General features: G+C 68.0%; 51 protein-coding genes, 6 tRNA genes and 1 pseudogene (2 of these 58 running past the window's edge). 36 read left to right on the forward strand and 22 right to left on the reverse strand.

What is annotated here, in order from left to right; genetic code table 11:
* The 6 genes from BLU81_RS41030 to BLU81_RS41055 all read left to right on the forward strand — a co-directional run.
* On the forward strand, positions 1-1,017 hold the end of the coding sequence (locus tag BLU81_RS41030) for a GNAT family N-acetyltransferase (RefSeq protein WP_092554174.1). The gene continues 1,182 nt to the left of window position 1, outside the view; 1,017 of the gene's 2,199 nt are visible here — the last part of the coding sequence; its start codon lies beyond the left edge, outside the window; the stop codon is at positions 1,015-1,017.
* Positions 1,018-1,089: 72 nt separating this feature from the next.
* The gene (locus BLU81_RS41035) at positions 1,090-2,898 is read left to right on the forward strand and encodes a penicillin acylase family protein (protein WP_092554177.1); all 1,809 of its coding nucleotides are present in this window, start codon (positions 1,090-1,092) and stop codon (positions 2,896-2,898) included.
* Positions 2,895-3,449 carry a GNAT family N-acetyltransferase gene (locus BLU81_RS41040; RefSeq protein WP_373873315.1) on the forward strand — a complete coding sequence of 185 codons (555 nt, stop codon included), beginning with the start codon at positions 2,895-2,897 and terminating at the stop codon, positions 3,447-3,449. Before BLU81_RS41035 ends, BLU81_RS41040 begins: the two co-directional genes overlap by 4 nt.
* 91 nt (positions 3,450-3,540) lie before the next feature.
* Positions 3,541-3,744, forward strand: a complete 204-nt coding sequence (locus BLU81_RS41045; RefSeq protein ID WP_092554180.1) for a hypothetical protein — start codon at positions 3,541-3,543, stop codon at positions 3,742-3,744.
* 9 nt (positions 3,745-3,753) lie between these two features.
* Positions 3,754-4,155, forward strand: coding sequence for a PIN domain-containing protein (locus BLU81_RS41050; protein WP_092554183.1), 402 nt, complete (start codon positions 3,754-3,756; stop codon positions 4,153-4,155).
* A 33-nt stretch (positions 4,156-4,188) separates the two neighbouring features.
* Positions 4,189-4,638: a YdeI/OmpD-associated family protein gene (locus tag BLU81_RS41055; protein ID WP_092554186.1), complete on the forward strand. Its 450-nt coding sequence runs from the start codon at positions 4,189-4,191 to the stop codon at positions 4,636-4,638.
* A 3-nt stretch (positions 4,639-4,641) separates the two neighbouring features.
* Here the strand turns inward: BLU81_RS41055 and BLU81_RS41060 are convergent, their stop codons facing one another.
* Positions 4,642-5,808 (reverse strand): hypothetical protein, encoded by a 1,167-nt coding sequence (locus BLU81_RS41060; protein WP_092554189.1) that lies wholly within the window; start codon positions 5,806-5,808, stop codon positions 4,642-4,644.
* An 83-nt stretch (positions 5,809-5,891) separates the two neighbouring features.
* On the opposite strand from BLU81_RS41060, the gene BLU81_RS41065 reads away from it, so the two are divergent.
* Positions 5,892-7,646 carry an alpha/beta hydrolase gene (locus tag BLU81_RS41065; protein ID WP_092554192.1) on the forward strand — a complete coding sequence of 585 codons (1,755 nt, stop codon included), beginning with the start codon at positions 5,892-5,894 and terminating at the stop codon, positions 7,644-7,646.
* A 19-nt stretch (positions 7,647-7,665) separates the two neighbouring features.
* Here BLU81_RS41065 and BLU81_RS51705 read toward each other — a convergent pair whose 3' ends face one another.
* Entirely contained in the window at positions 7,666-7,788 is a 123-nt protein-coding gene (locus tag BLU81_RS51705; RefSeq protein WP_269460966.1) for a hypothetical protein, read from the reverse strand.
* A 93-nt stretch (positions 7,789-7,881) separates the two neighbouring features.
* Here BLU81_RS51705 and BLU81_RS41070 point away from each other — a divergent pair, with 93 nt between their 5' ends.
* Positions 7,882-8,832, forward strand: a complete 951-nt coding sequence (locus tag BLU81_RS41070) for a GlxA family transcriptional regulator (RefSeq protein WP_092554195.1) — start codon at positions 7,882-7,884, stop codon at positions 8,830-8,832.
* On the opposite strand, the gene BLU81_RS52170 is transcribed toward BLU81_RS41070, so the two are convergent.
* Both BLU81_RS52170 and BLU81_RS41080 read right to left on the reverse strand, forming a co-directional pair.
* Positions 8,802-9,326 (reverse strand): transposase, encoded by a 525-nt coding sequence (locus BLU81_RS52170; protein ID WP_231953750.1) that lies wholly within the window; start codon positions 9,324-9,326, stop codon positions 8,802-8,804. The genes BLU81_RS41070 and BLU81_RS52170 overlap by 31 nt on opposite strands.
* 116 nt (positions 9,327-9,442) lie before the next feature.
* Positions 9,443-10,372, reverse strand: a complete 930-nt coding sequence (locus tag BLU81_RS41080) for an NADP-dependent oxidoreductase (RefSeq protein WP_092554198.1) — start codon at positions 10,370-10,372, stop codon at positions 9,443-9,445.
* Positions 10,373-10,450: 78 nt separating this feature from the next.
* Here BLU81_RS41080 and BLU81_RS41085 point away from each other — a divergent pair, with 78 nt between their 5' ends.
* Positions 10,451-10,852 carry a winged helix-turn-helix transcriptional regulator gene (locus BLU81_RS41085; protein ID WP_092554201.1) on the forward strand — a complete coding sequence of 134 codons (402 nt, stop codon included), beginning with the start codon at positions 10,451-10,453 and terminating at the stop codon, positions 10,850-10,852.
* Between the two features lie 140 nt (positions 10,853-10,992).
* Here the strand turns inward: BLU81_RS41085 and BLU81_RS41090 are convergent, their stop codons facing one another.
* The 3 genes from BLU81_RS41090 to cbiE are packed head-to-tail and all read right to left on the reverse strand — an operon-like array spanning position 10,993 to position 13,729.
* Positions 10,993-11,718, reverse strand: a complete 726-nt coding sequence (locus BLU81_RS41090) for a cobalt-precorrin-6A reductase (protein WP_092554204.1) — start codon at positions 11,716-11,718, stop codon at positions 10,993-10,995.
* Positions 11,715-12,524 carry a precorrin-4 C(11)-methyltransferase gene (cobM, locus tag BLU81_RS41095; RefSeq protein ID WP_092554207.1) on the reverse strand — a complete coding sequence of 270 codons (810 nt, stop codon included), beginning with the start codon at positions 12,522-12,524 and terminating at the stop codon, positions 11,715-11,717. Before cobM ends, BLU81_RS41090 begins: the two co-directional genes overlap by 4 nt.
* Entirely contained in the window at positions 12,521-13,729 is a 1,209-nt protein-coding gene (cbiE, locus tag BLU81_RS41100) for a precorrin-6y C5,15-methyltransferase (decarboxylating) subunit CbiE (RefSeq protein WP_092554210.1), read from the reverse strand. The genes cobM and cbiE overlap by 4 nt, the downstream gene beginning before the upstream one ends.
* 147 nt (positions 13,730-13,876) lie before the next feature.
* On the opposite strand from cbiE, the gene BLU81_RS41105 reads away from it, so the two are divergent.
* From BLU81_RS41105 to BLU81_RS41135, 7 genes are all read left to right on the forward strand, one after another.
* On the forward strand, positions 13,877-15,496 hold the full coding sequence (locus BLU81_RS41105) for a ferredoxin reductase family protein (protein WP_231953751.1): 1,620 nt from the start codon (positions 13,877-13,879) through the stop codon (positions 15,494-15,496).
* Between the two features lie 60 nt (positions 15,497-15,556).
* Positions 15,557-16,087: an FMN-binding protein gene (locus tag BLU81_RS41110; protein WP_092554216.1), complete on the forward strand. Its 531-nt coding sequence runs from the start codon at positions 15,557-15,559 to the stop codon at positions 16,085-16,087.
* A gap of 32 nt (positions 16,088-16,119) precedes the next feature.
* Positions 16,120-16,848, forward strand: coding sequence for an FAD:protein FMN transferase (locus BLU81_RS41115; protein WP_092554219.1), 729 nt, complete (start codon positions 16,120-16,122; stop codon positions 16,846-16,848).
* Between the two features lie 410 nt (positions 16,849-17,258).
* Positions 17,259-17,330: transfer RNA gene (locus tag BLU81_RS41120), tRNA-Gly, on the forward strand.
* Positions 17,331-17,361: 31 nt separating this feature from the next.
* Positions 17,362-17,432, forward strand: a tRNA-Cys gene (locus BLU81_RS41125).
* A gap of 9 nt (positions 17,433-17,441) precedes the next feature.
* A tRNA-Val gene (locus BLU81_RS41130) sits at positions 17,442-17,513 on the forward strand.
* A 418-nt stretch (positions 17,514-17,931) separates the two neighbouring features.
* Positions 17,932-20,202 (forward strand): ATP-binding protein, encoded by a 2,271-nt coding sequence (locus BLU81_RS41135; protein WP_092554222.1) that lies wholly within the window; start codon positions 17,932-17,934, stop codon positions 20,200-20,202.
* 9 nt (positions 20,203-20,211) lie between these two features.
* Here BLU81_RS41135 and BLU81_RS41140 read toward each other — a convergent pair whose 3' ends face one another.
* The 4 genes from BLU81_RS41140 to BLU81_RS41155 all read right to left on the reverse strand — a co-directional run bounded on the left by BLU81_RS41140 (position 20,212) and on the right by BLU81_RS41155 (position 26,956).
* Positions 20,212-20,622, reverse strand: coding sequence for a response regulator (locus tag BLU81_RS41140; RefSeq protein ID WP_092554225.1), 411 nt, complete (start codon positions 20,620-20,622; stop codon positions 20,212-20,214).
* Entirely contained in the window at positions 20,615-23,689 is a 3,075-nt protein-coding gene (locus tag BLU81_RS41145; protein ID WP_172890713.1) for a SpoIIE family protein phosphatase, read from the reverse strand. Before BLU81_RS41145 ends, BLU81_RS41140 begins: the two co-directional genes overlap by 8 nt.
* Positions 23,690-24,215: 526 nt before the next feature.
* Entirely contained in the window at positions 24,216-25,319 is a 1,104-nt protein-coding gene (locus BLU81_RS41150; protein WP_092554231.1) for a DICT sensory domain-containing protein, read from the reverse strand.
* 119 nt (positions 25,320-25,438) lie between these two features.
* A complete protein-coding gene (locus BLU81_RS41155; RefSeq protein ID WP_269460967.1) occupies positions 25,439-26,956 on the reverse strand; it encodes an FAD-dependent oxidoreductase in 1,518 nt (505 codons plus the stop codon).
* A 156-nt stretch (positions 26,957-27,112) separates the two neighbouring features.
* Between BLU81_RS41155 and BLU81_RS41160 the strand changes: the two genes are divergently transcribed.
* On the forward strand, positions 27,113-27,859 hold the full coding sequence (locus BLU81_RS41160) for a WD40 repeat domain-containing protein (protein ID WP_172890714.1): 747 nt from the start codon (positions 27,113-27,115) through the stop codon (positions 27,857-27,859).
* Positions 27,860-28,143: 284 nt separating this feature from the next.
* Here the strand turns inward: BLU81_RS41160 and BLU81_RS41165 are convergent, their stop codons facing one another.
* Positions 28,144-28,983: a M23 family metallopeptidase gene (locus BLU81_RS41165; RefSeq protein ID WP_092554237.1), complete on the reverse strand. Its 840-nt coding sequence runs from the start codon at positions 28,981-28,983 to the stop codon at positions 28,144-28,146.
* Positions 28,980-29,456, reverse strand: coding sequence for a winged helix-turn-helix domain-containing protein (locus BLU81_RS41170; RefSeq protein ID WP_092554241.1), 477 nt, complete (start codon positions 29,454-29,456; stop codon positions 28,980-28,982). Before BLU81_RS41170 ends, BLU81_RS41165 begins: the two co-directional genes overlap by 4 nt.
* Positions 29,457-29,700: 244 nt before the next feature.
* On the opposite strand from BLU81_RS41170, the gene BLU81_RS41175 reads away from it, so the two are divergent.
* The 4 genes from BLU81_RS41175 to BLU81_RS41190 are packed head-to-tail and all read left to right on the forward strand — an operon-like array spanning position 29,701 to position 34,238.
* Positions 29,701-30,237 (forward strand): DUF4956 domain-containing protein, encoded by a 537-nt coding sequence (locus tag BLU81_RS41175; RefSeq protein ID WP_231953752.1) that lies wholly within the window; start codon positions 29,701-29,703, stop codon positions 30,235-30,237.
* On the forward strand, positions 30,234-30,986 hold the full coding sequence (locus tag BLU81_RS41180) for a polyphosphate polymerase domain-containing protein (RefSeq protein ID WP_231953753.1): 753 nt from the start codon (positions 30,234-30,236) through the stop codon (positions 30,984-30,986). Before BLU81_RS41175 ends, BLU81_RS41180 begins: the two co-directional genes overlap by 4 nt.
* 3 nt (positions 30,987-30,989) lie before the next feature.
* Entirely contained in the window at positions 30,990-32,639 is a 1,650-nt protein-coding gene (locus BLU81_RS41185; RefSeq protein WP_092554247.1) for a carbohydrate-binding domain-containing protein, read from the forward strand.
* 30 nt (positions 32,640-32,669) lie between these two features.
* The gene (locus BLU81_RS41190; protein ID WP_092554250.1) at positions 32,670-34,238 is read left to right on the forward strand and encodes a hypothetical protein; all 1,569 of its coding nucleotides are present in this window, start codon (positions 32,670-32,672) and stop codon (positions 34,236-34,238) included.
* Here BLU81_RS41190 and BLU81_RS41195 read toward each other — a convergent pair.
* Complete coding sequence (locus BLU81_RS41195) at positions 34,235-36,529, reverse strand: putative bifunctional diguanylate cyclase/phosphodiesterase (RefSeq protein WP_092554253.1); 2,295 nt, start codon at positions 36,527-36,529, stop codon at positions 34,235-34,237. The genes BLU81_RS41190 and BLU81_RS41195 overlap by 4 nt on opposite strands.
* A 102-nt stretch (positions 36,530-36,631) precedes the next feature.
* The gene (locus BLU81_RS41200) at positions 36,632-37,483 is read right to left on the reverse strand and encodes a hypothetical protein (RefSeq protein WP_092554256.1); all 852 of its coding nucleotides are present in this window, start codon (positions 37,481-37,483) and stop codon (positions 36,632-36,634) included.
* Positions 37,484-37,883: 400 nt separating this feature from the next.
* Here BLU81_RS41200 and BLU81_RS41205 point away from each other — a divergent pair, with 400 nt between their 5' ends.
* The 10 genes from BLU81_RS41205 to BLU81_RS41245 all read left to right on the forward strand — a co-directional run bounded on the left by BLU81_RS41205 (position 37,884) and on the right by BLU81_RS41245 (position 44,018).
* Positions 37,884-38,069, forward strand: coding sequence for a hypothetical protein (locus BLU81_RS41205; RefSeq protein WP_092558369.1), 186 nt, complete (start codon positions 37,884-37,886; stop codon positions 38,067-38,069).
* A gap of 104 nt (positions 38,070-38,173) precedes the next feature.
* A tRNA-Gly gene (locus BLU81_RS41210) sits at positions 38,174-38,245 on the forward strand.
* Positions 38,246-38,283: 38 nt separating this feature from the next.
* Positions 38,284-38,354, forward strand: a tRNA-Cys gene (locus tag BLU81_RS41215).
* A gap of 9 nt (positions 38,355-38,363) precedes the next feature.
* A tRNA-Val gene (locus BLU81_RS41220) sits at positions 38,364-38,438 on the forward strand.
* Positions 38,439-38,930: 492 nt separating this feature from the next.
* Positions 38,931-39,224 carry an ATP-binding protein gene (locus BLU81_RS50025; RefSeq protein ID WP_197686031.1) on the forward strand — a complete coding sequence of 98 codons (294 nt, stop codon included), beginning with the start codon at positions 38,931-38,933 and terminating at the stop codon, positions 39,222-39,224.
* A gap of 7 nt (positions 39,225-39,231) precedes the next feature.
* Positions 39,232-39,948: an ATP-binding protein gene (locus BLU81_RS41225; protein ID WP_197686032.1), complete on the forward strand. Its 717-nt coding sequence runs from the start codon at positions 39,232-39,234 to the stop codon at positions 39,946-39,948.
* Between the two features lie 633 nt (positions 39,949-40,581).
* A complete protein-coding gene (locus BLU81_RS51710; RefSeq protein ID WP_269460968.1) occupies positions 40,582-40,704 on the forward strand; it encodes a hypothetical protein in 123 nt (40 codons plus the stop codon).
* Positions 40,705-41,294: 590 nt separating this feature from the next.
* Positions 41,295-41,714 carry a MarR family winged helix-turn-helix transcriptional regulator gene (locus BLU81_RS41230; RefSeq protein ID WP_231953754.1) on the forward strand — a complete coding sequence of 140 codons (420 nt, stop codon included), beginning with the start codon at positions 41,295-41,297 and terminating at the stop codon, positions 41,712-41,714.
* Complete coding sequence (locus BLU81_RS41235; RefSeq protein ID WP_231953755.1) at positions 41,711-42,166, forward strand: hypothetical protein; 456 nt, start codon at positions 41,711-41,713, stop codon at positions 42,164-42,166. The genes BLU81_RS41230 and BLU81_RS41235 overlap by 4 nt, the downstream gene beginning before the upstream one ends.
* 400 nt (positions 42,167-42,566) lie before the next feature.
* On the forward strand, positions 42,567-44,018 hold the full coding sequence (locus tag BLU81_RS41245; protein WP_231953756.1) for an RHS repeat-associated core domain-containing protein: 1,452 nt from the start codon (positions 42,567-42,569) through the stop codon (positions 44,016-44,018).
* Positions 44,019-44,047: 29 nt separating this feature from the next.
* Here the strand turns inward: BLU81_RS41245 and BLU81_RS41250 are convergent, their stop codons facing one another.
* A complete protein-coding gene (locus tag BLU81_RS41250; RefSeq protein WP_092557431.1) occupies positions 44,048-45,145 on the reverse strand; it encodes an IS701 family transposase in 1,098 nt (365 codons plus the stop codon).
* Here BLU81_RS41250 and BLU81_RS51855 point away from each other — a divergent pair.
* Positions 45,131-45,970: pseudogene (locus BLU81_RS51855) on the forward strand (polymorphic toxin-type HINT domain-containing protein); the annotation flags it as partial. The gene BLU81_RS41250 and the pseudogene BLU81_RS51855 overlap by 15 nt on opposite strands.
* Before the next feature lie 150 nt (positions 45,971-46,120).
* On the opposite strand, the gene BLU81_RS51140 reads toward BLU81_RS51855, so the two are convergent.
* A complete protein-coding gene (locus BLU81_RS51140) occupies positions 46,121-47,092 on the reverse strand; it encodes an IS30 family transposase (RefSeq protein WP_231954745.1) in 972 nt (323 codons plus the stop codon).
* A 1,185-nt stretch (positions 47,093-48,277) separates the two neighbouring features.
* Between BLU81_RS51140 and BLU81_RS41265 the strand changes: the two genes are divergently transcribed.
* Complete coding sequence (locus tag BLU81_RS41265) at positions 48,278-48,712, forward strand: hypothetical protein (protein ID WP_092554269.1); 435 nt, start codon at positions 48,278-48,280, stop codon at positions 48,710-48,712.
* A 752-nt stretch (positions 48,713-49,464) separates the two neighbouring features.
* Here the strand turns inward: BLU81_RS41265 and BLU81_RS41270 are convergent.
* Entirely contained in the window at positions 49,465-49,893 is a 429-nt protein-coding gene (locus BLU81_RS41270; protein ID WP_157751997.1) for a hypothetical protein, read from the reverse strand.
* 88 nt (positions 49,894-49,981) lie between these two features.
* Between BLU81_RS41270 and BLU81_RS41275 the strand changes: the two genes are divergently transcribed.
* Positions 49,982-50,332, forward strand: coding sequence for a hypothetical protein (locus tag BLU81_RS41275; protein WP_092554275.1), 351 nt, complete (start codon positions 49,982-49,984; stop codon positions 50,330-50,332).
* Positions 50,333-50,368: 36 nt separating this feature from the next.
* Here the strand turns inward: BLU81_RS41275 and BLU81_RS41280 are convergent, their stop codons facing one another.
* Together BLU81_RS41280 and BLU81_RS41285 are read right to left on the reverse strand one after the other, a co-directional pair.
* Complete coding sequence (locus BLU81_RS41280; RefSeq protein ID WP_092554278.1) at positions 50,369-50,572, reverse strand: hypothetical protein; 204 nt, start codon at positions 50,570-50,572, stop codon at positions 50,369-50,371.
* A 261-nt stretch (positions 50,573-50,833) separates the two neighbouring features.
* The gene (locus BLU81_RS41285; RefSeq protein WP_157751998.1) at positions 50,834-51,865 is read right to left on the reverse strand and encodes a hypothetical protein; all 1,032 of its coding nucleotides are present in this window, start codon (positions 51,863-51,865) and stop codon (positions 50,834-50,836) included.
* Between the two features lie 209 nt (positions 51,866-52,074).
* Between BLU81_RS41285 and BLU81_RS41290 the strand changes: the two genes are divergently transcribed.
* Positions 52,075-53,163 (forward strand): glycoside hydrolase family 19 protein, encoded by a 1,089-nt coding sequence (locus BLU81_RS41290; protein WP_092554284.1) that lies wholly within the window; start codon positions 52,075-52,077, stop codon positions 53,161-53,163.
* 54 nt (positions 53,164-53,217) lie between these two features.
* On the opposite strand, the gene BLU81_RS41295 is transcribed toward BLU81_RS41290, so the two are convergent.
* Entirely contained in the window at positions 53,218-53,727 is a 510-nt protein-coding gene (locus BLU81_RS41295) for a phospholipase (RefSeq protein WP_092554287.1), read from the reverse strand.
* 324 nt (positions 53,728-54,051) lie between these two features.
* Between BLU81_RS41295 and BLU81_RS41300 the strand changes: the two genes are divergently transcribed.
* On the forward strand, positions 54,052-55,407 hold the full coding sequence (locus tag BLU81_RS41300; protein WP_172890715.1) for an FAD-dependent oxidoreductase: 1,356 nt from the start codon (positions 54,052-54,054) through the stop codon (positions 55,405-55,407).
* A 62-nt stretch (positions 55,408-55,469) separates the two neighbouring features.
* Here BLU81_RS41300 and BLU81_RS41305 read toward each other — a convergent pair whose 3' ends face one another.
* Positions 55,470-56,630, reverse strand: partial view of a glycosyltransferase family 2 protein gene (locus BLU81_RS41305; protein ID WP_092554290.1) — the 3' portion only. Its footprint extends 351 nt past the window's final position; 1,161 of the gene's 1,512 nt are visible here — the last part of the coding sequence; its start codon lies beyond the right edge, outside the window; its stop codon occupies positions 55,470-55,472.

The following is a 56,630-nucleotide window of genomic DNA, read 5'->3' on the forward strand; positions in this document are numbered from 1 at the left end:
GTCACGTTCGCCCCCGACGTGGCCCGCCGGGCGATCGTCCCGCTCGACGCCGGAACTGATCGTCATCAGGCACAGCAGTCGATCCGCACGTTCTTCAACCTGGACCGGCCGGACCGGCACTACGTGAAGACCGCGATCGCCGTACAGAACATGGGTTTCCTGCGCGGGCTGTCGCCGAAGTACATGCGGGCCACCCCGCCGATCAACGCATGGGTGGCGTCCGTCGTCGAAGGTGACGAGGAACTGCGCGCCTGCGGATTCGGCGTACTGCGCGAGCTGGCCGCGACCGGGTACACCGGCGACGCCTACCACCGGACCGGCACACCGTCGGCGTACACCAAGATGCTCGCCGCCCTGTGGCGGGAGAGCCCGGTGACCCGGATCAGCGAGACCGAACGGCTCGCCACCATGGCCAGCCTCCTGCACCGCGACCGGGACGGAAACGCCCTGGCCACCGCCCTGATCCGGGAATCCGGAGTGGACGCGGCGACGTGGGTGGCGACCTACCTGCGCGCCTACCTGCGGCCGGTCGTGCACTGCATCCTGGCGCACGATCTGGCGTTCATGCCGCACGGCGAGAACCTGATCCTGGTGCTGGAGAACCACGTACCGACCCGGGTGTTCATGAAGGACATCGGCGAGGAGGTGGCGGTCATGAACGACCAGCCGCTGCCGCCCGACGTCGAACGGATCCGGGTCTCGGTCAGTGACGAGTTCAAGGAACTGGCGATCTTCACCGACGTCTTCGACGGTTTCCTGCGGCACCTCGCCGGAATCCTCGACGCCGACGGGATGCTCGGCGCGGCCGAGTTCTGGGCGCTCGCCGGAGACTGCGTCCGGGCGCACGCCAAGGACCACCCGCACCTGGCCGGGCGGCTCGACCTGCTGCGGCCCACGTTCCAGCACTCCTGCCTGAACCGGCTCCAACTGCGCAACACCCTCCAGATGGTCGACCTCACCGACCAGGCCAGCTCGCTGATCTTCGCCGGTGAGCTGGAGAACCCGATCGCTTCATGAGCGAGCTTGCGAGCGAATCATTCAGCACAGGTGTAATGCATGGCAGCGCCGGAGCGAAGCGTAGGTGATGGCATGAAGCTCTACCGCGACAGCCACGGGATCCCGCACCTGCGGGCCGGCTCGGTCCTCGACCTGGCCTGGCTCCAGGGGCGGGTGACCGCTATCGATCGGGGCCGCCAGATCGAGGTGGAACGCCGTCGCTCGGAGGGCCGGCTCGCCGAGACAGCCGGTGCCGCCGAGCTGGGCTGGGACCGTTTCGCCCGGCGGGCCCGGCTCGACGACACCGCACGCCGGTGTTACGAGAATTCGGATGTATCCACCAAGCGCTGGGTCGAGGCGTTCGCTGATGGCGTTCGCGCCGGTGGTATCGAATGGCATCCGTGGTCGTCCTACGGGGTCTTCCTGGTGCAGCACATCCTGTTCGGGACGTTCGGCAACAAACTGTGGCGGGCGCACGTCGGGAAGACCCTCGGGCCCGAAGCGCTGGACTGGTTCGCGATCGAAGGCCCCGGCGGCTCCGGCAGCAACGCCTGGACCCTCGGCGGCCAGATCGCCGGTGATCCCCATCGGCTGCTCGAACTGCCCGGCGTCTACCAGCAGATCCGCCTCGCCTGCCCGTCCTTCGACGTCGCCGGGCTGACCTTCCCCGGCGTCCCCGGCGTGCAGCACTTCGGGCACACCGGTTCGGTGGCCTGGGCGATCACCAACGCGATGGCCGATTATCAGGACCTCTTCATCGAGGAGATCCGCGCGGGCGAGGCGGGGCTGGAGGCACGCGGCGCGACCGGCTGGGAGCCGGTGGTCACCCATCAGGAGACGATTGTCGTACGGGACGCCGAAACGGTCGTCGTGGACATCATGGAGACGGCTCGTGGGCCGGTCATCGACGGGACTCTGAGTCTTCGTACCCCCGCAAGGGCCGATTTTGATCTGGGTTTCGACGCCCTGCTGCCGTTGTTGCACGCGACGACCGTGGACGACGTGGCGGACGCGTTGTCCCGCTGGGTCGAACCGGTCAACAGTGTCCTCACCAGCGACTCCACCGGCCGTACCCGGCAGCTGACGGTCGGGCGGGTGCCGCAGCGCGACGACCGCAACCAACTCGTCCCGGTGCCCGCCTGGGAACCACGCCACCAGTGGAAACCGGGCTGGGCGCCGATGTTCCGGGCCGACGTCGAGTCAGCGGTCAACGCCAACGACCGGCGGCCGGACACCGCCCCCTACGGCGTGGACTTCGCCCCGCCCGGCCGGGCCCGCCGCATCCGGGCACTGCTCGACGAAGGTGTCACCCACGAGCGGATCCACATGGACACCGCCCTGCCCGCCTCATCCCTGGAAGCCGGGGCGCGGATGGCCCGGCGGACCGCGGTGGCCCGGGCGCTGTGCGACCTGCCCGCTTTGCAGCCGCTCTTCACACCGAGCGGCCACGATCCGCTCTTCGCGCCGTGGACCGACCCGCGCGCCCGCATCGGCATCGCCCTCGACGGGGTGCTCGGCGGGCTGGGCCTGGACCCGTCCGCCCTGGTCCCGCTCGACTCCGGGGAATCGTCGGCGTGGGGGGAACGGCATCTGCTCCACCCGATCCAGCTGCCCGGGCTCGACGCGGTCGTCCCCAACGTGGAGTTGAGTGGATCGGCCGACTGTGTGCTCAACACCTCCAGCGTGCCGGGCGTCAGTGACCTGTGCTGGCGCGGGCCGGTCGCCCGGTACGTCTGGGACGTCACCGACCGGTCCCGCAGCCGGTGGGTGGTGCCGTTCGGCGCCTCCGACGACCCGTCGTCACCACACTTCCTGGACCAGTTGCCGCATTGGACCGCGGGCACGCTCATCGAGTTGGTCACCGACTGGGACCTGCTCACCTTCGACGGGAGCTTTTCATGATCGCCTTTTCGGAGAAGTTGCCCGGCCTGGGCGAGCTGGTGATGATCCCGCTCGACCCGGTGGCCCATGCGCCACTGGTGCACTCCTGGGTGGTGAAGGAACGCAACCGCTTCTGGGGCATGCCCGAACACAGCGTCGAGCAGGTGTCCGAGATCTACGCCTTCGTCGACAGCCTGGACAGTCACCACGCCTACCTGCTGCTGCTCGACGACCACGCGATCGGGATCTTCCAGACCTACCAGCCTGCCCTCGACCCGGTCGCCGAATGCTACGAGGTCCAGCCCGGCGACTTCGGCCTGCACCTGCTCCTCGACGCCGGCGACCGAAAACTGCCGCACGTGACGAGCATGGTCTTCCCGGCCCTGCTCCGGCACCTGTTCACCGACCCGTCCCGAACCCGGCTGATCGCCGAGCCGGACATCCGCAACGACCGCATGATCACCCGCTTGCAGCGCGAGGGTTTCACCCTGGGCCCGATCATCGACATGGGCCACAAGCAGGCAAGATTGACATTCCTGGACAGGTCCCGTTTCGAAAATCCAAAAGAGTGAAAGTTCCTCCATCGGGGGAGTAGGGTTGATACGAGACCAGATGCGTTGTCACACTGGTCTCATGACAACAAGACTCCTGCGGGAGGCACCCATGAGTGCGAGTAGCACCAACCCCATCCCGTCCCGCGACGAAGGCGGTTTCACACCCTTCGAGCAGTTCCTCAGGCAGTGGGGCAAGCCGTTGCTGACGGCCGAGGAGTGGGCCGCTTCTGCCCCGGATGTCTTCGAAACAGCTGAGGGACTCGACGAGTTCCTCAGCTGGTACCGCGCTGAGCGTCAGAAGAATTTTGGCTGATCAGTACCGATGCGTCCCATTGTCTACGATACCGATGTCGCATCCGCGGAGATCAAGCGCCGGCTACCGTCGGCGCTTGCCGCAAAGCTTGCTGGCCGCAGTCCGGTGCTGACATTCGTTGGTCAAGCCGAACTTCTGGAATGGACATTCGGTCGGAATTGGGGTTCGTGGAAGCGTGCCCAGTTCGATCGGTGGTTCATTGATGTTCCGACGTTGCCGGGCGATCCGCTGGTGGCGCAGACCTATGCGAGGCTCTCGTTCGCTGCGAAGTCCCGAGGCAGGCCACGCCCGATGAACGATATGTGGGTCGCCTCCTGTTGCCTCGCACACGACCTGCCGTTGGCGACTCTCAACGTGAAGGATTTCGACGACTTTCGCATTCATCACGGGCTTGAGATCGTGACCGCCTGATCCGAGTCCCCCCGGTTGGCTATCGTCTCGGGCATGGAGTTCCGGGGTGAGTTGCAGAAGACCGGGGGGACCACCACCGGCTTTCAGATTCCTGACGACCTGGTTGCCGGGCTCGGCGGGGGTGGGCGGCCCAAAGTCGTCGTCGAGGTCGGGGACTTCGAGTTCCGGTCGTCGATCGCGAAGATGGGCGGGGCCTACTGGCTCGGCGTGAGCGCCGAGCGGCGGACGGCCGGTGGGCTCGAAGGCGGGCAGGTCTACGAACTGCGGATCACGCTGGACGAGGTCCCCCGTACCATCGAAGTGCCCGAAGATCTCGCCGTGGCCCTTGCCGCCGAACCGGGCGCCAAAGCCTTCTGGGACACCGTGTCGCCCAGCAATCAGCGCTGGCACGCCGATCAGTTGACCTCGGCGAAGACCCCGGAGACTCGCTCCCGGCGGCTCGCGAAGTCCCTCGACCTGCTGCGCGCCGGTAAGGCCCGCTGACGTTCACAGCGGGCGGAAGGCCACCTCCGGGTCGAGCAGCGTCGCCCAGGCCGGCCGGTACGCCGGTAGCCGCCCGTCCATCTCCTCCTGCAGGTTGGTGCGCCACGGCCCGGACACGCCGTCGTCGTGCCACCACACCGGCCAGGAGTCGTAGCGGCGTTCGATGTTGACCCCGGTGGCGCTGGTCTCCACTCGCAGGAACAGCCACCGGCCGTACCGCGGGTCGGATTCGGCTCGGCGCAGCGCCCGGACCAGTTCGGTGAGCCGCCGGAACGCCGCGTACCGCTCCTCGTCGAGCCGATCAGCGGGCGGACGGTCGCCGGGCTGGGCGCTGAAGCTGGTGGCGTCGGCGTAGGCGAGCAGCGAGCACCGCCCGTCACCGTCCGGGGAACGGTCCTGCAGCCAGCCGACCAGGGTGTCGAGTTCGGCGGTGGTGGGCGGGGCCGGGCGGGACAGTTCGGGGGAGTCCCGCATGGCCGCCCACACCAGCCGGTCGTGTTCGCCCTGGCTGAGTTGCCGGACCCGGCGCATCGGCGGCCGCCGGCCGGGCCGGATCCGGGGTGCGGCGCTGCCGGGCAGGAGGCCGCCACGCCGGGCGCCGTCGAGGGCCGCGCCGATGTCCGGCGGGGTGTCGGTGAGGATCTCGGTCAGCAGGTCGGTGAAGTGCGCGCCGGTCAGGTCGGCCCGGACCGCGGCGGCGAGCAGTTGTTCGGCGGCCTGCCGGGGGCCGTACCGGCTGAGCGCGACGATCGTGCTCTCCGCGGTGAGCAGCGGCCCGGCCATCTCGGTCATGCCGTCGGGCAGACCGGCCGGGTAGCGGACCCGGGACCAGCGGCCACTCTCGTGCCAGATCACAAAACCGAGCCGGTCACGTTCGGCCAGCGGCGACAGCGTGTCCCAGGGCAGCCAGTCGGGGGCGCCGGTGAGCAGGTCCAGCGCCGGTTCGAGCCGGGTGGTGGCGCTCTCCTGGAGGCTGTGCCCCCAGAGCACCGCGCGGCGGCCGTCGAGCAGCGCGAACCGGGCCCAACTGCCGTCGTCGTCCTGCCGTCCGGCGCCGAGTTCGTCGATCGACCAGGTGCCGGGCCGGCCGAGAGCCGCGTAGGTGGCGCTCAGCGTCGCCCAGCGGGTCCAGAGAAGTCCGGGAGCGGGCAGGTCGACGTTGCTCAGCATCCGTCCACTGTGCCAAATACTTCGCCGGTCGGCTGGCATCGCCCCTCTACGATGCGAACGTCTTCGATCAAAGGGGGAGATGAATGCCGTTTAAACGATCGCGTTTCCTGGCCGCCGGTGTGCTGAGTGCCGCCGTCGCCATCGCCGGGGCCGTCGCGGTGCCGTCGAGCGCCCAGGCGGCTGGGAAGCCGGCGACGACCAGCGCGGCCGAGCGCCGCCGTCTGGACAAGCTGCCGACGCCGAAGCTCGGCTGGTACAAGTGCTACCAGACCGCCGAGTGCGCGACGGTGAAGGTTCCGCTCGACTACGACAAACCGAAGGGCGCGAAAACCGAGATCGCGATCCTCCGGGTCAAGGCGAAGAACCAGAAGACCAAGATCGGCAGTCTGTTCGTCAACCCGGGTGGCCCCGGTGGTTCGGCCACGATGATGGCGCTGGACGCTCCGCTGTTCCTCAGCGACTCGGTGCTGGCGCGTTTCGACGTCGTCGGCGTCGACCCGCGGGGCATCGGCAGCAGCGCCAACATCAAGTGCTTCAAGTCGGTCAAGGACCAGACCGCGGTCTTCAACAAGATGAACGTGGCGTTCCCGCTCGGCAAGAAGCAGGAGCAGCGCTACATCAGCGGCGCGAAGTCGTTCGGCAAGTCCTGCTCGTCCACCGGCAAGACGCTCGCCGGCGCGATGTCCACGTCCGAGGTGGCCCGTGACATGGAGCTGATGCGCCGTGCCGTCGGTGACAAGAAGCTGACCTACCTGGGCTTCAGCTACGGCACCGCCCTCGGCCAGTACTACGCCAACCTGTTCCCGGACCGTTTCCGGGCCATCGCCATCGACGGCAACATCGACCCGCGGCAGTGGGCCGGTACCGGCAGCAGTGGCAGCAAGATCCTGGACGCGCGGATGAAGTCGGCCAACGGTGCCACCAAGGCTCTGTGGGAGATCCTGAAGCGCTGCGACGCCGCCGGCGAGCAGTACTGTTCGTTCGCGGCCGGCAACCCGGTCACCAACTTCAAGAAGGTGGCCGCGAAACTGCGGGCCAAGCCGCTGGTCGTCGAGGACGAGTACGGCAAGTTCACCATCACCTACGCGGACTTCGTGGGTGCGCTGCTGAGCGCCATGTACTCGCCGTACGCCGGTGAGTCGGTCACCGCGATCGCCGCCGAGGTCGCCGGGCTGCAGGCCGGTGGATCCGCGGCGGCATCCGCGAAGGTGTCGCTGCGCAAGCGTTACCTGACCGCTCAGAAGAACGGGTACGACTTCCCGTACGACAACAGCTTCGAGGCGCAGAGCGCGGTCATCTGCACCGACGGCAAGCACCCGAAGAACGCCACCGGCTGGCCGGTGTACACCGCGGCCCGCGACCTGAACGCGCCGTACTTCGGCCGGCTCTGGGGCTGGCTGAGTGTCCAGTGCGCGAGCAGCACGTGGACCGTCAAGGACGAGGACGCCTATCGTGGTCCGTTCAACAAGCGGACCAAGGCTCCGGTGCTGATCGTCGGCAACTACTGGGACCCGGCGACGAACTACGCCGCGTCCGTGTCGTCGAGCAAGCTGCTGCCGAACTCGCGACTGCTGACCAGCAACAACTGGGGTCACACCGCGTACGGCACGGGTGCCTGTGCGACCAACGCCATCGACCGTTACCTGCTGACCGGCAAGGTTCCGGCGAAGGGCACCAAGTGTGCGGCGGACCACCAGCCGTTCACCGTGGCCCTGTCGTCCGGTGAGGGACCGGAACCGGGCGACGACCTGTCGACGATGTCGGCGGCCACTCCCGGTAAGAAGCTGCCGCCCGTAGTGGCGCCGCAGCCGGTGTCGGTTCTCACCGGTACTCGCTGACCTGTCCAGGGCGCCGGGCTCATGCGGCCCGGCGCCCGTCCTTACTGGGCTTCCAGTCGGCGCTGTCGTGGCTGTCCGCGGTGAACCCGGCGAACGAAGCGATCAATAGTAGGGCGAAGAAGACAACCAGTGTGATTCCCATGTGTTCCAGCGTGGTCCTGTCTCCGGCTCCGGAACAGTGGCAGGAATGCCATACACCTTCAAGAAACTGCCAACCTGCGGGTAGGGTGGCCGCATGCTGAGAAGCGTCGCCGTCATCGTCATGGCCGAAGTCGCCGTCTTCGAACTCGGTGTCCTCTGCGAGATGTTCGGTTACGACCGCACCCCCGAAGGCCTGCCCGGTTACGAGTTCGCGGTGTGCAGCGTCGACGGCGCCCCCGTCTCCAGCCACGCCGGATTCAGCATCAGCCCCACCCACGACCTGACGTTCGCCGAGACCGCCGATCTGGTCGCCATCGCCCCCAACGACACCCGGGAAGCCCCACCCGAAGTGATCCAGGTGCTGCAGCGAGCCCATGCCCGCGGCGCCTGGGTGATGAGTGTCTGCACCGGCGCGTTCACCCTCGGCCGGGCCGGTCTGCTCGACGACCGCCGCTGCACCACCCACTGGCGCTACACCGACCGGCTGGCCGCCGAGTTCCCGGACGCCAAAGTCGACCCCGGCGTCCTCTACGTCGTCGACGACAACATCCTGACCAGCGCCGGAACCGCCGCCGCCATCGACTGCGGCCTGCACCTGATCCGCGAGGAACAAGGCTCCGCGGTCGCCGCCCAGATCGCCCGCCGGATGGTCGTCCCACCCCACCGCGACGGCGGCCAGGCCCAGTACATCGAGACACCCATCCACTCGTCGGTCACCTGCGAGACCATCCAGCCCCTGCTCACCCACGTGCTGGAAACCCTCGACCGCGCCCACACCGTCGACACGATGGCCGACCAGGTGCACATGGCCCCCCGCACGTTCGCCCGCCGTTTCCGCTCCGAAACCGGCGCCACCCCGCACGACTGGCTGACGAACCAGCGGGTCCTACTGGCCCGCCGCCTCCTCGAAGACACCGACCTGGGCATCGACAGCATCGCCAACCGAGCCGGTTTCGGCAGCGCCCAGACGCTCCGCCACCACTTCACCCAGCGCCTGTCGACAACACCCCAGAACTACCGGAGCACCTTCAAAACCAAACCCTGACCCTTCTCCGGTACGCCCCACACCTCCCGCCGAACATTCACCCTCGCGAGAGTCCCCGCGACGCCGGACCCACCTGCTCTTAGCTTGTTCTTCATCCCGTACGACGCGGGTTGGTGCCCTTCTTGTAGTGGCCGGTCGTTGATGGGCCTGGCCGGTGGCCAGCGTGGGTCCCCCGCCGCACCCGGGCCCGGGGTGAGCCGCTCCGGCGGCACCGGGCGTTCCCACGGCCGGCGCAGGTCCTGGGCGAGCGCTCGGGTCTGGCCGTAAAGCCGGGTGTCGGTGTGCGTGACCGTCTGCTCGGTGTCCCAGGTGGCGGAGTCGCCGAAGACGAACTCGCCGCCGTGTCTGGCGGGCCGACTGCCCTCGGGGTGGTAGACGCGGGCCGGGGTCGCTCGGCGCAGCACCCGGTCGGAGCGCGTCCGGCCGAGGATCTCGATCGGTAGGTCACGCAGCAGCCAGGCGATGCGCGGGGCCTCGTAGCCGGCGTCGAGCACGATGAGGATCTCGCGGTCGCCGGGCTCCCACTGCCCGACAGCGGTGCGGCGGTTGACGAGCTGCCGGATCTGCGCGCACGTGATCGTGGTGACGTCCGCGCCGGGCGGCCAAGACGTCAGGGGGTGAGGATGATGCGGCCGCCGATGCCGCCTTTCTCCAGAAGCTCGTGTGCCTCGCGCGCTTGAGTGAGCGGGAACGTGTGTGCGACGCGCAGGGTGAGCGTGCCGTCGTCTACCAACCTCGCCAGTTCGGCCAGACGCCCTCCGTCGGCGAAGACCTCCTGAACGACGACGCGAGTGCCGCGAATCGGCGGCGGAGCGAAGGGAGCGACGAGCGCCACGAAGGTGCCAGCGCTGCGCAGCGCCTGGTGGGCCGTGATGCCGAGGACCGCGGCGTCGATCACGGCGTCCACGCCCCCGGGAACGATTCGGCGTACGGCGGGACCGAGGTCATCGGAGGACGTCACGACCTGCGAGGCGATCGCCCGGACGCGGTCGGCGTCGCTGGGACGAGCTAGGGCTATGGTGCGTACTCCCCGCAGCTTCGCCAGTTCGAGGGCGAATCCGCCGACTCCGCCAGATGCGCCGGTGACCAGCAGAGTCTGCCCTGCTTTGACGCCGGCCAGGTCGAGAGCGCGATCGGCCGTCAGCGCGTTCAGCGGCAGCGTGGCCGCATGGGTGAGCGGGACCGATGCCGGCGCGGGAGCAAGAGCCGACTCGTCCAGCACCACATACTCCGCGTGCGTGCCGCCGGCGAACAGCAGATCCCGCAGTCCGATCACCGGATCGCCGACGTGGAACCGGGTTGCCCTGGGCCCGAGGGCGTCGACGTGCCCGGCTACGTCCCAGCCAAGGCCGTACTGGCTCATCGGTGGCATGAGCCCGCCGGCGGTGAGGCGACCGGCCCGGGCGGACAGATCGATGGGGTTGAGCGAGGATGCCACGACCTTCACCCGGACCTGCCGGACGCCGGGTTCGGGGCTCGGTGAATCGGCCAGTTCGAGAACGTCGGTGCCGCCGGAGGCGCGGACAATGATTGACTTCATGACGGCGACGCTAGGCGGTAGCTGTTGATCGAGACAGAGGGCACTTCGCAGTGCCTGAGGCACTGGGAGGAACCCGCGATGGCAACGATGAGCGCCGGGCACAAGCGCGAGATCAGCAAACAGGACTACAACGCTAACCTCGCCGAATGCGCCGGTCACGAGGTGCTCTCGGCGTTGAGTGACAAATGGCTGACTCTCGTCGTCAGTGCCCTGGCGGACGGACCCTTACGGCACAGCGAACTCGCCCGGATCATCGCCGGCGCCAGCCAGAAGATGCTCACTCAGACACTGCGGAAGCTGGAACGCGACGGCCTGGTCGTCCGCACGGTGACCGCTTCGGTCCCGCCCCGCGTGGACTACGAACTCACGGCGCTCGGGCACGGCCTCCTGCCGATCCAGCGGTCCATCAAAACCTGGGCGGAGACCCACATCGACGCGATCCACAAGGCCCGGGTGCGCTACGACGCCAACGGCGACTGAACGAAGATGGCTCAGGCCGATTCGACCGCTCCGCCGCCGGAGCCGGAGGTCAGATTGCGAACGGCGTTCAGTTCGGCATGCTGGGCTCGGCCTGACATGCGTCGAGCGTCGCATCACGGCGCGCTGAGGGCTGTCGTGTTTCAGCGCCGCAGCGTTCGGAGCCAGGCCGCCGCTTCGTCCGGTGTGGCCACCACGGGGGCCGGTGGAGTGGCGGGACGATTCACCATCAGGACGGGTATGCCCAGCTCATGGGCGGCGGCGAGCTTCGCGGGGGAGCCGCCGCTGTCCTTGGTGACGAGGACGTCGATGTGGTGCCGGGTCAGGATGGCGAGTTCCCCCGCAACGGTGAACGGGCCCCGGTCGAGCAGTACCTCCAGGTTCCGGGGGACGTCGCCGGTGGGCGCTTCGACGGAACGGGACAGGAACCAGCACTCGTCCAGTCCGGCGAAGACCGGGAGTCCCTGACGGCCGGTGGTGAGGAAGACCCGGCGCCCCAGGTGGGGCAAACCGGCGGCGGCGGCGGGCAGGGACGCGACGCGGTGCCAGTCGTCGCCCGGTCCGGCGCTCCAGGCGGGTCTGCGCAGGATCATCAGCGGTACGCCGGTGCCGGCGCACGCCTCGAACACGTTCCCGCTCATGGTCGCCGCGAACGGATGGGTGGCGTCGACGACCGCGCCGACGCCGGTGTCCCGCAGATATCCGGCGAGCCCGGTGGCTCCGCCGAATCCGCCGATCCGTACCTCCCCGGCGGGCAACAGCGGTGCACTGGTCCGCCCGGCCAGCGAACTGACGACGGCGAACTCACCGTGGATCAGCCCGGCGAGCCGCCGCGCCTCGGTGGTCCCGCCGAGGACCAGCACCTTCACGAACGCCCCGGATCAGCCGTCGACGAGAAACCAAGATCCGGCGACGGCGACGGCGTTCGGGTGGCGGAGCGGTGGCGGGTGGTGGAGTAGAGGTGGCTGTCGGGGAACTGGCCGGCGGTCAGGGCGGCGCCGACGACGATGACCGCGGTCCGGCGTACGCCCGCCTGGTGCACTTTCGCCGTGATGTCCGCGAGGGTGCCGCGAAGAATGACCTCGTCGGGCCGGGAGGCCCGGGCGACCACCGCGACCGGGCAGTCCGCGCCGTAGTTGCCGACGAGTTCGCCGACCACCGCCTCGATCCGCTGGACGGCCAGGTGCAGCACCATGGTGGCCCGGCTGGCGCCGAGAGTGGCCAGGTCCTCGCCGGGCGGCATGGCGGTGGCCCGTTCTGCGGTGCGGGTCAGAATGACGGTCTGTGCCACTTCGGGGACGGTGAATTCCCTGGCCAGGGCCGCGGCGGCGGCGGCGAACGCGGGCACCCCGGGGGTCACGTCGTAGGGGACACCGGCCGCGTCGAGCCGCCGCATCTGTTCGGCGACGGCGCTGAACACCGACGGGTCACCGGAGTGCAGGCGGGCCACGTCCCGGCCGAGTCCGTGCGCGGTCACCATCTCGGTGATGATCTCGTCGAGGTTCAGGTTCGCGGTGTCGATCTTGCGGGCGCCGGGCGGGCAGGCATCCAGCAACTCGGCCGGAACGAGACTGCCCGCGTAGAGGCAGACCGGCGACGCCGCGATGATCCGGTGCCCGCGCAGGGTGATCAGATCGGCGGCGCCGGGTCCGGCACCGATGAAGTGGACGGTCATCGAGGCACCACCGACCAGATCGTCACCGGCATGAACGAGCGCCAGCCGGTGAATCCGCCGACCGGTGATCCGCGCTGCACCGTGATCCGGGTCAGTTCGCCGCCGAACCGCGCGTAGCCGGCGGCCACGACGGCCTCCGACTCGACGGTCACCGCGTTCGCCACCAGGCGCCCACCGGGCCGCAGCGCGTCGAGACAACGGTCCAGCACGCCGTCGCGGGTCAAGCCGCCTCCAATGAAGATCGTGTCCGGTTGTGGCAACCCGGCCAGGGCGTCCGGGGCGCGGCCGTGCACGACCCGAAGTCCGGGGACGCCGAGCGCGGCCGCGTTGGTGGTGATCGTGGCGATCCGGTCGGCCGAGGACTCGATCGCGATCACTCGGCAGGACGGGTGGGCGCGCGCCCACTCGATGCCGATGCTGCCGGATCCGGCGCCGACGTCCCACAGCAGCCGCCCGGGCGCGGGAGCGAGCGCAGCCAGCGTCACTGCCCGGACCTCCCGTTTGGTCAGTTGACCGTCGCCCTGATAGGCCGCGTCGTCGAGTCCGGTTACCACCGGCAGCTCCGGGCCGTCGGCGCAGTCGATCGCGACGACGTTGAGCGGATCGCCGGGCGGGAGGACCCAGCCGTCCGCGGTGCCGGTGACGACACGTTCACCCGGCCCGCCGAGTTGTTCCAGAACGGTGAGCTCGCTGTCCCCGTACCCCCGCTGGGTCAGAATCGCGGCGACAGCCGCCGGGGTCTGGGCCCCGGCCGACAGGACCAGGATCCGGCGGCCGGGGTTGATCACCCGATGCAGGGTCTCGACCGGAGCGGTGACCAAGGTCACGACGTCGGTGGCGGCGAGATCCCAGCCCAGCCGGGCCGCGGCCAGCGACACCGACGACGGATGCGGCAGTACGCGCATCCGCTCGGCACCGATCACCCTGGTCAATGTGGTGCCGATGCCGTGGAACATGGGATCGCCGCTGGCGAGCACACACACCCGGCGGCCCCGCTCCGCCTCGATCAGTCCGGGCAGGGCCGGGACCAGCGGTGACGGCCACGGGACACGGCGGCCGTCCACCTCGGCGGGCAGCAGGCCGAGTTGGCGGTGGCCGCCGAGGACCACCTCCGCCTCGGTCAGGGCCCGCTGGGCCGAACCGGAGAGATCAGGCCACCCACCGGCTCCGATGCCGATCACGGTGACCGGATGTTCCGTACGCATGCGCTGAACCTAACCCGTGGGAATTTTCAGATCTTGTTGAGCCAAGACGGCGTGACGCGCGTACCCCAGTGTGACGGCCCCTTCGCGGACGGGGTGGTCACGTCGGCCGCATGGGGTGGCAGGCGCCGTGAGACGACTGCTGAGCAGGTGAGGACGTTGACTATTCCGGCCTTCCGGGATCAGCGTGAGCTTCCCGACGACGACGGATATTTCTCGGGGCTGCGCGCCGATGCACGACCGAGCTGGGACAACCCGTCCATGCCGAGCTGGCCGGAATCCCAGGAGCAGCAACAGTACGGGCAGCAGCAGTACGCCCAGCCGCAGTACGGGCAGCCCTACGCCACACCGGACAACTACCCTCGCGGCGAGTTCGCCGAGGTGTCGATGACCGATGCGACCGGCTGGAAGGCCGGCACCGGCGTCCCGGTCCAGGACGAGCGCCCGCCCGGCGAGTCGACGAGCGGCAACCGGCTCTTCACCGTGCTGCTGTTCTTCTCCGGCCTGGGCACCAGTATCGCGCTCTGGCTCTTCAACACGCAGCCCGGCGCGATCAGCAACACCGCCACCATGATGATCGCCGCGGGCCGGGTCACCGGACTGATCGGCGGTTACCTGCTCTTCATCCAGTTGCTGATGATGAGCCGGGTCTCGTGGCTGGAGGAGTGGGTCGGCTCCCGCGACCTGCTGCGCTGGCATCGCTGGCTGGGCACCTCGCTGCTGACCTTCGTGGTGGCGCACGTGGTCTTCATCGTCTACGGCTACGCGCTCACCGCCGGCACCGGCGTCGTCGAGCAGGGCTGGACCGTGATCACCACGTTCCCGGAGATGATCAGCGCGACGATCGCCACCGGTCTGCTGGTGTTCATCTCGATGATCTCGATCCGGGCCGTCCGCAGCGTTCTCAACTACGAGCTCTGGCACCTGATCCACCTGACCAGCTACGGCATCCTGCTGCTCGGCTACGGCCACCAGATCGCGGCCGGCGCCGACATGAACGGCAGGTTCGCCTCGGTGTTCTGGCCGGCGCTCGGCTGCATCACCATCGCCGCCCTGTTCTGGGGCCGGGTCGTCGAACCGCTGTGGCTCAACTCGCGGCACCGGTTCACCGTGGCCGAGGTGGTCGGTGAGGGTGCCAACACGTTCTCGATCTACATCGAGGGCAAGCGCCTCGACAAGCTGCCGGTGCAGGCCGGCCAGTTCATGCGCTGGCGGTTCCTGACCGCGAACGGCTGGTGGCAGTCGCACCCGTTCTCGCTGTCAGCGGCCCCGAACCCGAAGTGGCTGCGCCTGACCGTGACGATCGCTGGCGGCCACACCCGCAAACTCGCCACCATGCGCCCCGGCACCCCGATCTGGGCCGAGGGCCCCTTCGGGACCTTCACCGCCGAGCGCCGTACACGCCGCCGGGCCCTGCTGATCGCCGGTGGCAGTGGCATCGCCCCGATCCGGGCCCTGCTCGAGGACATGCCGGCCGACACCATCGTGATCTACCGGGCGAGCCGCCCCGACGAACTGGTCTTCCGCACCGAGCTGGAGGAACTGGCCGAAGAGCGGGACGCCTGGGTGCGCTACATCGTCGGCGGCCGCAACGACCCGGGCCCGCGCCGGCTGTTCACCCCCGAAGGACTGCGTGGACTGGTGCCCGACGTGAACCGGCGCGACGTCTATCTGTGCGGCCCGCCCGGACTGGTCAACGCGGCCGTCGACACCCTCAAGGAACTCGACGTCCCGGACAGTCAGCTCCACCTGGACCCCTTCGAGTTCTGACCCCCGGTTCCCTGACTTTTTCACGAACCTCCCGTCCCCCAATGAACTGGAGTTCTCCCGATGCGACGTAGTACCGCAGCAGCTGTCGGCACCCTCACCGGCGCGGCCCTCATCCTGGGTGTCCGCCTCAGCGTGCAGCCCGCGGCAGTCCCGGTGAACGCCGCCGCGGCCGACAGCGTCGCCGAGGAGCCGGAGATCGACGAGGCCTCGGACTCGACGGCCGAACCCGAGGCGAGCGGCACCAAGAAGCCCGCCGGCGGTGCGAAGACCGACGAGAAGGCTGACGAGAAGGCCGAGGAGCCCGCTGAGGAAGGCCTCAAAGCCGGCACCTACAAAGGCAAGGCCGTGCAGAACGCGTACGGCACGATGCAGGTCACCATCAAGGTCAGCGGTGGCAAGGTCACGGCGGCCGACTCGACGTACCCCACCGACGGTTTCAGCGGCACGATCAACCCGAATGCGGTGAAGACCCTCAACGCCTCCGCGCTCAAGGCACAGAGCGCCGACGTCGACGCCGTCTCCGGAGCCACCTTCACCAGCGCGTCGTACGCCACCTCACTGCAGAGTGCCCTGGACAAGGCCGGCGCGTAAGGTTCGGTTCCGTGCGCCACGTCGAAGAGGTCATGGGTACGGTCGTCAGCATCGAGTTGGCCGACGACCTGCCTCCGCCCCTTCTGGCGGAGATGGTCACGTCGACCTGCGCGTGGCTGCACGAGGTGGACGCGCGGTTCAGCACGTACAAGGAAGACAGCGAGGTCTGCCGGTTCCGCCGCGGCGAGATCCGGCTGGAGGACTGCTCCGCCGATCTGCGGCACGTCCTCGACCGCTGTGCCGACCTGTGGCGCGACACCGGCGGCTACTTCGACGCCTACGCGGGCGGGCCCTTCGACCCGTCCGGTTACGTCAAGGGCTGGTCCGTCGAAGTGGCCTCCCAGCGGCTCGCCGCAGCCGGATCCACCCGCCACTACATCGGCGCCGGCGGCGACATTCGGATGCGGGGCCCCGGCCCCGGCGGCCGCCCGTGGCGGGTCGGCGTCCAGCATCCGTGGGAGACCGGCAAACTCGCCTGGGTACTCGAGGTCACCGATGGTGCGGTAGCGACCTCCGGGACGTACGAGCGGGGCGCACACGTCTGGAACCCGGTCGCCGGTGGACCGGCCAAGGGCCTGCGCTCCGTCACGGTCACGGGTCCCGACCTGTCCGTCGCCGACGCGTACGCCACGGCGGCGCTGGCGATGGGCGTGACCGGCTTGTCATGGCTGGCCAAACGCTCCGGCGACGGCTATGAGTCAGCCGCGATCACCGACGACGGCCGAGCGTTCACCTCCCCCGGCTTGCCGATCGCTGAGTGACGGCAGCGGGTCCGGCGGTCGTTCCGTGACCGCGGCGGGTCCGCGGACCGCTCGGGCGGTCGTTCCGTGCGGCGTTCGATCGGCTTGTCGTTCGTGTCGGTATCCGTGCGGGCACGCTCAAGCCCGGCGGTCGCGGGACGGCCCGGACGGGCCGCCCGCCTCGCGCTGACAGGCACAGGGCTTTTCCGTGGCGTACGAGATCATCGGGTTTTGTCTGCTCCGGGTTGGGTGACTCCATCCGCTGACCTCTTCGGCGGCCGGATATGTGGTTATCATCCCGTTCTGGGTGCCGGATCGTGACCTCCACGCCGTCATCGTCGTCACCTTTTGTGACACGCGGGGACCCCGGTTTGGTGGGGGAGGCGGGGACCGGATAAAGTTCTGACGTCGCCGGGGGAAACTCCGGAGGTGCGGACGTGGCGCAGTGGTAGCGCATCACCTTGCCAAGGTGAGGGTCGCGGGTTCGAATCCCGTCGTCCGCTCGGAGATAGGCCTTCTACTCGGGGCTACCTCGGTGGAGTGGCCGAGAGGCGAGGCAACGGACTGCAAATCCGTGTACACGGGTTCAAATCCCGTCTCCACCTCGCATTTGAGGGCGATTGGCGCAGCGGGAGCGCGCTTCCCTGACACGGAAGAGGTCACTGGTTCGATCCCAGTATCGCCCACCCAAAGCCCCTTACCGGGGCAACCTGAATCGAATTCTGGCGGTCTAATAACCGCATCTGCCAGCGGTGTGTTGACCTGCGAATATGCGATGCGGTCGCGCGAGCGTGAGTAGTCCGCTCGGTGTCGAAGTCAACGTCGGCCGGCCGCGGGTGGTGTGGTAGTCGATTGACGGCCGTGATGCTGCTTCGTCGTCGGGCCGCCGGCGGATGGCGAGATGACGGCGGTCGGCCCGGGCATCGTGGCGCCATCACCGAAAGAACACAGGCTCGTGTACCGCGTACTGGACGTCCAGGACCAGTGGGAGATTCCTGGCCTGCCGGCATCACTACGGTCGATAATGTGTTCGGGCTTACGCAGCCCGTAGACTTCCGCGGGTGCTGAACGCTACGCAGGGCTACCGCTTCTCGCGAGGGAGTTATGGAGCAAGATCAGATCCAGCCGTCTGCTGCCGATGAGGCCGCCGCCGAATATGCCGCGGGCACGGATTTCGACGTGGCCGAGTGCGCGCGTGAGCCTATTCATCTGCTTGGTGGGGTGCAGTCGCACGGTGCGCTTCTGGCGCTTACGGAGGATGATCTGACGATTGCGGTGGCCAGTGCGAACACGGCTGCCGTGTTGGGCGTTCCGGCGGAAGATCTGGTCGGCTCCGCGCTGTCTGAGCTTGTCGGCCAGGAGCAGGCGCGACGTCTTCAGACTGTGGCGGCCGAGGCTGACGGGGTTTCGGTCGTGGTGCCTCTCGAGGTTCAGGTCGGCGGGGCGCCACGCCGGTTTGAGGTGAGTGTGCATCACGCTGACGGGCTGATCGTCGGTGAGTTCGAGAGGGCTGCCGGCGAGGCGTTCCGGTTCTCGTCGTTCTATCCGAGCGTGCGACGGGCGCTGTTGCGATTGCAAGGGGCAGCGAGTGTCGCCGAGCTGTGTCAGCTCGCTGTGCAGCAGGTGCGGGCGTTTACCGGCTACGACCGGGTCGTTGTCTATCGCTTCGACGGTGATGGTCCCGGCGAGGTGGTCGCCGAGGATGTCGTGGATGGTTTGGAGCCGTGGCAGGGCTTGTGGTTCCCGGCCAGTGATGTGCCGGCGCAGGCCCGCGTACTGTATTTGCGGAACTGGATCCGAGTGATCGCCGACGTCGACGACGACAGCGCCGCCCTGGTGCCCGCGGTGCGGCCCGGGACGGAACGCCCGCTGGATTTGTCTGGTTCGGCGCTGCGTACGGTGTCGGGTTTTCATCTGGAGTATCTGCGTAACCTGGGCGTACGCGCGTCCATGTCGGTGTCGCTGGTCAAGGACGACCGGTTGTGGGGGTTGATCGCCTGTCACAGCAGTGTTCCGCTGCGGCTGAGCCCGGATCAGCGGGCAGCCTGTGAGATGTTCGGCATCGCGTTGTCGTTGCAGCTTTCGGCGCTGGAGGATCGCCAGCGCGCTGCGGGGGAGAATCAGGCGCGCCGCCAGTTGCAGGACCTGGTGACGGTTGCGGACGAGGCCGGCCCGGCGCAGGTCGGTGACCGGTTGGTGATGGAGTCCGCGCGGTTGCTGCAGGTGCTGCCCGCCGATGGTGTCTATGTGCGGGTCGGTCCTTTTTCCTCTAGCCATGGGCTCACCCCGGATCCGGATGGGCTGGCCGCGCTGCTTCCCCTTCTTCCGGCGGTGCCGGTGGGCCGGGCGTGGTCGACCGATCGGCTCGGCGCCGAACTGGGCGATTCCGCCGCTCTGGCTGGCGGGTGCGCGGGGCTGCTGATGGTGCGGCTCAGCGCCGCCCACGATGTGCTGGTCTGGTTCCGCGGTGAGGCCGCGCGTACGGTGCGGTGGGCCGCGGATCCGGCGCGGCCCGTGGTTGTCGGCAGCCGGGGTCAGCGACTTACGCCTCGTGGCTCTTCGGCGGTGTGGCGCCAAAGTGTGCAGGGCAGGTCGTTGCCGTGGTCGGCGCGGGAGCTGGGTATGGCGCAGGAGGCTTATCGGGTGTTGTTCGAGGTGACCCTGCGACGGGCGGCCGCTTTGTCGCAGTCGAACGAGGAACTCGACGCGTTCGCGTTCGCCGCCTCGCACGATCTGAAGGAGCCGGTGCGGGGTATCGCCACGTATGCCACGTTCATCGATGAGGACGCGATCGGGCTGGATGACATCAGCCGGGAACGGCTGGGCACGATCCGCCGGCTCGCCGTCCGCATGGATGATCTGCTCAATTCGTTGCTGGAGTTCTCCCGGATGGGCCGTCTCGAGCTGGATGCCGCACCGGTGTCCTTGGACGATGTGCTCGACGACATTCAGGAGTTCATGGGCCCGGCCATGGCGGAGGCGGGCGTCGAGCTGCGTCGGTTCACTACGTTGGGGACGGTGACCGGCGACCGGGTCCGGCTGCAGGAGGTTTTCGTCAATCTGATCAGCAACGCGGTCAAGTATGCGGCTGCGTCGCCACCGCGTTGGGTGCAGGTCGGTGTCGAGCGGGCTACCCCACCGGGCGCCTCGTCACCGGTGGACGCCTATTACGTGCGGGACAACGGCATCGGTATCGCGCCCGAACAGCAGGAGATGATCTTCCAGTTGTTCCGGCGGCTGCACCCGCCGGATTCACGCGGTGGCGGCTCCGGTGCGGGGCTGACCATCAGCCAGCGCATCGTCGAACGCCACGGCGGAATCCTGTGGGTGCGCTCGACGCCCGGGCACGGGGCCACGTTCTTCTTCACCGTCTGACATCCGTCGTCAGGAGGACAGCGGTTGCCTCAACCAGTACTCGATACCCGCCGTCAGCGTGGACTGAAGCAACGCGAAGTCGACGGATTTGAAGAGATAACCGGTCGCCCCCGCTGCGTAACACTCCTCCACATCGCGCGGATTGGTGGAACTGGTCAACACCACGACGGGCAACTCCGCGAGGGCCGCTTCCCGACGGATGCCTCTGAGTACGTCGCGGCCGTCCTTGCCGACGAGGTTGAGGTCGAGCAGCACCACCCGCGGAAGCCGCGCCGCCTTGAGGAGCCAGGACACGGCCTCGCCGCCGTCGGCAAGCCGATCCACATGCACATGCGGATGCGACCGCCGGAGAACACGCACGATCGCTTCCATGTCGACGTCGCTGTCCTCGACCACCAGCACGGACGGGAAATCACTCATCGTGCGCTGCCACCTCTACCGACTCCAGAATCTGCAAACCGTGGCGCACACGGTAGACGCTTCCGGGAACTGCCGCTGCGGCGGTCATCGCGCTTCGTCGCCTGTCTGGGCGGTCACGCGGTGCGGGACGGCTGAACTTCACCCGCCACGCCCCCGGAACACGCAGCACCTCGACGTGGACCGGTCCGGTCACCGACAGTTGCACTCTAGCCAAGGCGGCGCTGACCGAACGGGTGAGGCGCCGGGTCAGCGCACTGCCCGGCAACGATTGTCTGAGCAGGGAGGACACGGTCGTCCGGGAGGATGGATCGCGTACATCGGGCACCTCGATTCGGGCCACGGACCGACCCTTCGGCCGTAGCGCCAGCATCGCGACGTCGTCACTGGCCTCGTTGCGGAACTCCTCGACCGCTTGCACGGTGTGCGCAATGGTCTGCTCCGCCCACCGGCCGGCCTCCGTCACGGCAGTAACCAACCGGGAACCGAAGAACTCGCTCCCACGGCGCGCTTCGGTGACCCCATCGGTATAGAGCAGGACCACATCGTCACAGCTCAGCTGCACCTCGACCTCCCGGAAGACCGGGGCTTCCAGCATGCCGAGCATCGGGCCGTACCTGCCGATCTCCCTCGTGACGCCGGCCCGCCGCAACAGGGGAAGCGGGTGACCGCCAGCAGCCATCCGCAGGCTGCTGGCGTCGCCGCGGCCGTCGATCTGCGCGACCAGCGCGGTGCAGAGCTCACCAAGATCGCCCGCCGAGCGCATCGCGTCGTTGAGACGCTCCAACGCCCGCGCCGGTGAGGCACCATCCTGTACGACCGTGCGTAACACGGCCCGGGCCAGGCCGGTGATCGCCGCAGCGTCCGCACCGCGACCGCAGACATCACCGATCACCAGCACCAGACGGTCCTCGCCGACGGCGATCACGTCGTAGAAGTCACCGCCGACATCCAGCGACCGGTCGCCGGCCTCGTAGAAGGCCGCCAGGTCGAATTCCGGCAGGAACGGCAGCCGTGGTGGCAACAGCCGGTGCTGCAATGCCGCCACCTCGGCGGTACGTTTCGTGTACAGCAGCGCATTGTCGATCGTGATCGCCGCGTGCGCCGACAGGTCAGCCAACAGGGTCTCATCGGCGAGTCGAGGCAGGCCGTCCGGTGCCGCCTCCAGCAGAATTATCGCCCCGATCAGTTTGCCCCTGGCCCACAACGGCGTCGACCGCAACCGCTCGGCACCCAACCATGCAGGCAGCTGATCTCGAGTCGTGGCGGACCCGGCCAACGCGGACTCCATCAACCGGACGAAGACCGGGTCGTTGCCGAGCTCAGGCCGGATCCGTTTCTCCACCCGCGCGTCCAGATGGCTCGCCGCCGCCAGCCGAAACCCGCCGGACTCGGCCAAGTAGACGAGGCAGCCTTCGGCCAGGGCGGGCACCGCGATCCGGGCCATCCGTTGCAGCGTCTCGTCGACATCCAGGGACGCCTCCATCTGCGCCAACGCGGCCGTCAGGAACGCCGCCCGGCTGGTGGCCAACTGATGCCGTTCATAAGTGGCTGCCCGGTCGAGGACCGCACCCCCGAAATGAGCGAGATCGACCAGATCCCGGCGCATCTGTTCAGCGTCGGCCTGGCCCGTGAGGGCGACCACCAGTGACCCACTCATGACCCGTCCGGGCATCACCGCTTTCACCGCCTGGCTGGCATTCAGTTCGAGCAAGCTGGCCGCGTCGCCGAGGAGAAGGTCGATCACGTCGCTCAGCGCCAGTGACCGTACCGTCACGCTGTCCGGTGCCGGCCCTCGTTCCGCGAGCATGGCGAGGGCCGCCGCGGCGTTCGGCTCTGAGCAATGAACCTGCTCATATCGCACATTCGTCTGTTCGTCCTTGACGACCACCGCGGCCCCCGCCACGCCGTCCATGTCCGACACCGCCGCGAGCAGCACGCTGGCAGCCTGACGCACGCCCTCAGCAGCCGTCAGGCTCTCGAGCAGATGCACGTGTGCCTCGGCCGCATCCAGCAGCCCGGCATCGCGCGCGATGATGCTGCGCAGCGTCAACTCCGTGCCGATCGCCGAGGCGAGATCGGTGAGAAGTTGCTGCTGGCGCTCTGACCAAGGCCGAGGAATTCTGTCGTAGACGCAGAAGGTCCCGACCAGCACCCCGCCGACAGTAACCGGAACACCGAGATAAGCCCGCACGTCCCCGGCCCGCACCGGTGGAAATGAGGTCAGGCGATCGTCGCTCAGCGCGTCGACAACGACCAGAGGGGCCCGTAGCGACATGGTCACGGTGCACAACGACTCGTCGGCGGGACTGACGGAGCCGACGCTCGGCGCGGCACCGGATCCGCCGGCCACCATCTGATCATCGCCGATGAGCGACAACTGGGCGCTGCCCGCGCCGCAGAACGTCTGTGCCAGAGCAATGGAACGATCAATGGCGTCTCGGGCCGCGTCGATGACAGTGAGCACCTCACTCACCGTCCTGCGTCGCACAGGATCGGCCACCAGCGCGGCGTCGATAACCCCGTCGTTGCGGTCGGCAGCCCGGATCCGGTCCAGAGTGATACCGACCTGCTCGGCCAGCAACAGCAGAAAAAGCCTCTCGATCGGACTGAATTCCCTGCTTTCCCGGAAGGAGATGCCGAGGACGCCGAGCATGGACTGGCCGGACATGATTGGCAGTGCCGCCAACGCCAGGTATTCGGTGCGTTCCGCTGCCAGCTCCGGATAACGGCGAGCCTTCTCCGTCGGCTGCGAAACCCACTGCGCCCGCCGCTTCCGGGCGGCGTCACTGGCCGGGGTATTGGCCGAAACCGGAAATCGCGACCACTCGGCCAGCAGTTCGGGTGGATAGCCGGCACCGGCCGCGACCGTCAATTCGTCCCCATCGAGGAGGAATAGCACACCGCCGGCGGACTGGGTGGCAGCCTTCGCCTGCGATACCGCGATGACGATCAGCTCGTCCACCGACAGAGCAGCCGAGCAGGCAGCACGCAACATGTCGAGACGCTGGTGGAGCGACTCCGCGTCGTCCGTCGCGACCGGTACAACAGAAGACAAGTTGCCGCTCACCGTTGGCTCCCATTGTGCACGCGTAATAAGGATGGCGTCGTCGCCTGTCGGTATACGGTCTGAGCTTAGGCTGCCCAAGTACCCCGTCAATGCCCGGAGCAGATCGGTCACAGGGCGACCGGCCGGAGACCCACTCCTGGCCAGGTCATCGGCCGAGAAAGGCCAGCCACCGGCGAGTGGAAACCTTCGCGACCTCATATGTGGGGCGCCCGGTCGGGCTTTTACCGCCGGGCATCCCTGGGTGTCGAGTTGAGTAAGATCAGAGTTTCATGAGGCGGAGCCTGCCCGGCGCGAGGAAAGGGCACAGAGAACGCCTGTTCCGGCAGGTCGACTCTCGGTCAGCTGCCACCCGGCCGGCACGACCGACTCCTCCACGAACACGAGCATGCCGCTTGACCAGCACGGATGAGTTTGTCGACACCCGCACCGTCGTGATGGCGATGAAGTCATCAAGAAAAGGACACTCACTACAGGTGTCCTGGCTACCGGTGTGGCACTACCGCCAGTCGCCGCGTTCGCCGCTCGGTCAGCTGTCGATGGTCACCACCGGGGCATCCTGGGTGATCGCCCACTGCAGGGCCTGCCATAGCGTGTCCTCGGGCAGCGGCCGTCGGCGGGTGACAGTCAGAGCCACGGTCACCTTCGCGGACAGGAACGCGCTGCGAGCCCCTGCAGCGGCAAAGTCGGCCACGAGCCCGTGCGCCAGCGCCACCGCCTCATCGTGCCCCAGAACCGGTAGGAAGAGCAGGAAGTCGTTCTCGCCGACCTTGCTCGCGCGGTCCTGCGGCCGCAACCGGGCGCCGAGCAGTTCGACAGCGGCCTGCCGCTGCCGGGTGGCTGTGCGCCCGACCGGCCCCTCGTCGCCACCCGCGTGGGTGATCCGCACGGCCAGCACCGCAACCGGGAGCACGCCGGAGGCGGTGACACCGGTAGCTCCGGCCCATCGCCGCACCCCGGGCTCACCGTTCAGGTCAGTATCACCGCCGGTCTCCGGCTCCGCGACATTCCCGGCGCGGCGCGTGCCGGCGCGCAACCGGGTGTGGTCCTGCTCGGCCCGTGCCGAGAACAGCCGTAGTGCCGCGTCGGCCCGGCTCTCGCCCGGAGTCGCCGGCAGATCGCGGACGCGGTCGACGACGCCGCTCACGGCAGACAGCGCCGCCGGCGACAACCGATCCCCGAGCTGACGGCCCAGCCGGAGCACCTCGTGCAGCGCTTCGTCGCGACGGAAGCTGGAGCGGCCTTCGAAGACGCGCCCGCTCTCCAGAGTGGTCGCGCCAGCCTGAAATTCCTCGAGATCGTGAGCCACCAGAACCGCACCGAATCGCGGCGTCAGCACCACGACGGTCCACTCTCGCGCCAGATCCTCCTTCTCATCCAGCAAAACGGGATGCACGCCGGCTGGCATATCGGGCGCCTGCTCGGCGACCAGGCCCACCACCGTCGCCACGGCCAGGTCCGCTATTCGCTCGTAGACCCGCCGTTCCCGCTCGAAGTACGGCAACCGCTGAAACAGCGCGAAGACCACCATCGGCCCGTCCTCGGCCGCCGCGAGCGCCGCCTGTTCCAGCGCATGCGAGACGGTCACCAGCGTCTTCTTGGTCAGCCGCTGTACGGCCAAAGCGTTGGGCACCGCCGTAGCCTAGGCGTCGATCAGCAAGCTCACGTAGTGGCATCCGCGGCACACCCGGGCAGCGCTCGCCGGGCCGGCCGCCGATCGTGCCATGGTCGGCCTCCGGCGTTCCCGGTGTCCTACGGACGCCCGGACCGGGGGGCCAGTAATCCTCGAGGAGCCACCGAGAGGAGCGGGGCGGCCCGAACACCGTGATGGCCGATGATGGCGTTGACGGCAAGGATCGCCGAGCCGGCGGCACGTTCCATCAGTCCGGCGGGGAAGGGTACGCGGACCCAGTCGCCGGCCAGATAGACGCCGTTCGCGTCGGAGTGCACGCCAGGCCGGGTGGCGTCGCTTCCCGGGGCGAACGCGGGTGCGTCGTCGCCCACGCGTTCGTCGACGTCGATGATGGTCATGCCGGTCGTCTCCGGCCACAGGGATCCGAGTTCGGCCCACATCCTCTTGGTGAGTTCGGCGGCGTCGACACCGTCGGGAGCCGCGTACGCGTGAAGCTCGATCACGCTGCCGCCGCCCCGGCGGGCCCATTGGCCCGCCGCCCGCTCGATGCGGTGGTAGAGCGTGACCGAGTCGAGAGTGGCTTCCCCGGCCACACTGGTGAAGACGCTGCGCTGGGGTGCGCAGTCCTGGGCCGTCCAGATGCGGCTGACCGCGTACGGCGCCGCCGTCCGGACCGTGGCCATCTGCTCGGCGAGCCGGGGCGCGAGTGCGGTCAGCCCCGGGGAGGCGGCCACGATCTCCCGGGCCGAGCGCGGGTCGGCGGCCAGCACGACGTAGTCGGCGGTCAGTTCGGCGCCGCCACGCAGCACCACGGTCCAGCCCGGATCGATCCGGTCGACTGGGGCCTGGGTACGGATCTCGCCGCCGAGCGCCTGCAACTGGTCGGCGAGCGGCGCCCAGATGGCCGTCTCGTAGTCCTGGATGGGTGCGTCGAAGTCGAGTCCCTCGGGATTGCGCAGGAAGTAGAAGTGGAACTGCATGATCATCTCGGCGGCCGACATCTCCTCCTGATGGTTGAAGAAGGAGTGCGCGAACACGTCGAACAGGTGAGCCCGGGCCCGAGCCGGCATGCCCAGCGTGTCGAGGAAGTCCTTCGCCGAGATGTGATCGAACCGGCGGTAGGTCTCGGCGCGGGAGTAGCTCAGCAAGGGGACGGCAGCTTTGCCGTCGACGCCGCGCAGTTCCCGCAGTTTCAGACTTGGTGACCGGGCGACGAGGGCCAGCAGATTGGCCGGCGGCCGACGGGGCAGGCCGGAGAAGCTTTCTTCGGGCCAATTCCGGGAGACCACCGGATAGGGGCCGGCCGGCCGGAGGAACGACAGCTCGGGATCGATCCGGCGGAGCACGTTGTGCAGGTTGTAGTACTGGCGGAAGAACCCGTGGAAGCCGTGTTCGACCATTTGCCGTGAGCCGTCCGCCACCGTCCGGGGCCACGCCGCGAGACGTCCACCCAACTGGGCGTCGCGTTCCAGCAGCGTCACCTGGATGCCGCGCTCGGCGAGCAGAAGAGCGCTGGTCATTCCGGCGATCCCCGCGCCGATCACCACAGCGCGAACCTTTTGGTCGACGGTTCGCGGGAGATCCGCGCGAGGCCGGACCAGGCGGTGAGCGCGGGCGCTCGTCAGTAGTGGATTCACGCCGCTACGCTACCCTCGATCGATGCAGGAATCGACGCAACATACTCGTTGAGGCCTGGTTCGTATCGTCGGTCGCGCGCTGTGCCGAATCGCACGTGACGGGCCCATCGGTTGCGTGGCACGCTCCGCATCGACCCGGCCCTCTACCCCGGGGACGTGCGGTTTTCTCCGGACGGTTCGCTGCTCACGGTGGTCACCAACTTCCGTAACCCCGACCTGAAATACTCGATTCAAGAAGTGCAGAAACGCGACGACCCAGATGTCTACGTGTGGGACGCCCGCACCCTGCAACCGCGAGCCTCCCTCAAACTGCCCGATCACCTGTCCATAGCCGAAGAATTCACCCCGGACGGGCGCTATCTACTCGTGGCGTCCAACCACTCGACCGGCGACAGCCAACCACAGGACGCGGCCATCTGGCGCTACCGCCTGCCCGAACTGGACCTGGTCGACCGGCGCGATCTACCGGGCAACCCGGTGAACGAGATCGCTGTCAGCCCCGACAGCGCATTCGTGGTGCTTGCGCACGGGAAGAAAGCTCCGGTGCTGCGGGTCGACGGCCTGCATCCGGTCCGCACGATCGGCGAGCACCCCGTGCCACTGTCCCGGGTAGCCTGGTCCCCGGACGGCCATACCGTGGCCACCGCAACAGACAACGACAACGACATCGTCCGGCTCTGGCAAGCCGACACCGGCAACCTGGTGGCCGAGGTCCGAGCCAACAGCAACCAGAACGGTCAGCTGGCATTCTCCCCAGACAGCGGCACCTTGGCCGCCGGCGCCAATGACTGGACCGTCACACTCTGGCACCTCGATCCGGACCGAGCGGTGCGGCGTCTGTGCGACATGCTCATCCCGGCATCTCGCTACAGCGGGCAGCCGTTGCCCGACACCTGTCCCTGACCTCCGCCAGCACAGGTGTCCCCAACGGGACGGAACAATCAGGGCATCCGTCGGTTCAGGCGTGCCGGGAGCGAGGCGCCCATGGTTGACGGGAGCGCCAAGAACGGCGCCCGCCCCTGAAGCCGGTGCGAAGAAGGCGCACCCTCAGGCGCTCGGTGTCGATGGTGCTGCGGCGGGGCACGGCGCGGGCCGATATGTCGTCCCCGGATACAACGACATGCATGTCCACGTGCTTCAGGCCGGCCACTTCCTCACCACCGCCGACCTCGAAGCCTTCAGCGCGGTCAGTCGTTTTCGAAGAGCTGGCCGTTCTGTGGGAAACCGGTCAGGGCGGTGGGTTTGGGGTCGCCGGTGGACCAGCGGGCGTCCTTGTCGGGTGTGGACTTCAAGGCCGGCCAGTGCATGGGGATGCCTGCCGCGGCCGTCGGGTGCGGGTCGTCCATCAGCTGGACGTGCAGGTGGGGCTCGGAGGTGTTGCCGGTGTTGCCGACCTCGGCCAACTGCTGGCCCACGGTCACCCGGTCGCCCTCGGTCACCATCAGGGAATCGTGGCGCAGGTGGGCGTACGCCGCGTAGGTGCCGTCGCCGTGTTCGACGATCACGTGGTTGCCGAGGATGCGGTGGGCGCCGGTCAGCTCCCGGGCGAAGGCCTCGGCCGTCATCATCCAGATCAGCGACGGCCACGTGTCGCGGGATCGGTGGTCACGCTGGGTGCCGGTGGCCCGGACCACCCGGCCGTCGGCCATGGCCAGGACCGGAGCACCGAAGCAGGGGTACGACGCCGGGGCGCGGGTGGTCAGCGACCAGCCGATCTTCGCGGGCGCCTCGGGGGAGGGCATGAGCAGATCAACGGCGTAGGTCTGGCCGTACGCCCGGACGCCGTGGCTGGGGACGGCGGTGCCGGGGCTGTTGATGGCCACCCAGCGGCCCCGCACCGGCGGGGCCAGGGTGACCGGGGCTGCGGTGGAGCGGGGTGCCCGGACGAAAGCCAGAAGAAGCAGCGTGGTGGTGAGTAGCCAGTCCCACGGGTGGGGGACCGGGAGTGGCAGGAAGGTCAGGGCGAGCACGGTCAGCACGAACAGCTGCAGCCACCGGGTCTGATGGCGGGCGACGGCGCGTTTCATCGGCGGGCTCCCAACAAGGTCGTCAGCAGGGGGATGACGCGGGCGGCGGGCACCTCGTAGCGCCCGCTGCCGAGGGCGTGCAGCCAACCGGCGGCGACCAGTTGGCGCAGGTGGTGGTAGACCTGCCCGCTGGTGCCGATGCCGTCGAGCTGGGTGAGGTCGGCGGCGGTGCGGGTGCCGCGGAGCACCTCCTGCAGCAGGCGGATGCGGGCCGGGTGGGCGAGCGCGGTCAGAGCGGGGACGTGCTGTGACCAGTCGCCGTCGAGGAGTTCGGCGGTGCCGGCGCTCTCCTGCCAGCGGGCGACACGCTCGTCGGGCAGGGTGACATGCCCGGTGATCATGACGGCGCCGGGGGTTTCGACCCGGTCGAGCAGACCTTCGAGGGCCCAGAAGACCGCAGGGTCAGGGGTGCCGCGGGCTTCCAGGGCGGCCACGCGGGCTTCCAACGCAGCCAGGCGGTCGGTGTCACTCACCGTACGACCATATCGTAATTACGTAGAACCGTAGAAGTCATAGCCCGCGCATAGCAGGCTTTGAGGGAGCTTTGAGGTTCTGTTCGAGCAGGAAAGCCTCAGGTAGCCGTTAGGGTTAGATCGAAATTCATCGATACGTAACCCGCCGGCCGGATGAGGTTCACTGGGGGGCTCCGGCCGGGCGCACATGAGAGGTCGTGCCACTATGCCCCGGCTTGCGCTGTTCGCGCTAGATCTAGCCGCTGTGAGCGTTCTCGTCTTCGGGCTCTACTTTCCCCGGCATCGGCGCCGGGACCTGGTAGTCGCCTACCTCGGCGTCAATGTGGGCGTGCTCGCGGTCGCCGGTTCGCTCAGCTCGAGCACCGTCGGAGCGGGGCTCGGACTCGGCCTCTTCGGCGTGCTCTCGATCATCCGGCTCCGGTCGACGGAACTGGACCAGCACGAGGTCGCCTACTACTTCTCCGCACTCGCCCTCGGCATCCTCGGCCCGCTCAGCGGCGGCCCGATCTGGCTCGCCCCGTCGCTGATGGGCCTGGTCCTCGTGGTGATGTACCTCGGCGACCACCCACGGCTGTTCCAGTCCTACCAGCGGCAGGTCCTGGTGCTGGACAACGCGGTCATCGACCGGGTCGCCCTGATCGCCCAGCTCGAACGGATCCTCGGAGCGCGGGTGCACAAGGCCACCGTCGAACGCATCGATCTCGTCAACGAGACCACCGTGGTCGAGGTGCGGTATTCGTACAGCCAGAAGGCCCGGCTGCTCGAGAGCGCGAACCGGTGACCGTGACCACCGGGCACTTCGACCCGATCACGCTCGGCGAACTCACCGAGGCGGCCGAACTGCAGACCCGGGTGGACCGCAAGTACGTGCTGCCGGTCGCCGAGGCCGAGGCTCTGATGTCGCGGCTCGACCCCGGAACCCGGGTGCTGGAGATCGACGGCGAACGGACCTTCCGCTACCGCTCGGTCTACTTCGACACCCCCGACCTGGTCAGTTTCCGGCTCACCGCCTACAAACGCCGACGGCGGTTCAAGGTGCGCACCCGCACCTACCTGGACTCGTCGCTGTGCTGGCTGGAGGTCAAGACCGAGGGCTACCGCGGCGGCACCGTGAAGAACCGGCTGCCCTACCGGATCGAGGACCAGGACACCGTCGAACCGGGGCGCTGGTTCATCGACGACATCCTCGGTGGAGAGGAAACGCAACGAGACCTCACGCCGACGCTGCTCACCAACTACCGGCGCACCACGTTCTGCCAGGCCACCGGCGACTCGCGGCTGACCGTCGACGTCGACCTGGTCTGGACCGGCGTGGACGGCCGGGAACTCGGACTGCCGAACGTCGCGGTGGTCGAGACCAAGACCGGTTCGGCCGCCTCCCCGGCCGACCGTCTGCTGTGGGCCTCCGGGCACCGGCCCACCAGCATCTCCAAGTACGCCACCGGGCTCACCGCTCTACAGCCCGACCTGCCCGATGTCAGGTGGCGGCGGCTCAAACGCCGCCACTTCACCCCCATCACAGAGGACTGAAGCATGCCTCGCATCCCCCGTCTCGCCGTCCCCGCGGCGCTGACCGCCACCGCACTCGCCGTGCTGGTGGCCCCCACCTCTCCCGCACTGGCCGCAGGCCCCGCTGCCGCCGCCGCGATCGCCGCCAACCAGGCCAGCCACCTGCAGGCAGCCGACCTGACCTGGAACGAGTCGGAGGTCGCCGCGGTCACCCTGACCGGCACGAGCGCGACCACCACCAGCTCCAACGTGACCGTCTCCGGCAGCACGGTGACGGTGACGGCGGCCGGTACCTACCGGTTCAGCGGTTCGCTCACCAGTGGCCAGATCGTGGTCAACAGCACCGGCACCGGCCTGGTCCGGATCATCCTCAACGGTGTCACGGTCACCGGCGGCACCGGTGCGATCAACGTGATCGCCGCCGACGAGGTGCTGCTGTTCCTGCAGGCCGGCACCACCAACCGGCTCACCGACGGCACCGCCTCCGTGGACGGCCCGATCGCCTCGGCCGCCGACCTGAGCATCGCCGGCACCGGCGCGCTCGTCGTCACCGGCAACGCCAACGACGGCATCAACGCCAAGGACGGCCTGGCCATCGCGGGCGGCACGATCACCGTGACGGCGCCCGACGACGCCATCCGTGGCCAGGACTACGTCATCGTCAGCGGCGGCTCGATCACCGCGACCGCCGGCGGCGACGGCCTCAAGTCCGACAACGAGACCGAGACCAACCGGGGGTACGTGGCGGTCACCGGCGGCACCGTTAACGTCACGTCCGTCGGTGACGCCCTCACCGGCCAGACCGACGTGATCGTCAACGGCGGCTCGATCACCGCCCGGGCCACCGGCACCGGCTCCGCCAAGGGCCTCAAGGCCGGCGTGCTCACCGTGATCAGCGACGGGACGGTCAACGTCAACGCCGCCGACGACGGCCTGCACTCCGACGCCAACCTCACCGTCGACGGCGGGACCACCACCGTCGCCAGCGGTGACGACGGCGTGCACGCGGAGACCAACGTGTCGATCGCCGGTGGAACGGTCAACGTGACCAATTCGTACGAGGGAATCGAAGGTCTGAAGGTCCTCATCACCGGCGGCACGGTCTCCGCGACCGCCAGCGATGACGCGGTCAACGCCTCCGACCCGGCCTACGGCGAGATGCAGAACTCGCCGAACGCCCTGATCAGCGTCTCCGGCGGCACCGTCTCGGTGAGCGGCGGCACCGACGGCCTCGACTCCAACGGCGCGCTCACCCTCACCGGCGGCACCGTGGTCGTCGCCGGATCGCCGACCCGCGGCGGCGGCGAGGGCGGTCTGGACTCCAACGGCGCCCTGACCATCACCGGCGGCGTCGTGTACTCCACCGGGATCAGCGCCTCCACCAGCACTCTGCCCACCTCCGGGCAGGGCTGGGTGTCGTACACGTTCAGCGCCAACCAGCCGGCCGGCACGATCGTGCACCTGGCCACCACGTCCGGCACCCAGATCGCCACCTACCAGTCGACGAAGGCGTTCAAGCACGTCGTCTTCAGTTCCAGCCAGATCACCCGGGGCACGACCTATGCCGTACGCACCGGCGGAACGGTCTCCGGCACGGCGGTCGGCGGTGGCCTCTACACCGGCGGCACCCTTTCCGGCACCCAGGTCAGCACGGTGGTCGCCGGCGTCCGCTGACCCACCGCGATGTGGGATCGTCGGCACCTGATGACCGATCCCCTGCTCGACCTTCTCGGAACCGGGCGCGCTCACGGAGGTGAGCGCGCCCGGTTCCTGGTCGGTCCCCGCTACCTCACCCTGCTGCCCCGGCTCGCCGACCTGTGCGCGACGGACGCCCGCGCGCTGCCGATCGCCGCCCAGGTCCTCGCCTGGATCGAAGCGGGCGCGACATCGTTCGACCGGGTCGACCCGGATGTGCTGCGCTCGTTCGCCGGTGCGGTGGGCCGGGCCGCACTCCGGCACGGCGGTGAGGCCGGGGTGCTCGCGTTGTTCCGGGTGCACGCCCTGGAGTACTTCGGCCCGTACGAGCCGATCACCGAAGAACTCGGCGAGGAGCTGTTGAGCAGCCCGGATCCGGAACTCCGGCTCGCGGCCGCGGTCTGTTCCGGCGGGGACGACGATGTCTTCCGCGAGTTCCTGGCGCGGGAGTCCACCGGGGACACCGAGCGCTCGGTGATCCGCCGGACCATGGACGGGCGACCGCAACAGATCCCGATGTTCGCCGCGGCGATCACCACCGGCGCGCCGATCGCCCGGTGGCACAACATCGGGCAATGCCGGCGGATCATCGACACCTGGCGGGCCGCCCCGCCCCAGCTGGTCCCGGTCCTGGCCGGATGTCTAACGGACGGCCCGATGCCGGTGCGGTCGGCGGCGGCGGGCGCGCTCCGGATGGCCGGCGAGGTGACCCGGGAACACCTCGACCTGATCAGCGAATTCTTCCGGGAGACCGGAAACGCCCAGGCGCTGGCCACGCTTGTCGCCTTTCAGCGGCCGGAAGCCGTCGCACCGCTGCGCGACTTCCTGGCCGCGCCGCACGGCAACGGTTCGGTGCAGGAACTCCTGGCGGAGGCCGCCTGGTGCGCCGCCGAGATCGCCGGCGACATGGCCGTGCACCTGCGGGCCGAAGCCGTCGACGACCCGCACCGGCGTCTTGCCGCGACCCTCAACGCCCTCCGGAACTGGGGCCCGGCCGCGGCGCCGCTGATCCCGGCGCTTGCCGCCCTGCATACCAACGGGGTGGCACGGACGCAGGTCATGGAGATTCTCGCCGGGATCGGGCCGTCGGTGGTCACCGTGGAAGAGCTGCTGCTCAACGAGGCGAGAGACAAGACCATCGATGGCGTACGCCGGAGCCACGCGGCCGCCGCCCTCCTGCGGTGCGGCAGCGCCGTGGACGAGGCAGCCGCCGTGCTGCTGGCCGAATTCGATCACCCGGCAGCACAACAGCACCTGGCGACGCTCGATCCGGCCCCGGACATCCCGAGGCACCTCGCCGGCGCGGCGATCCCGGCGTACCGGGCAAGGATCCTCTGGTTGTCCGGCGACCGCGACCCGCAGCTCGCCGCGGACCTGATGCGACGGGTGGGCCCCCTGCCCGGAGGCCTCCGGGCACTCGGCTGGCTGGCCGAGACCGGCGACCTGATCGAACCGCACCGGCCCGCCCTGGCAGCGCTGCGCGACGACCCGGGCCGCCCGCGCTCCAGCCTCGGCTCCTTCCGGGTGCGCAGCGACGAGCGTCTCCACAGAGCGCTCACAGATCTGCGGCTCGGCTAGGCCTCGGTGAGCGCGGGTGACCGGTGCTCGATCCAGCTGGTGAGGTTGGCCGGCAGGTCGGCCTTGCCGTAGTACCAGCCCTGCACCAGGTCGCATCCCTGCTCCCGCAGCCAGTTCCGCTGCACCTCGGTCTCCACCCCCTCGGCCACCACCCGATGACCCATCGCCCGGGTCATCGCCAGGACCGCGCGGACGATCGGCTCGTTCGCGCCGTTCTCCCCGACGTCCGAGACGAACGAACGGTCGATCTTGACGATGCCGACCGGAAGCCGGTTCAGGTAGCTCAGTGACGAGTAACCGGTCCCGAAGTCGTCGATGCAGAGAGTGACACCCATCGTCCGCAGCGCGTTCAGGGTGAGCAGAGCCGTCTCCAGGTCCTCCATCACCCCCGACTCGGTGATCTCCAGCCACAGCGCGGACGGCGGCAGATCGTTGGCCCGCAACGCGTCGTCGACCAGCCGCACCAGGGAACCGTCCCGCAACTGGCGCACCGCGACGTTCACCGACACGTGCAACGGCCGGGCATCCGGGCCACGCTGTACGGTCCACTCACCGAGCTGCCGGACCGACTCGTTCAGCAGCCACGCCCCCATCTCCTCGATCATGCCGGTCTCCTCGGCGATCGGGATGAAGTCGACCGGCGAGACGAAACCCAGCTCCGGCGAATGCCAGCGCATCAACGCCTCGAACCCGTCCAGCTCACCGGTGGCCAGGTCGATGATCGGCTGGAAGTGCGTGGCCAGCTCGCCGCGTTCCATCGCCCCGCGCAGCGCCTGCTCCAGCCGCACCCGGCCCTGGACCTGGGCGTGCATCGAGACGTCGAACATCGCGTACCCGTTGCGGCCGTTGGTCTTCGCCTGGTACATCGCGGTGTCCGCGTCCCGGATCAGCTCCTGAGCGCCGGCGCCACCAGTCGTCTTCGTCACCCCGATCGACACCGAGCTGACCACATCGCCGATCGACAGGGCGAACGGCCTGGTGAACGCGGCCAGCAGACGCTCGGCGAGGGACTCCGCCAGCCGTTCGTGCGCCGGCCCGGCCACCGCGATCAGGAACTTGTCACCACCGACCCGGCCCACGATGTCCTCCGCGCGGACCTGCTCGGTGAGCCGCACACCCACCTCCCGGAGCAGTTCGTCGCCGACCGGGTGACCCCAGTTGTCGTTGACCATCTTGAACCGGTCCAGGCCGATGAAGAGCAAGCCGATCTCGGTCTTCTCCGGGCCGGTACGTTCGGCCCACTGGTCCACGGTCTCGGTGAGCAAGCCCCGGGTGGGCAGATCGGTGAGATTGTCGTGGGTGACCCGATGCCGGCTGATCTGCTCCGCCCGGACCCGGGAGTTGTTCGAGCGGATCACCCGGATCAGCACCGTCAGCACCAGCGAGACACAGAGGACGGCCCGCATCAGGTTGCTGACCAGCGACTCGTGCGGCATCAGCGCGGTCAGCGCCACCGGGAAGATCACCAGCACGCCGATCATCACGGTCCGCAGACCGCTCAGATCCCGCTGCTCGCCGACCTGCTGCGGTTCGGTGAGCATCCGCATCGACGGATGCAGCGACGCCCCCGTCAACAGGGCGAACATCACCAGCAGGAAGACGTTGACCGACTGCCCCGGCACCTCGACCAGAAGTGCCGCACTCAGGCAGTAGAGCAGGTCACCGATGAACAACGCCACCGACGAGAGAACGACCATCCACAACGCCGGCTGCCGGCCGCCGCGGGACAGCAGCAACCGGGCCGCCATCACCAGGATGCTGACGTCGAAGACCGGGAAGACCGCGTTGACGATCTGCGCCGAGGTCAGGCCGTCGCCCAGGTTCGGGGCGATCAGGAAAGTCCAGGTGAGGAAAGCCGTGGCGAGCCCGATCAGAACCGCGTCGACCCGGGCCGTGTCGTCCTCGAACGCGTGCCGCCGCCGCAACATCCCCGCGAAACCAAGGCCCACCAGCAGGTACGCCGGAACGGTGATCAGGTCAGGCAGCAGTGTCAGCCCGTCCGGCAGCCCGCCCGCCTCCCGGAACAGCCGCAGCAGACTGCTGGCGATGAAGATCCAGGAGGCGGTACGGACGTAGCGCCACGGAACTGAGTCAGTCGGCTGGTGCCGGCGCGGACCACGATGGATCGCCACCATCCCCACCAGCAACGACAGTCCCATGGCGGGACCGGTGGCCCAGCCCGGGCCGGTCAGCACAACCGTGATCAGTGCCGCGTTGAGCCCGAGGTGCACCCAGAACTCGGACGGAGTCCGAGTCTCGTGCGCCTGATCAAGGGCCGGGACGTGGGTCATGGGCCTTAGATCGGCTCGCCCGCCGTGGGTCTTACCCAAATGACCGTCCGTGCCCCGGCTCACTCCTGGTGGGTCGGGGCACGGACGGTCGGGTGCGCTTGGTCAGGTGCCGGTCGTTTCCTGCTGCCCGGTCGTGTCCTGCTGGGTTCCGGAGTCCGGCTGGGTGCCCTGCTGCTGGGTGCCCTGGTCGGTGCCGGAACCCTGCTGCGTGCCGGGCCCGCCGCCCTGCATCCCGCCGCCACCCGGCATTCCACCACCACTGCCCGGGCCGCCGCCGAAACCGCCACCCGGCCCGCCCTGCTGGGTGGTGCCGTCCTGGGTGGCCACGGCCGGAGTGGTACCGCCGAGCGCCGACATGATGCCCACGGTGATCCCGGAACTGGCGATCGCGGTGACCAGCACGGCGGCGATCAGGATGAGCTTCGGGCTCTTGGTGATCTTCGATCTACCGGCGGCGGGCGGCGGAGCCTGCCACTGGCCGGTCGGTGGCCCAGCCGGCGGCAGCGGCCCGACACCGGGCAGCCCAGCCGCCGGCGCCTCCACATTCGGCGCGGCGGCGATCGGCTCAGCCGGAACCGATGTGGCCGGAACCGATGTTGTCGGCACCGAGTCGGCCGGGACCGCGGTTGCCGAGATGGCCGGGGATGCCGGGAAAGGAGTCGCCGCCATCGAAGTCAGGATGGCGGTGTCGTCCTTGGGCGGGGTGTCATTCCAGCGAAGGGTGTCGTCCGCCCGAGGGGAGTCGTTCCCGCGAAGAGTCTCGTCGTCGCGAAGAGTGTCGTCCTGGTGAAGAGTGTCGTCCTTGCCGAGGGCGGATTCCTTGGGGGCGGTGATGATCGCGGTGGCGGTGGTGGGCTCGTCGGCGGTCTCCGCCCACGGGTCACGTGCCTCGGTGGGTGCCTCCGCGCCGGCGTGCACGGGGGAGACGGTGGTGAGCTGGTCGTTCGTTGTCATCGAGTGCTCCTAGGCAGGTCGGCGAAGACCATGGTGCGGAGCCAGGTTGTGCGGCTTCTGTGTCCCGATCAGGAAACCACTGTCAACAGGGGACGTTCGCTGTACGACCTCCCAGCCGCCCGCGATCCAGCCATTTCGGCCCGGCGCCCGGCCATTTCGTCCCGTGGCCCGGTCGCCACGTGCCGTGGCCCGGTCGCTTCGGCCCGGCGTCCGGTCGCCTCGGCGCTGGTTCGGTCGCCCCGAACCAGCGTCCGGGATATAGGGGTTTTGCCTGTTCGGGATAGGTGTCCGGGACTTTAGGGTTTTGACCTTTCGGGTGGATTCCCCGCGACTCGCGGCCGGTACTGCGGTGTGTCGCCGCCGTGCGAGATTGGCGGCCGTGTTCGACGAGGAGGCCCCCATGGATGACGCATTAGCCGCTTACGCTGCCGGCCACGCCGACGGTTCGGCCGGGCTCCGCAGCCTGGTCCATTCGGCGGATCCGGCGACCGGCCCCGACTACAAGGTGGGCGTGGCCGACGGCCGTATCGTCGCGTTCCAGGCCGAGCTGCTCGCCGAGGTCCGCCGCCTGATGGAATCGTCTTAGGCGCTCTGACCTGCGGCGGAGCACGGAAGTCGGGGGGTGCTTTGGCATCCGGTACGGGGCTCGGCTAATGTTTCATCCGTCGCCAGGGAAACCGGGCGCAGCAAGCGGACGTGGCGCAGTGGTAGCGCATCACCTTGCCAAGGTGAGGGTCGCGGGTTCGAATCCCGTCGTCCGCTCGGAGAAGGCTGTTGCTGATCCTTGCATCGGCCGCCTCGGTGGAGTGGCCGAGAGGCGAGGCAACGGCCTGCAAAGCCGTGTACACGGGTTCAAATCCCGTCTCCACCTCGCATTTGAGGGCGATTGGCGCAGCGGGAGCGCGCTTCCCTGACACGGAAGAGGTCACTGGTTCGATCCCAGTATCGCCCACCAAAGCCCCTGACCAGGGCAAACATGAATCGATAGTTGGCAGTTCAAGAACCGCCGCCGCCGTCAACGGTGCGTTGAGCAGCGGGTATGCCGCGACGGCATCCTGCAGCGGTTGGGACCGCGCTGGCTGACCGCACCGGACCGGGGATCGGCGGTGTTGAGAAGATCGCCCTCGATCGCCCTTTGCGGTCTCATCGAGACGCCGTCGACCTTGACGTGAAGGCGGCCGTTACACGCGGGAATCGGCGGTCACAGCTGAAGAGGCGCCCGTGGATTTGGGTGGGGCGCACTCCACGACGCATGGCGATGAGTCGGCGGCTTCATGAAGGTGACGGCACCTGGCCCGGCCGATCCCGCGCACGAGCCCTCAGGTCAGCTACAGGTTGGTCGACCCACCATGAGGAAACGCAGGCCCGATCGGCAGGGCCTGCGTTCGGCAGTCTAAGCGCCTGGCAATTGGAAGACTAGATAGTGTGCGGTTGGTAGATTAGCTGCATGGTCGAGTACCGGCGTCGCGTGCTGGATGACACATTGGACGAGTTGCAGCCACATCTGCGTGCTTTGTCCATCCACGGGCCGAAGGGCGTGGGTAAGACGGCGACGGCGATGCAGCGCGCCGTGTCGGTCGTCGATCTGAGTCTTCCTGCCCAGCGGGAGATCCTGGCGGCCGATCCCTCCGTTTTGACGCGTCTGCCCGGTCCGGTGCTGGTGGACGAATGGCAGCGGCTGCCGGAGGTGTGGGACCAGGTGCGCCACGCGGTCGACGCCGGTTCCCCGCCCGGTCATTAGAGCCGAGTTGGATGCGTATGTCGACAACGTGGTGCAGCGGGAGTTCCCCGAGCAGGGCTACCCGGTGCGCCGCCCGGCTGTGCTGCGCGCATGGCTTGCCACCTATGCCGCCGCGATGTCGACAACGACGGCCTACTCGAAGATCCTCGACGCGGCCACCGGAGGACTGACCAACAAGCCGGCCAAGGAGACCACACTCGCCTACCGCGATGCACTGTCGTCACTGTGGCTGCTCGACGAGATACCACCATGGATCCCCGGCCGTAACCACCTCGACCGGCTCGGCCAATCCCCTAAGCATCACCTTGCCGACCCGGCGCTGGCCGCGCGGCTGCTCGGGCTCGACGGCGCCGCGCTGCTGCGTGCCGAACAAGGCAGCACCAACCTGTCCGAGGGCACTATTCTCAGTGCCCTCTTCGAGCATCTCGTGGCGCTCAGCATCCACACCTACGCCGAAGCAAGCGAGGCTCGGGTCAGTCACCTACGAACTCGCAATGGTGATCACGAAGTGGACCTGATCATCCAGCACGCGGACGGCAGAGTTCTGGGTGTCGAGATCAAACTGGCCGACCGTGTCGAGGACACCGACGTCAAACACCTGCACTGGCTACGCGAGCGAATCGGCGAAAACCTGATCGACGCCATCGTCATCTATGCCGGTGAACGTGCCTATCGCCGCCGCGACGACGTTGCCGTCGTCCCGTTGGCACTACTCGGCCCGTGATGCGGACGGCGAGCACGGCACCCGCGTACCGGGGCTGCCCGTAGCGCGTGGTGGGCGAGAGCCAATGACAGTACCTATCGGCGGAGGCCCGGCAGCGTTCAGTTGCCGGGTAGGCCGTCATGATTCACCGGTAGTGCGGATGTCGGAGCCGCCCAGCGGTGGGATTCCGATGGACCAGTTCCCGTCAGGTGGGTGAAGATCTGGCGGTGGCTCTCGCCTATCACGACGTCGATCATCGAGACGTCGAACGGACCCTGCTCGCGGCCGGATGGACGCCGTGCGGGGCCGGCGACTGGGCGATCGCGCTGCGGTCACCGGGCGGCATGACTGCGGCGCGGATCAGTCCGTTCGACCCGACCGGTCCGGACAACGCGGCCCTGTATCGGCAGGCTGAACACACCCGTCAGGTTCCCCGGCTGTTCACGCACGATCGACTGGTTGGAGGCGGCGACCTGCGGGTGATGGAATGGCTGCTACCGGCAGCCGAGGCCGAGGCCGTGGCCTTCCATCAAGCAATCGCCACGCGAGCGCCGGAGGTTGCCGAGCTCGTTGACGTGGTGCGCCGGGTCCACGACCGGGCTCGGCTGGAGTTGCCCTGGTGCGGGCCGCTGGAATCACAACCCGGCCAACGTCATGCGGACCGTGGACGGCCGGCTTGTTGTCGTCGACCTGTTCTACGCCGACGGCCCGAACCTCTGCGCGAGTGCCGCGACGGATCCCGATCTGGTCGTGGCGAGGACTCCGGAAGCCGAGTGACGGTTCATGACCGAAATTCCCTTGGCCACCTCTGGGCCGTGGGAGACCGACGCGCGGGAAATGATGCGCACCGCGCTCGCGCTGGCCGACGCCCGCCCATCCGGCGCAGGTTGATGGGCCTCCGCTCATCGGCCAAGTCCGTGCACGTCACTGGGTGGTCGGGTGATTGAGGGGGACAAGGCGCGCCGGTGCTGATGGCGAAACGGGTCGGCAGGGTGGTACTACGCCGGGCGATACGCAATCGATCAGGGTGTGCGTCGGCGTACGGCCGATAGCGTCACGACTGGCCCTGAGCTGCGGGTATGTGGTTCTTGTTCTGCCAACTATGGTCCATGAGTAGTCGTTATCGAATCGGACGCCCTTTTGGGCGTCCGGTTCGATGGTTTCGATCTTTCGTGTCCGGCTATGGTCTCGCCCGGTCCGCCTCCCTGTGCGGGAGTGGCTGCCAGCGGTCAGCGCGTTCGTGTGTTGGCTCGGGGTGGGGCTGAGTGGGTGCGAGCCGGCTCGCGGCCCGGGTGGATCCGGATGCCCGAAGCGCTTGAAGGATATACAACGAAGTCGTATATTCCGAAATCGTGATACCTCAAACCGTGCCACCCGACTGGTCCGCCCTGCTCGCGTTACAACGGGCCACCCATGCCACCTTGCAGGTTCTTGCCGCCGAGCTCGTCGATCTCGATCTGACCGCCTCCGAGATCAACGCCATGGCCAACCTCGCCGACGGCCGTGGCCGCACCATCTCCGAACTCGGCAAGGCCGTGGGCGTCCGCCCCACGACACTCACCAGTGTCCTGGACCGCCTCGAACGACGCGGTCACATCACCCGAGGCAGCCGTCCGGGAGACCGTCGGGTCGTCGTTGTCGAGCTCACTTCAGATGGCCGCAAAGCCGCCACGGCAATCCGCGAGTCCATCGCCCGTATCGAGCACCGCGCGCTCGGCAGCCTGCCGGTCGGCGAGACGGTTGTCTTGCGACAGGCACTGGAAGCTCTGGCGGGGATGCTCTCATGACAACGTCCGGGCCGTCTTCATTAAGCGCCGGGGCATCGGTCTTCGAATCCTTGATGGTCCAGGTGATGGCCGCTGCCGGACAGTTCGGTCACCGAGAACATGTCCACCTGACGTGGCTGGCCGTGCGGCGTTACGGAGTATCTGAAGCGATCGACCTCATCAGCGACGGCATCCAGCGCACCGCGCGATATGCGGGCGCGCCGCAGAAATACCACGCAACGATCAGCCGGGCATGGGTCGAACTCATCGGGCACCACGCCTTTGACACCCAGCAACAGGACTTCGCCGGTTTTGCCGACCAGCATCCCGCCCTGCTCGACAAGCGCCTACTCACCCGCTTCTACCGCTCAACGACGCTGGCAAGCGCGCAGGCCAGGCAGGGCTGGATTCCGCCCGACCTCGCCCCGTTCCCCTGGCAGAATTCCGACGGCCAAGGGCCCAGGCATGGCTGACCACGATACGACCCGGCACGCGTCGGTCGCCTACTGAACAAAGGACGCACGCGTTACCAACTCGCATGATCACTTATCCGCTGCTCGGGCATGACAGTGCGTTATGCCGACGGCCGCGCCGGAGGCGGCCGGTCGAAACTGCCGCCTCCGGGGGCGTTCTACTTTTTCGTGAATGCCTGCACCTGGCACTCGAACTCGATCTGCTTCTCGTTCTCCGGCACGTTGGGGTTCTCCGAGTTCCAGGTCCACCCGTCGTCGGTCTCGATGATCGGCATGCCCTTACCTTGCATGCACTTCACTTGTTCGTGCCACTGCTGCTTGTAGTCCGGATTCTGGGCGGGATCCAACTCCGGGGCTCGGACAGGCTTCTTGGACGCACACGCGGCGGCTGCGGCGGCCGGTGGATCCCCATCCATGTACAGAGATCCGGCTGGTCCCTTACCCCCCACGGGCCTACGACGAACACAACGGCCTGCTCACCGAACAACTGATCACCCGCGCCCCGACCACCCCAGCCAACGTCCACCAGCAGAAATACCAATACGACCTGGTCGGCAACCTGACCCGGCAGACCACCAACCGCCTAGCCGGTGGCGTCAGCGAAACCCAATGCTTCAACTACGACGGACTACGCCGTCTCACCGAAGCCTGGACCGGAACCGACAACTGCGCCGTCACACCCACCGAGACCAGCCGTAGCACCATCGGCAACACCATCGGCTACAGCAGCGCCTACTGGACCAGCTGGGCCTTCGACGACCTCGGCCACCGCACCAGCCAGATCGAACGGTCCCTGACCGGCGGCACCGACACCACCACCACGTACAAGTACGACGAGAACGGCAAAAACCAACCGCACACCCTGACCAGCACCGGCACCACCGGTGGCCGGACCGGCTCGACCAGCTACGCCTACGACGTGGCCGGCAACACGACGAGTCGCACCACCTCGACCGGCACCCAGACCCTCGACTGGAACCACGCCGGCAAACTCGCCTCCGTCACCACCCCAACCGGATCCTCCACCAACGTCTACAGCCACACCGGTGACCTCCTGCTGGAAAAGAACCCCGGCAACGTCACGCTCTACCTCGGCAGCCAGCAGTTCACCCTCGACACCAGCACCAACGCCGTCACCGGGACCCGCTATTACAGCCTTCCCGGCGGCGGCAGTGTCATCCGCAACGGCGCCAGCTACAGTTTCGCCCTGCCGGACCTGCACGGCACACCCGACTTCTATCTGAACAACACCGCCCAGACACCGACCTGGCGTCAGTACACGCCTTACGGCGACCGACGTGGTGTGACGATCGAGATCCCCGATAACCGGGGCTTCCTGAACAAGACCCTCAACAGCACCACCGGCCTCATCCAGGTCGGCGCGCGGCAATACGACTCCACCATCGGCCGTTTCATCTCCCTCGACCCGATCCAAGACCTGGCCGTCCCTCAGCAGTGGAACGGCTACGCCTACGCCAACAACAGCCCCACCGCCTTCTCCGACGTCACCGGCCTGAACTGGGACTGGAATCCCGGTGGCGGCAGCGGCGGCAGCGGCACCAGTTCCCCTCCCGCGGAGTCCGGCAAGACCGGCAGCAGTTCCACCGAGCGATACACCAAAACCATCGCTGCCGACGGCCTCTCCATGATCAAGGGATCTTGGGAAGGCATCGTCACCCAAGCGAGCTGCGCACCGCTAGTACTGCTACGGCGGCTCGTAGCTTCCGAGCGTGCTGAGTCGTTTGCGGTAGTGGGCAGTTCGGGCGCGGTGGTTGCAACGTCGTCGGAAGTTCGACCAGGCCAAGGCATGCTTGGTGGTGTTCTTCGCGGTCAGGATCAGGACGGCGAGTAGGTGTCTGATCTCTTTGACGGTCAGTGGGATCAGGCCGTCCTGGCCGTGGTCGCCGGTGGTGCCCCCTTTTCGGCTTCGCGGGCGCGGGTGATGGTCAGGAACGCGGCGGCGGCCATGGACAGGGTGATGTGGGCGTACCAGGCGTCGTAGCGGCGGAACTGGTACTGGTCCATGCCGGCCTCGTTCTTCGCGATCTGGAACGATTCCTCGACCGCCCACCTCGCGCCCGCCGTGGCCACCAGCCTGCGCAGCCGGGTGCCGCGCGGGCCGAAGCACACGTAGTACGCCAGTTCGCCGCTGCTGATGCTGCGCCGGGCCAGCACCCAGCCACGCCGGCCATGCTCGAACTCGGTGCGGATCGGGACACTCGTCCAGTCGTAGACACGCGGGCCGTGGGCGCCGTCACCGCAGGACATCCGCCGCCAGGCCCCGGCCCGGACCTTGCCGATCAACGCGTCGACGCGGGTGGTGGTGTGCAGCCCGGACGCGACCTCATGATCCTTACGGGTGGCCAGCACATAGTGAATGTCCTGCTGTTCACACCATTCGCGCAGTGCCCGGTTCTGGCCGTACGCCTCGTCGCCGGTGAACCAGGCGAACGGCACCTTCGCGTCGACCGCACGTTCCAGCATGGACCTGGCCTGCTCGGGTTTGGTGGCGAACGGGACGTCGTCGCCGATGTGCGCACGCCGGCACCGGTCCCGGTCGTCGGTCCAGGACTTCGGCAGGTACAACTCCCGGTCGACGTGTGCCCGCCCATGCCGGGTGTGGTAGGTCAGGAACACCCCGAGCTGGCAGTTGTCGATCTTCCCGGTCGTTCCGGTGTACTGCCTTTGAACACCGGCCGATGATCTTCCCTTCTTGATGAAGCCGGTCTCGTCAGCGACCAGCACCCCGGCCTCATCGCCGATCGCCGCCACCAGCGCGGACCGCACCTCATCACGCAGCTTGTCCCGGTCCAGACACCGGCTGACCAGCAAACCCTGCATCTTGTCCGGCGTCGCGTCACCGGCATGCTCGGCCAGACTCCAGCCACTACGCCGCTCGATCGGCGCCATCAACCCCCGCAGATACTTCCACGCCTGCCACCGGACATCCGCCCGGCTGAACCAATGCGAAAACCCCAGGAAGAAATCCCAGAGGTCATCGTCCCAGCCGCCTACCTGTTCAGCCGTCACCACGCCCAGCAAACGATTCAGAACCACACGAAGTGGCGACCCGCCGTTGCAGTACTAGGCCTGCTGGTGTCCTGGGGAACCTGCAAGGCCAGGCTCGACACGCAGGCTCACGAGGCCGTTGCGTCGGGGCTCCTGCTCGGCGACGTGGCCAACTGCGTAGTCCACGAAGAGGGTTGCGCAAAAGCCCAGGAACAGGTCGGTTGCGGCAGCGGCTGGGGCGGCGCAGAGTGCGCCGGCCACGCCACGGTGGCAGTCGTAAGCACCCTGCTCGGAATTGTCACCAAAAAGATCCCGAAGCTAAAATTCGGCAACAAGGGCGACTCGGATTCCCCCAAGACGCCCTCTCTTGAAGCCTGCGTCACCCCTGGCCCCAATAGTTTTTCTGCTACCACGGCAGTGCTGATGGCAGACGGCACCGCCAAGGCGATGGAAGATATCCAGGTCGGTGATGAGGTCCTCGCAACTGACCCGGAAACAGGCGAGGAAGGTCCACGAAAAGTCGAGAAGGTGTGGGTCCACAACGACGACCTATACATCCTGACCATCGACGGCCAGCGACTCACGACAACAGAAGACCACCCTTTCTGGAACGAATCCGATCAGGAGTGGCAGAAGGCAGAATCGCTCGGCGCAGGCGAACTCACCCGCACCGTCAAGGGCACGGCCCGGGTAGACGGATTCGACTACTCGGAGCACACCTTCGCCCCCGCCTACAACCTCACCGTCGCCGACATCCACACGTACTATGTGCTCGCCGGCAAAACCCCGGTGCTGGTGCACAACCAAGGTGACACACCGAAACCGGGCCAGGCCTATCTCTGGCGGGCTGTTACTGGTGCTGAATACGTAGACATCTCGAAGAATCGCGCCTGGAATAGTCCTCAGGGGGTCAAGTACTTCTCGTTCAGCGAGCGGGGGGCAGATTCAGGCAGTCGAAGCATTTTCCTCTACGAGTTCGGCGAATATCTCGGAGGGCTTCTTCCAATTGTGGATCTTACGGGGTCGGTCATTGATTTCGGAAGCCACCATTGCCAGGTATTTCGGATCTGATGTGATCGGGACGCCTTTCGGGAAGTACTCGCGCAGGATGCGGTTCGCGTTCTCGTTGCTGCCGCGCTGCCATGGTGAGTGCGGGCGGGCGAAGTAGACCGGCAGCCCGGCGGCGGTGATCCGTGCGTGTCCGGCCATCTCGGAGCCGCAGTCCCAGGTCAGCGAGCGGGCGATCTGTGGCGGCAGCGTTCCGGCGGCGGCGATCACCGCGTCGCCGACGGTCAGCGCGTCGCGTCCGGTCAACGGGACCAGGACCAGCATCCGGGAGGTCCGCTCGACCAGGGTCGCGACTGCGGACCTGCCGGCCTTGCCGATCACGAGGTCGCCTTCCCAGTGGCCGGGCACCTGCCGGTCCTCGACCTCGGCGGGGCGTTCGTCGAGGTAGCGGGGCTCACGGATCCGCGGGGCCGGGGCCGGGCGGGGGCCCGAACGGCGGGCGGTCCGGCCGGTGCGCAGCTTCAGCAGTTCCCGAGCCAGGGCGGACACCGGCTGGGCGTAGACCCACTGGTAGATCGCTTCGTGTGACACCCGTACAGCCTGATCGTCGCGGTAGTCGCGCGGCAACCGGCCCGCGATCGACGCCGGCGACCAGCCGCCCTTGAGCAGCTGCGTGACCACCGTCCGCAGCCGTGGTGACCGGTCGACCGCGTACGCCTTCGGCCGCAACCGACCGGTCAGCGCCAACTGGTCCGCAGTCACGGCCCGGTACTCCGCCCGGCCGCCGTGGCGGGCCACGTCCCGTGAGACCACCGACGGGTTCCGGCTGATCAGCCGGGCAATCTCCTTGAATTCCAGGCCCTCGGCCAAGCCACGGGAGATCTCTTCACGATCGACCAGGGTCAACATGTTGCGCACGGCGGGCATCCTGTCCCACCGACCCATCAAGATCAAATGCTACGACTGACTGAACTCGCCGGGTGCTGCTGAGTATGCGAGGAGGGCGTACGCTGCCTACCCGGAAGAAGGGGCGTATACGATGATTCGAACCAGCGTCAAAGTTGCGGATCTGCCGGAGGCTGCGCGTATGACGTATACCGCAGACGTCATCGACGGTGGCGTGGCTCTCAATAACGACGAGCTTAAGATTCTGGGTAGGCCGTCAATCATGACGTCAATGAGCACGGGCTTGGGCTGCAAGTGAAATACGTCATCGCCGCCGCGGCGGAAGTTGTCGTGAACTCGTGTCAAGAGTTCATGGGGGTAAGGGAAGGGCTTGAGTTTCGTTCGGGGTCTGTGCGCGATACCGGTTGGGATTGCCGTGCCGCAGTCGTGAGCTTCGCGCTTGCTCATGATCGTTATGGAGGTAGGCCAGTAATCGGCTTGGCTCAGGCGCTAGTGAATGAGCGGGCCGATGGGGCACCTGAGTTGATCCTTGCGACTCCCCCTATTCCGCTCGCTGCCGCTTCCGAATCGCCAACTGATGCTGACGTTCAAATGCACGTGCTCGCATCTCTAAGAGCCTGCATTGCGGCCTTCGTTGATGCTTGCGGTGATTCTGCAGAGGCCAAGATACTCATCCATTTAGAGGCTGCGGGTTTTGACCGCTCTGATCTGACACCGACGCTGAGTGCGCTAGTCGAATTCTTGGAAAGTAGAAGGTGATTCTTCAACGCCTGCCCTCGATCTAGTTCCTTCTCGAAGAACCGATGATTATGGCGCTGAGCCAAGGAGGGCGTTGTGGGTTGACGCCAGGGCAACCTGGTCGTGTTTGGGTGGGCGGCGACTACGCAGGGTGGTGGAATCCTGTAGAGGTTTGCTGCTGATCGCTTGGGTTGCCGTCACGGTTGCCGTCAATGGCTGCTGCATGTCGACTTCTATCGATACCCTGGACCCGGTTGTAGCGTCTTGGAGGCTGCTCGATGTGTAGTGCGCCCCCCTGGGCGGCCTCCAAGGCGATCGTCACGTCGGTCTGTGTTCGGCGGGTGCGTTTCTCCCTGAGTGACCTGTGATGTTCATCGATGTTCGATCGTTGTGTTCTTCGAGGGCTGGTTGGTATGGGTTGGCTGACCGGTTTTCGGTGGGGGTGAGCGGGTGGATGGCGATCAGATCATGCGGTTACTCGCCGAGCGTGAGGCGGCGGCTCGGGTCGAGTGGCTGCGGTTGGAAGAGGAAGCCGCGCGGATCGCCGGGTTGATCGAGGCGTGTCGGCGGGAGATCGAACGTCTGACCGTCACGCGTGAGGTGTTGTCCGGGCTGGTCACCGGAGCGGCGGAGCCGGTGCCGGCAGCGTCCGTCCCGGCCCTGGACGGGGAGTTCGCGGATCAGTTGCTGGCGATCCTCGCCGAGGCGGGCCGGCCGCTGCGATGCCGGGAGGTCGTCGCGGTCATGGGTGAGAATCCGTCGGTGGCCCGGCATGGTGAGCGGGTCCGGCACCGGTTGAAGAAGCTGGTGACGGCCGGGCGCGTGCGCGAAGTGGAGCCGGGGCTGTTCACTCTCACGGCTGGTTCCGGCCCCTCTTCGGGGTGACCCGGTCGGGATGGCTCCAGCACGATGGTGGGTCTTCCTGGGCGGGCTGGGTTTATCGAAGAACCGGCCGACCCGAGGAAGACCCGATGGCACCATATCCCTGCCCCGGGCCCGGCAACGCCGCTTATGCCGTGTCCCGGGCCTTGTTCGACGTATTGATCACCCGCCTGGGTGACCCGCTGATGGCGACGCGGCCGGAACACGCGGTGGAGGAGTTCATCGCCGGCGCGGGCCGTGATGTGCTGCGCCAGGCGTTGCAGGATCACCTCGACGCCCGTGCCGCCGCGGAACAGCGGCTGCCCGAGGTGACCGGCGCCGACGAGGTGACCCGGCGGCGGGCCGAGCCGGGGCATACCCGGCTGCTGTCGACCACCCTCGGCCCGGTCGAGGTCACCCGGATCGCCTACCGCCATCCGGGGGTGTCCAATCTGCACCCGGCAGATGCCCGGCTCGCGCTGCCCGAAGGCTGGTACTCGTTCCCGCTGCAACAAGCCGTGATCCACGAGAGCGTGACCGGCGCGTTGCGGCAGGCCCACGATGGTCTGGACCGGATCCTCGGGACACGGATCGGCACCCGGCAGCTGATGCAGATCACCACCGACGCCGCCCGAGACGTGCGTGACTTCTATGCCCAGCACCCCGTTCCCGCCCGGGCTGTTCAGCCCGGCAACCCGGCGGGGCCGCGGGATCTGCTCGTGCTCAGCATCGACGCCACCGGCATCAACATGATCGATTCCGGGTTGCGGGACAGCTCACCGGTCCGTGACGACGGGCCGCAACCGCCGTCGGCCCAACTGTCCTGCCGTGAACGCACCGGCCGGACCCGCATGGCCGTGGTCACCGCCGTCTATGACGCCGCACCCGCGGTCCGCAGCCCCGCCGACGTCATGCCCACCGGCGCCGCCGAACGCGCCACCCGCCGGCCCGGGCCGAAAGCCGTCAACCGTCAGGTCGACGCGTCGATCGTCGATTCCACCGCCCCGATGACCACCAGACTGTTCGACCGGGCCGAGCAACGCGACCCGCACCACCTGCGCCGCTGGATCGTGCTGGTCGACGGCAACAACCACCAGATCGACCGGATCAACGCCGAAGCCCACGCCCGCGGCGTGCGGATCAACCTGATCCTCGACTTCGTCCACGTCCTGGAATACCTCTGGAAAGCCGCCGACGACCTGCACCCCACCCACCCAGCCCGGCCGCGCCGCCTTCGTCGCCCGCACCGCCCGCGACCTGCTCGAACACCATCCCGCCCGGGTCATCGCCGACTTGAAAAGCCAGCACGACACCGTCACCGCGACCGGCGATACCGCACCCGGGCTGAAACGCTGCATCGACTACCTCACCGCGAAACAGCCCTACCTCATCTACCGCATCGCGCTGACCATGGGCTGGCCCATCGCGACCGGCGTCATCGAGGGCGCATGCCGCTACCTGGTCAAAGACCGCCTCGCGATCACCGGCGCCCGCTGGAGCCTGCCCAGCGCCGAAGCCGTCCTGCTACTCCGAACAGTGATCACCAACGGCGACTTCGACGCCTACTGGAAGTACCACCTCCAGCAAGAACACCAACGCACCCACACCAGCCACTACCAGCACCAATACGACCTCGCCGCTTGACCAAGATCGCGAAAGTCACTCAGAGAGAAACGCACCCTAGGAACGCTGTGCTTCGACGGCCGCCCCGACCGCCTGGGAGAGCTGCCGCAGCACCGGGAATCCGGGGGTCTGCGACCGGCCCGGCACGGCGACATAGACCGGCGGCCGGTCGACCCGGAGCCGGGCCGCCGCGACCGCGACGACCGTCTCGTCGACGGGCCAGTCGATGACGTCCCAGTCGGCCGGCTCGTCACTGCGCACCAGTGAACCGACGGTGACCGGAGGCCCGGAGACCGCCCACCGGCGTACGGCAGCCGGCCCGTTCTCGTGTTGAGGGAGGCGGGATTCGATCCGTGGGCCGACCGGGACTGGCGCCGGTTGAGTCCGGAAGAGGACCTGTCAGCGGTATCGAAACTCCATGAACTGATCACCGAATTCCTGGAAGCCGCGTTGGCGGCGGTCTCCGCGTGTGACGGGGGCCACCCCTGACGTCATGCAGCCCGCATGGGTGCGGCACGAACCCTAGGAGAGGGTGGCCGCCTGCATGTCGACGTTGCCGCAGCTCGGGTGGAAGGTGTCGGTGGCCTTCCAGGTCAGGGTCAGTTTGCTGCCGGCGGGGGCGCGGAACCGGATCTCGAAACGGTTGGTGCTGATCGCCTCGCGGTTCTCCAGGGTGCTGGTTCGGGTGAGGCCGTTCAGGGTGGTCGTCAGGCGGCCGGAGGCCATCCACACACCGGCGTAGAGGCGCAGCGTGCGGGTCTCGGGGCCGGCCGGCACCCGGAGGGTGAAACCGGAGCCCTCACCGCAGGCGTAGACGCCGGTGGGGGTGCGGGTGGCGGAACCGGTCGGGCGGCCGCCGGTCCAGGTGAACAGTTGCGGGTTGTTCTCGTAGCGGCCCCGGCCGCCGGTGGTGCCGAGGTCCTCGATCGAGTTCCCGTCGCCCCGCCGGTTGATCGACGTCGCGTCGGTCAGGCCGAAGTGCGCCCAGTCCCGGGTGCCTTCGGCGCTCAGGTCGACGAGCGCGGGAACCGAACCGGCGGTGAGGGTCAACGCTGGTTTCACCGGGGCCGGGGCCGGGGCCGGAGCTGTCGTCGGTGGGCGCGGAGTGGTCGTCCGCGGTGCCGGGAGCGTGCTGGTGGACGGGCTCGGGGACGGCGTCGAGGGCTCCAGCGAGATGGTCGCCTCGCCGGGTGTCGACAGCGCCCAGGAGGCGTCCGGGTCGGCGGGCCACGCCGGGCCGGGTGCGGCGGCAGGCAGTCTGGTCGTCGCCGGGTCGCCGCCGACCGTCTGCGCGATGGCGATGACCGTGACGGTTCCGGCGGCGGCCGCCACGGCCAGGCGCCACCAGCGGCGCCGGGCACGGTGGCGACCGATCAGGGCGTCGGCGGCGGCAGTCTCCAGCGGTGTGCCGGTGGGTTGGAGGGGGCCGGCGGGCAGGGCGCGGGCGGCTGGACGGCCAGGCAGTGCGGGAGCGCTCCCACTTGTTTCCTCGCCCGGTGCGAGCCATCCGCCGATCCGTAGTCGGCTGGATCGTTCACCTCTCCGGTCAGACACTGTGGCGAACTCCCCAGGTAGTCCGGACGTCAGCACCGAATCGCGCCTAACATACGGCCTTCGCCGACGGCTGTCGATCACCCGTCGTGCGGTTTATTTTTGAACTTTCTTAACAGATGCCTTGACTCCGGGTCCGCGGATCTAGTTGAGTCGATGTACCTCTCATCCCCCTCGTTCTGGTACGTACCGAGACGTACGGAAGGTGAAGCATGCCCAGAAAACGGGTTTTGTCGATCATGGCGACGATCGGTGTCGCGGTGGCCGGTGTCGCCGCCGCGATCCTGCCGATGACCGCGTCGAACGCGGCCGAGTCGTGCGTCGCGGCGTACAGCGGCTCGGCGGTCTACACCGGAGGCCAGCGGGCCTCGTACAGCGGGCACAACTGGACCGCCAAGTGGTGGACCCAGGGCGAGACGCCCAGCACCGGCGGCTCCGGCGTGTGGAGTGACAACGGCGCCTGCGGTGGTGGCACGACCACCCCGCCGCCGTCCACGAACTGCAACCACCCGAACTGGGTGGCCGGGCAGTTCTATGCGGCCGGCGCGATCGTGAAGTACACCAACGGGCAGTATTACCAGGCCAGCCATGAGAACCCGGGTTACGACCCGGTGATCAGCACCTGGTACTGGTCGCCGTACACCTGCTCCGGTGGCACCACCCCGCCGCCCGGGAACACCAGTGGCTTCCCGGTGAGCGAGGCGCAGTTCAACCAGATGTTCCCGAGCCGGATCGCGTTCTACTCGTACGCCGGTCTGATCGACGCCGTGAAGAAGTTCCCGGCGTTCACCGCCACCGGTAGTGACACCGTGAAGAAGCAGGAGGCCGCGGCCTTCCTCGCCAACGTCAACCACGAGTCCGGCGGCCTGGTCTACGTCGAGGAGATCAACCAGGCGAACTGGCCGCTGTACTGCGACCGGAACCAGTCCTACGGTTGCCCGGCCGGGCAGAGCGCCTACCACGGTCGTGGCCCGATCCAGTTGAGCTGGAACTTCAACTACAAGGCGGCCGGTGACGCCCTCGGCATCGACCTGCTCAACAATCCGGACCGGGTCAAGAACGAGACGTCGGTGGCCTACCAGACGGCCGTCTGGTACTGGATGACCCAGCGCGGGCCCGGCACGATGACCCCGCACGAGGCGATCGTCAACGGCCGCGGGTTCGGCGAGACGATCCGCAGCATCAACGGTTCGCTGGAGTGCAACGGCGGCAATCCGGGTCAGGTGCAGAGCCGGGTCGACGCGTACAACCGCTTCGCCGCGATTCTCGGGGTGACCCCCGGGGGCAACCTGTACTGCTGACTCCGGAAAGACCTGAGAGGCCGGTGGACGTCCCGCCGGCCTCTCTCGTGTCGGTCAGCTGATCAGTTCGGCCGCGGTGTCCAGATCGGACCGGTCGACGGCAGCCGTCGAGCCGAAGACCGAGACGGCCTGGTAGTAGATCCAGGCCAGGCTCAGGCAGGCCGGGCGGACGGCGGGTGAGTAGGTGGCGCACTTGCGCTTCAGGTCGGCGTGGAAGGCGTCGTCGATCCGGTCCTTGGCGGCGCTGGTGAAAGCGCCGGCCGCCTTGTGGTTGCGGTAGCCGAAGTCGTGGCGGTGGCAGGAGAGCCGGAAGTCGAAACCGAGCGGCCGGTCGGGGCTGGCCGAGCAGTAGTCGGTGCCCCAGTCGAAACCGTAGGACTGCCAGTCGTCCGGGTCCTGCCGGGCCGCGTTCCACTTGGCGTAGGAGGCCGCGGTGGTCTGGGTGAACGAGGAGAGGGTGGCGGCCTTTCCGGCGGCGTGGGCGGGGGCGGCCACACCCAGGGTCACGACCAGGGCGAAGACAAGGGCGAGAAAGGCCGGAAGGCGACGGCGGGGTACGGGCATCGGGGCACTCCTTCGGGCGGCGCGAGCGCTCAGGCTACCGGCGGCAACTGAACGATCATTAAGTCAACGGCCCGATTCCGGTTACCCCGTGGAAAAGGGCGCACCGGGGTGCCCGAATGGTGGTAGCCCGGCCGGGGGAGACCGGGGCCACAGAAATGAGTGTCTGCGCAGCTCAGGGCACCTGCTAAGGGTGACCTAAGTCTGGTTTGGGGGAATTGTCGAGGGGGGTCGCATTGAGCTGAACCTAGGTTGAGGTTTTAGAGTCTTGGCGGCCTGTCCTCGATCATGGCTGACGGATTCGAAGCTACGAGATTGGAAGCAACCATGAACCGCCCCCTGCGGGTTGCTGTCATCGGTGCCGGTCCGGCCGGTATCTACGCCGCTGACCACCTCATCAAGGCATCGGAGACGGTCACCGTCGACATCTTCGACAAGCTTCCCACTCCGTACGGCCTGATCCGGTACGGCGTGGCACCCGACCACCCCCGGATCAAGGAGATCGTCAAGGCCCTGTTCCGGATCCTGGACAACCCGCGGATCCGGTTCATCGGCAACGTCTCCTACGGCGTGGACGTCAAGCCGGAGGAACTGAGCCGCTTCTACGACGCCACGGTGATCTCCACCGGCGCCGAGAAGGACCGCGCTCTCGACATCCCGGGCATCGACCTGCAGGGCAGTTTCGGTGGCGCCGACTTCGCCTCCTGGTTCAACGGCCACCCGGACGTGCCGCGCGAGTGGCCGCTGGAGGCCAAGGAGGTCGCCGTCATCGGCGCCGGCAACGTCGCCGTCGACGTCGCCCGGATCCTCGCGAAGACCGCCGACGAGCTACTGGTGACCGAGATCCCGGACAACGTCTACCAGGAGCTCAAGAAGAGCCCGGTCACCGACGTGCACGTCTTCTCCCGCCGCGGCCCGGGGCAGGTCAAGTTCACCCCGCAGGAGCTGCGCGAGCTGGACCACTCGCCGAACGTCGAGGTGATCGTCCACCCTGAGGGCATCGAGTTCGACGAGGCGAGCCTCCAGGCGATGCGCGACACCCGGCACATCAAGATGTGTGTCGACATCCTGCAGAACTGGGCCGTCCGCGACCCGCGGGACCGGCCGCGCCGCCTGCACCTGTACTTCCTGCAGGCCCCGGTCGAGGTGCTCGGCGAAGACGGCAAGGTCGTCGGCCTGCGCACCGAGACGCAGGAGCTGACCGGTGACGGCTGGGTGCGCGGCACCGGCGAGTTCACCGACTGGGACGTGCAGGCCGTCTACCGGGCGGTCGGCTACCTCAGCAGCGCGCTGCCGGACCTGCCGTTCGACACCCGCACCGGCACCATCCCGCACGCCGCCGGCCGGGTCATCGACCTGGACGGCGAGCACATCCCCGGCGTGTACGTGGCCGGCTGGATCAAGCGTGGCCCGGTCGGCCTGATCGGCCACACCAAGGGCTGCTCCGGCGAGACCGTCGCCAGCCTGATCGCGGACCAGGCGCAGGAGCGGCTGCCGCTCGCGCCGGAGGGCGACGACCAGGGTGCCGTGGTGACCTACCTGGAGCAGCGTGGTCTGCCGATCACCACGTGGGCCGGCTGGCAGTTGCTGGACGCGTTCGAGATCGCGCTCGGCCAGCCGGACGGCCGCAACCGCGTCAAGGTCGTCGACCGCGACGAGATGACTCGCATCTCCCGCGGCTGACAGTCAGCGACACCAAGCAGGGCCGGGGCGTGCTGCCCCGGCCCTGCTTCGTGTCAGGTGTGTCAGACCGCGAAACCGCGGTGCCTGCGGAACAGCTTGCGGGCCATGAACACGGTCTGGGCGACGGTGAAGATGTAGAGGATCGGCCAGCCGAGCGACAGGATCGCCGACTGGATCTCGACACTCTGCTGGGTCCACGCGTAGGTCGCGGTCGCGACGATGGCCACCAGGACCACCAGCGGCATGACGTACGCCGAACCCTTGCCCTTCTCGGCGTTGGCCTGAGCGGCCCAGTTGTCCTTGTCGCTCTGGGCGAGGAACTGCGCCCACGCCGACACGAAGTGCCCCATCCGGACCCACATGTACATCTCCGCGGGCAGGGCCAGAGCGGCGTACAACAGGTCGGAGGCGCTCTTGTCCTTCATCGCCAGCGCCAGCCGCAGGTTCAGCAGCGCCGCGACCGCCGGCGGGATCAGCCAGATCGGGTTGAACACGAACGCGCCGATCGACAGCGACGCCACCAGCAGCAGCAGGAAACCCAGCCGCGAACCGATGTTGAACAGCATCGCGATGTTCTCGTACCAGCGCAGCCGCAGGTTGGGGTGGAACGGCTGGCCCTTGTTGTCACCACGCTGGCCCGGCCAGAACAGGTCGATCGCGCCGAAGTTCCACTTCACCTGCTGACCGTGCAGCGCCCGCAGGTTGGTCATCGGGCCGACGTACGCCCGAGCCGAGGCACTGATCTTCGTACTGAAGCCGGCGTCCTTGATCTGCAGCGACAGCTTGCTGTCCTCGACCTCACTGTCACGCACCCAGGGCGCCTGCTGGTGGTGGCGGACCATCACCATCTCCAGCGCCCGCACGTTGAACAGGCTGCACTGGCCGCCGAGCACCGCCATGTTGCGCCCGCGCAGCAGGTTGTCCATGTTGAAGGCGCCGAACTGGGCCCGCTGCCCGGCGATCAGGAACCGGGCCATCAGCCCCCGGAAGCGGTCCTTGTCGATGCTGTAGATGGCGCTCAGCCCGCCGATGCGCGGGTCGTCGGTCATCTCCAGTTCGAGCCGTTCCACGGTGTCGCGGCTGAGCGTGGTGTCACCGTCCACACCGAGGATGTAGTCGTACCCCCGGGAGAGGAAGTAGCCGTAGTTCAGGGCCCCGACCTTCTTGTCGGGGTTGACGCCCATGTCGTGGACGTGCACCTGGGTGACGAACTTGGTGCCCTT

The sequence above is a fragment of the Actinoplanes derwentensis genome (assembly GCF_900104725.1).
Taxonomy (GTDB): Bacteria; Actinomycetota; Actinomycetes; order Mycobacteriales; family Micromonosporaceae; genus Actinoplanes; species Actinoplanes derwentensis.

Excerpts from the sequence above, each read along its gene's own strand:
- BLU81_RS41050 (WP_092554183.1), top strand. The coding sequence starts at position 3,754 with ATGCGTCCCATTGTCTACGATACCGATGTCGCATCCGCGGAGATCAAG.
- BLU81_RS41035 (WP_092554177.1), top strand. The coding sequence starts at position 1,090 with ATGAAGCTCTACCGCGACAGCCACGGGATCCCGCACCTGCGGGCCGGC.
- BLU81_RS41300 (WP_172890715.1), top strand. The coding sequence starts at position 54,052 with ATGAACCGCCCCCTGCGGGTTGCTGTCATCGGTGCCGGTCCGGCCGGT.
- BLU81_RS41040 (WP_373873315.1), top strand. The coding sequence starts at position 2,895 with ATGATCGCCTTTTCGGAGAAGTTGCCCGGCCTGGGCGAGCTGGTGATG.
- BLU81_RS41060 (WP_092554189.1), bottom strand. The coding sequence starts at position 5,808 with ATGCTGAGCAACGTCGACCTGCCCGCTCCCGGACTTCTCTGGACCCGC.
- BLU81_RS41290 (WP_092554284.1), top strand. The coding sequence starts at position 52,075 with ATGCCCAGAAAACGGGTTTTGTCGATCATGGCGACGATCGGTGTCGCG.
- BLU81_RS41065 (WP_092554192.1), top strand. The coding sequence starts at position 5,892 with ATGCCGTTTAAACGATCGCGTTTCCTGGCCGCCGGTGTGCTGAGTGCC.
- BLU81_RS41235 (WP_231953755.1), top strand. The coding sequence starts at position 41,711 with ATGACAACGTCCGGGCCGTCTTCATTAAGCGCCGGGGCATCGGTCTTC.
- BLU81_RS41200 (WP_092554256.1), bottom strand. The coding sequence starts at position 37,483 with ATGACAACGAACGACCAGCTCACCACCGTCTCCCCCGTGCACGCCGGC.
- BLU81_RS41185 (WP_092554247.1), top strand. The coding sequence starts at position 30,990 with ATGCCTCGCATCCCCCGTCTCGCCGTCCCCGCGGCGCTGACCGCCACC.
- BLU81_RS51140 (WP_231954745.1), bottom strand. The coding sequence starts at position 47,092 with ATGTTGACCCTGGTCGATCGTGAAGAGATCTCCCGTGGCTTGGCCGAG.
- cobM (WP_092554207.1), bottom strand. The coding sequence starts at position 12,524 with ATGACCGTCCACTTCATCGGTGCCGGACCCGGCGCCGCCGATCTGATC.
- BLU81_RS41190 (WP_092554250.1), top strand. The coding sequence starts at position 32,670 with ATGACCGATCCCCTGCTCGACCTTCTCGGAACCGGGCGCGCTCACGGA.
- BLU81_RS41055 (WP_092554186.1), top strand. The coding sequence starts at position 4,189 with ATGGAGTTCCGGGGTGAGTTGCAGAAGACCGGGGGGACCACCACCGGC.
- BLU81_RS41195 (WP_092554253.1), bottom strand. The coding sequence starts at position 36,529 with ATGACCCACGTCCCGGCCCTTGATCAGGCGCACGAGACTCGGACTCCG.
- BLU81_RS41165 (WP_092554237.1), bottom strand. The coding sequence starts at position 28,983 with ATGAAACGCGCCGTCGCCCGCCATCAGACCCGGTGGCTGCAGCTGTTC.
- BLU81_RS41135 (WP_092554222.1), top strand. The coding sequence starts at position 17,932 with ATGGAGCAAGATCAGATCCAGCCGTCTGCTGCCGATGAGGCCGCCGCC.
- BLU81_RS41085 (WP_092554201.1), top strand. The coding sequence starts at position 10,451 with ATGGCAACGATGAGCGCCGGGCACAAGCGCGAGATCAGCAAACAGGAC.
- BLU81_RS50025 (WP_197686031.1), top strand. The coding sequence starts at position 38,931 with ATGGTCGAGTACCGGCGTCGCGTGCTGGATGACACATTGGACGAGTTG.
- BLU81_RS41115 (WP_092554219.1), top strand. The coding sequence starts at position 16,120 with ATGGGTACGGTCGTCAGCATCGAGTTGGCCGACGACCTGCCTCCGCCC.
- BLU81_RS51710 (WP_269460968.1), top strand. The coding sequence starts at position 40,582 with ATGCGGACCGTGGACGGCCGGCTTGTTGTCGTCGACCTGTTCTACGCC.
- BLU81_RS41140 (WP_092554225.1), bottom strand. The coding sequence starts at position 20,622 with ATGAGTGATTTCCCGTCCGTGCTGGTGGTCGAGGACAGCGACGTCGAC.
- BLU81_RS41080 (WP_092554198.1), bottom strand. The coding sequence starts at position 10,372 with ATGAAGTCAATCATTGTCCGCGCCTCCGGCGGCACCGACGTTCTCGAA.
- BLU81_RS41205 (WP_092558369.1), top strand. The coding sequence starts at position 37,884 with ATGGATGACGCATTAGCCGCTTACGCTGCCGGCCACGCCGACGGTTCG.
- BLU81_RS41295 (WP_092554287.1), bottom strand. The coding sequence starts at position 53,727 with ATGCCCGTACCCCGCCGTCGCCTTCCGGCCTTTCTCGCCCTTGTCTTC.
- BLU81_RS41070 (WP_092554195.1), top strand. The coding sequence starts at position 7,882 with ATGCTGAGAAGCGTCGCCGTCATCGTCATGGCCGAAGTCGCCGTCTTC.
- BLU81_RS41045 (WP_092554180.1), top strand. The coding sequence starts at position 3,541 with ATGAGTGCGAGTAGCACCAACCCCATCCCGTCCCGCGACGAAGGCGGT.
- BLU81_RS41110 (WP_092554216.1), top strand. The coding sequence starts at position 15,557 with ATGCGACGTAGTACCGCAGCAGCTGTCGGCACCCTCACCGGCGCGGCC.
- cbiE (WP_092554210.1), bottom strand. The coding sequence starts at position 13,729 with ATGCGTACGGAACATCCGGTCACCGTGATCGGCATCGGAGCCGGTGGG.
- BLU81_RS51705 (WP_269460966.1), bottom strand. The coding sequence starts at position 7,788 with ATGGGAATCACACTGGTTGTCTTCTTCGCCCTACTATTGATCGCTTCG.